The sequence below is a fragment of the Coprococcus sp. AF16-5 genome (assembly GCF_003479365.1).
Taxonomy (GTDB): Bacteria; Bacillota; Clostridia; order Lachnospirales; family Lachnospiraceae; genus Coprococcus; species Coprococcus aceti.
In genome coordinates this window covers 57672-115342 of sequence record NZ_QUGZ01000005.1, presented here as the reverse complement: position 1 = coordinate 115342, position 57671 = coordinate 57672, and the positions used below count along the sequence as shown (strand labels likewise).

Genomic DNA, 57671 nt, shown 5'->3' with positions numbered 1-57671 from the left:
GCGTTCAATGTTGACTATAAGATATGCGTAATCGTCATGGCTGCCCTTACAGGTATATATGTAATCGTTGGTGGATACATGGCGACTGCTATCAACGATTTCATCCAGGGACTCATCATGCTGGTGGGAATCGTGGCAGTCATATATGCGGTACTCAACAACTATGGTGGACTCACAGGCGCGCTAGACAGTCTGGCAAGGATAAATGATCCTGCAGTGTCAGATACACCTGGTGTATTTGCATCATTCCTGGGACCTGACGTGTTCAATCTGTTTTGTGTCGTCGTGCTGACATCCCTTGGAACATGGGGACTTCCACAGATGGTACAGAAGTTCTACGCCATAAAGGATGAGAGATCCATCAAGACAGGTACGGTTGTGTCGACACTGTTTGCGATCGTAGTTGCCGGCGGATGCTATTTCCTCGGCGGTTTTGGAAGACTGACAGGAACCGATGTTGCTACAGAGGGATTCGATGCCATCATTCCACATCTGCTTGAGAAGCTTCCAGCTGCCCTTATGGGACTTGTGGTCATACTGGTGCTTTCGGCATCTATGTCCACACTTTCTTCGCTGGTCCTTACATCCAGCTCAACGCTCACCATCGACTTTATAAAGCCGGTCATTGCACCGAAGATGGATGAGAAGAAACAGATACTTGTCATGAGGCTCATGCTCGTTATGTTTGTTGCTGTATCGGCTGTTATTGCCATCGTGCAGTACTCAAGCAGGATAACGTTCATAGCACAGCTTATGGGTGTTTCATGGGGGGCTATAGCAGGTGCGTTCCTTGCTCCATTTTTATATGGCTTATACTGGAAGAAGACTACAGTTGCGGCTTGCTGGACATGCTTTATATGGGGAACAGGAATCATGACGCTGAACTTCATAAGCAATACATGGGGATTGTTCAAGTTCCCGGCAGTGATGCAGTCACCTATCAACTGCGGTGCGGTTGCAATGGTGGGCGGTCTCATCATAGTTCCTATTGTGAGCCTGTTCACAAAGAAGCCTGACCAGAAGAAGGTCGAGGATGCCTTCTCATGCTACGAGGAGACGGTTACAGTAGCCCACAGAAAGGCACTTGACTAACATAGATATTACACGGTCTTTACACAAAACTTTGTTGAAAGACCGTGTTTTTTATGTTAATATTATCAGGCGGTAATGTGCATTTGAGGCATGCTGTAATCTATGTGGCAGGAGGCGCAGGGAATGATCACACTGTACAGAACGGATGACAGAATTTTGAGTGAAATACAGGAATATGGTCCTGGTGCCTGGATAGTCATGACTAAGCCAACAATAGATGAGAGTAAGAGCATAGCCGAGAGGTTTGAGATAGATCTGGCGGATGTCAGAGCCGCACTGGATGACGAGGAGAGCTCACGTGTTCAGGTGGAGGACAACTACACACTGATAATCGTGGATATTCCTTCTATAGAGATAAGAAATGAACGAGAGGCATATACAACAATCCCTCTTGGTATCATACTGGTTGCAGACTGTATCATCACCATATGTGCTGAGGAGACACCGGTACTTGAGGCATTCATGGAAGGCAAGGTGAGAGAATTCAGTACCAAGAAGAGGATGAGGTTCATGTACCAGATACTCTACAGGAACTGTACCACATACCAGTATTATCTGAGAGTCATGGACAGAAGAAGAACCCTTATTGAGCAACGTATCCAGGAGGAGACCGAGGATGCGGATCTCATAGATCTTCACGAGCTGGAGTCCAACCTCGTATACTTCGCCACATCACTGAGAGCGAATGGAGTAGTTCTTGACAAGCTGACAAGATACGGCAGGATCAAGCAGTATCCGGAGGACAAGGAATTGCTTGACGACGTTTTGGTGGAGAACAAGCAGGCTATCGAGATGACACAGATATACAGGGATATCATAAGTGGTACGAGAGAGCTCATGACGACCATCATAAACAACAGACTGAACAACGCCATGAAGTTTCTGGCGGCCATAACCATCGTCATGGCTGTGCCTACAGTTATATCGGGTGTGTATGGAATGAATGTGGGCACGAAGTGGATGCCATTTGCGAATGTACCATATGGATTTGAGATAGTGTGCGGTATAATACTCGTTATAAGTATTGTGATAGCTTTGATATTGAAGAAAAAGAAGATGCTCAAACAATAGGGCAGATAGAAAAAGGATCACCGGCGGTTTTGTTGCTGCCGGTGGTCCTTTTTTGTGCCGTTGTTATTTGTTGTTGATAGGTATTCCGTTTACCTCGACCTGATCGGATATCTGGATGACGATGCATTTCCTTCCGTCGATCTCCATGGTCTCTACCAGATCAGTTCTCTCAGGATTCACCTTGATGACCACATCAGGAGTCTTTACCTCAAATGTTTTTGTGTTTGCAACATTTGTCGCGTACATGACAGTTGACTTCTCACGCGGTACAACTATGGCCGGTTCATCCTCCGGGTTCTCAGATGGCTGCTCAGGCGGTGCTGCCGCAGCGGTTACCTTCTCGTAGTGGGCGTCAAAATCTGCCATCTTCTCATCTGATACTCCGCTCTCTGTCAGCAGATTCTTTATAGTGTTCTTGGATAGGGTCAGCGGTTCAGGACTGTCCTTTCTCTGCTCTATCATCTCGTTCAGATTGTCGTGTATTGTACGCACCATGTCGTAATTACAGTCATCGCCCAGAGTCTCAGCCACGATCTCCTGGAATACATCCTTCTGCTCGCCCGCTGTTATAGGAAGAGAAGTGCCAAGGATGTTACTTATGAAGCTGTCGTGAAGCTCCTCCGGTTTTTTGGTGTAGTACAGAACGTTGTGGATATCCGTGCTCCTGTCGATAAATGCCGGGAACAGGAAGCCTATGTCCGGCATGTCGACCACCCAGTCGCGGACTCTGTTGTGGAATGTGCTTTCAACGTCGAAGTAGCTGAGTCCCGCCTTGGACAGGTTGACGTGGCAAATGGAGCACATGATATAGTCATACACCTCGTCTGATGCATCGTCCATCATGATGCCGTCGGTTGTCTTGCCCGGAACATCATATGTATCGTGGATGAGCAGTATGAGGTAGTTGCCGGTGTAATCGTAGTTCTCGATGACCTTGTCATAGAACTCATTTATCAGCTCATCGTTCTCAAGCTTGCTCTTCCTGAGTTTATTCAGGAATTCCTGTGTGCCGCCTTCAAACTCCTGTGAGGTAGGAAATGGCATGGTGACAAGATTCTTGCCAATGCTTCCTGATAAAGTCTTTTTCAGTATTTCAAAATATTTGTATGTTTCTTCTTCCGGCATGGTGAGAAACTGTTCGTTGATGGTCGCCACCTTGTTGCAGTCTCCGTCCACGTAGCATCCGCGGATCTTGCTTATGGAGCATTCCTTTGGAGCAAACAGGTGTCTTATCTCAAGTACGTCTTTTTTTGTCATAAATAAAACTCCGTTTCTATATAGTGATATATTTTGCGTTATAACATCTGCAATGACAGACCGCCTCCTAAGTATACCACAAATAATGACAAGTCTTAAAGATATCTTAAACTTTATAATGGTTGTTTCTTAATGGCAGTATGGCGATAATTGAGAACAGGAGGTGATTGTGGTAAGCTAAGGATAAATACGAAAAAGGTGAGGACAAGAAAAATGTACAATATATTAATATGTGACGATGAAAAAGATATAGTATCAGCTATAGAGATATATCTTAAGACAGCCGGGTATTCGGTGTATAAAGCTTACAATGGTATGGAGGCAGTTGATATGGTAAATTCTAATGACATACAGCTTGTACTCATGGACGTCATGATGCCTCAGATGGACGGTATAACAGCCATGGCAAAGATAAGAGAGAGCAGCAATGTGCCGGTTATCATGCTTACGGCAAAGAGTGAGGATACCGACAAGGTGCTGGGACTTGAGGTCGGCGCAGATGACTATGTGACAAAACCATTTAATCCGGTGGAACTTCTGGCAAGGGTAAAGTCCCAGCTCAGGCGTTACATGCAGCTGGGAGGCGGAGAGACACCAAAGGATAAGCTGGTTATCGGAGGTATAGAACTTGACGACAAATCCAAACAGGTCACACTTGACGGTGAACTTATGCCACTCACCCCGACGGAGTATGACATCCTGAAACTTCTTATGCAGAATGTGGGAAAGGTATTTTCCACGAAGGAGATATATAAGGCGGTGTGGAAGGAGGATCCGATGGGAGCGGAAGGCTCTGTTGCGGTTCATATAAGACACCTGAGAGAAAAGATAGAGATAAATCCATCTGATCCGAGATACATAAAGGTTATCTGGGGAAGAGGATATAGAATGGAGGGACAATAGTGGATAAAACAATTTATAAGATACGAGGAAATGTGTTCTTTAAACTTGGAATATATATTCTTGTGGCGGTGCTGGCATATGGAACGCTGTATACAGGCGGTCTGGTGCTGCAGGGAAGCTACCTTGGAGTGTACAGTGATGATGATCAGGGCGCGACGCCGTATGAGAGACTTGTAAACGATTATGTGGAGGACACAAATGATGCGCTTACCGAAAAGGTGAAGGCTTACATCCAGGATACAAGGTCGCAGCTGGAAAGCATTACAACATATAATCAGCTCGTGAGTGCTGATCATAACGGAGATATGGTTATAACTGCGGATGATGTTTTCCGGAGATTGACCAATGCGGATACAACATCTGCGATCAAGTCGTCATACCGGTATGAGGATATGAGCGAACGAGGTGATATCGGCTATATGCTGACGGCATCCTGCAGTGATGATACAAATGTCAGCATCAATAATGGAAAGATAAAAGTAACGACCGGAAATATAAAGCTGATAAACGATGATGCACGGCTGGACGATAATATATATACAAATGATTATGATAGCACGATAGAAGTACCTGTTAAAAGATATATTGTGTTTGACAAACAGAGCGATATGGAACAGGGCGAGCAGTATATCAATGCTCTGCTGGGGAATTATGATCCATATTATGACGAATACATTTATAATGAAGAATATGAAGAAAGTGATACTGTGGAGGCTGATACAGATTCTGTATTGACAGCGGATGGCAAGTCTATTACCAAACAGGATATCATGTATGGCGATTATTATCCTAGCTCAGTTGAAAAACTGTATCTTGATGAAGCAGACGATTCTGGCAGTTCATCTGGAAAGGTCTACTGTCTTGTGCTAAGCTATGATGCATATTCATTTATAAATATCACGGGAAAATGCTATGTGGACGTGGCGGCTGCTGTAGACAACATCAAAGCGTCAAATCCGGAAATGGTTCAATACATTGGAATATGGAGGACGAAGAGCAAGGGGATATTGGCGGGATTTGCAGTTATGCTGCTGCTGTGCATCGTCATGTCAATATTTTCAATGGTCAACGCCGGCGTAAAGACAGGGAAGGAGACGATCACTCTTGGCAGATTTGAGAGGACTCCGACTGAGCTTGTGCTGGCTATGACAGTATGCTCTGTTGCAGCAGCAGTAGGGATCTGCGTTGAAAGCGGTATTGCATCCATGTGTGTGAACCAGTATAGGAATTACACATTTGTATCAGAGAATATACAGTATATTGCGTTTCTGGTGCCGGTGGCATGCCTATATTCTGTGGCATTGTTTTTCTTTAATAATATAGTCGCTAAGGTGAAGGCGGGAACATTTTTTGCAGACTGTCTGATAATCCGCGCACTGAAGTGGATAGCAAGAAAGACGAAAGCTTGTTTCAGGTATGTGAAAAGTCATATGTCCCTGACGCAGAAGGGCGTATGGGCTTATATAGGTATAACTATAGTAGAGATAATTTTTGTGGCAATCCTGGCAGCAGGCAGCATGAGAGGCCTTCTTTGGGTGGTGATTTATATCATTTTAAAATGGCTGTGCATAGTCGGAATAGTGGCATATCTCATACAGACACAAGAGTTATACAAGTGCGCAAAGGAGATGGCGGAGGGCAATCTGGACAGGAAAGCGGACACAAGCAAAATGTTCTGGGTATTCCGCGCACATGGTGAACACCTCAACCAGATAAGAGACGGCATGTCAAAGGCTGTTGAGGCCAGAATGAAGAGCGAGCATTTGAAGACAGAACTCATAACAAATGTATCCCACGATATAAAGACCCCGCTTACATCCATAATCAACTATGTTGATCTGCTGCAGAAGGACGATATGGATGAGAAGACAAGACAGGAATATATAGAAGTTCTCTCAAGGCAGTCTGCGAGATTGAAAAAACTCATAGAGGATCTGGTCGAGGCATCCAAGGCATCCACTGGCAATATCCAGATAAACTGGGCAGAGATAGATGCCAATATGCTGCTTGAGCAGGCTGTTGCAGAATATGAGGATAAACTTGCAAATGCCGGGCTTAAGGTCGTATTCACAAGATCAGAGTTGCCGGCAGTCATAAGAGCTGATGGACAGCATCTGTGGAGAGTATTTGATAATCTTCTGTGTAATATAAGCAAATATGCAATGCCGGGGACAAGGGTATATGCATCGGTGATAATCGATGACAGAAAGACCAGGATTGAGTTCAAGAATATATCCAGAGATCCGCTCAATGTGTCCAGTGATGAGCTCATGGAGAGATTTGTCCGTGGAGACAGCTCCAGAAATACGGAGGGAAGCGGACTGGGATTGTCTATTGCAAACAGTCTGTGTACACTGATGGGTGCAAAATTCAGATTGAGCATAGATGGTGATCTGTTCAAGGCAGTTATAACATTTGACTGCGGAACTCCGCAGAAGAAAACCAATTGTTAGAATAATGTGTGATCTGCAGGTTGAATTATGAAAAAATATTAGATTTTAGCACAAAACGTTATTGACAACTAATTTGAGTTAGGGCATACTAACCTTGATGATAATATTATCAACAATCAGAAGGAGGCGTGTATGATGACTAACGAAAGATTAGAGACGGACAAGAAGAGTATAGATGATACAGGTATCCAGCGTACAGAGATGCAGAAAGAGATCGTTATCAGCAGACTCAGGGAAATGGGATGCAGGATAACCAGACAGAGAATGATACTCCTTGACATAATACTCGGGGAAGAGTGTTCTTCCTGCAAGGAGATTTATTATAAGGCGACCAAGCAGGACAGTCGTATAGGCTCGGCTACAGTGTACAGAATGGTGAATACATTGGAGGATATAGGAGCCATCAACCGTAAAAACATGTATAAGGTTGCCTGTGGTGCCAACTGTGGTATAGAGGATGCCTGTGTCATTGAGCTTGATGATTCATCCAGCATTGAGCTTTCGGCCAAAGAGTGGAACAGGATAATCCGTGCAGGACTTATGGCTGGCGGATATATTGAGAATCAGATGGTGACAGGTGTCAATGTAAAGCCTTGTGGCTGTGGCTCATGTTGTTAATAACGAAGGAGATGATCTACAATGGGTGGAACAATATTGGTAGTGTGCATACTGGTGCTTATAGTAGTGGGTGCAGTTATCAGTTCTACAAAGCACTTTAAAGGAGAAGGAGGCTGCTGTGGCGGCGGTGGTTCCGTCAAGGTCAAGGGTGACAAGATAAAGGATGTTGTCGCCGTGAAGACTATTTACATAGAGGGAATGCACTGCAGCAACTGTTCAGATCGTGTACAGAATGCACTGAACAGTCTGAGCCAGGTGAACGCAAAAGTCGACCTCAAGAAGAAGCAGGCTATCGTTAAGCTCGGAAGAGAAGTATCTGATGATGAGCTTAAGAGCTGTGTAGAGAAGTGTGGATACTCAGTAACCGGTATAGGATAAAGGCTTGAATAAAAAATTGTAAAAAATTTTCAAAAAATTGTTGGCAATTCGAATAAGATGTGGTATTATCCATATTGTTGTTGAAAACACAACAGATAAGCGCGAGTGGCTCAGCGGTGGAGCATCTCCTTGCCAAGGAGAGGGTCGCGGGTTCGATTCCCGTCTCGCGCTCTGGATAATTTCCATGTTGCTAAAATTTTAAAAAAGTTGTTGACAGTTTGCTGGCGGTGTGATATTATCCATATTGTTGTTGGTAGCACAGCAGATAAGCGCGAGTGGCTCAGCGGTGGAGCATCTCCTTGCCAAGGAGAGGGTCGCGGGTTCGATTCCCGTCTCGCGCTCTTTTATATTAATTCACACTCAGGATTCAATCCTGATTTTTTTTTGCCCTCAGAAGCGATTGGTAATAAAATTTAAACATTTTTACTATTGAATAAATGACATGTAGTGATATAATCAATCACAATCGTTGAATATCAGAAAAAGTATAATTTTTACGAGGTAATGATTAAATTATGAAAGAGAGACTTAAGAATTTTCATCATTCAGCAGTTTTTATCTGTCTGGTTCTTGCAATTGTTCTGGACGTTGTTCTGGAAGCTCTTGGAAGACATTCGCTGTTTAAGGCGATATCGTATGTGTGGAATCAGCCGCTCATATTTCTGTATAACTGTTCGATCATTTTCTTTACGCTGACACTTTCGCTGCTCATGAGAAAGAGAATATTCGGATACTGCGTTATATCGTTTGCATGGCTGATACTTGGAATCACGAACTGCATAGTTCTGGGATTCAGAATAACGCCATTTTCAGCTATCGATATGCTTATGGCGAGGAATACGATAACTATCATAGACAAATATTTTAATGTATGGCAGATCGTGCTCATAGCTGCGCTTCTGTTCGTTGCGCTGGCAGCCATCATAGTTCTGTTCATAAAATCGCCGACGGTTACGGGCAATATATATAGAACGAGAACGACTGTGTTTATAGTTGCGACATTCTTCTGTGTAATGCTCTTCACCAAGATCGCGCTCAATGCACAGACTATATCAGATAATTTTGCAAACCTTGCAACGGCATACAACAATTATGGATTTGTATACTGTTTCTCAAACAGTGTGGTCGATGTAGGTATAGGACAGCCGAGTGATTACAGCGAGGATAAGATGCTTGAGATAAAGGATGATCTGGACAGTGTTGGCACAACGGATTCAAAGCTTGGCAAGGACAAGCCAAACGTTATATTTGTACAGCTTGAGTCATTCATGGATCCGTCATATGTAAAATGCCTCACGTTCAATGAGAATCCTATTCCGAATTTCACAAAGCTGAAGGAGGAATGTACATCAGGATTCCTGACGATGCCGGCGATCGGTGCAGGTACAGCCAACTCGGAATTTGAGGTGCTCACGGGATTTAACGTGGCATATTTCGGTGCAGGTGAGTATCCATATAAGACCATACTTGGCAAGCAGACCATAGAGAGCATGGCGACACAGTTGAAGCTTGATGGTTATTCAACACATGCCATGCACAATCACGATGGTACATTCTATGACAGATACAAGGTGTATAAAAACATGGGATTTGATACATTTACCCCGATGGAGTATATGTACAATCTGGAGCATACTCAGAAGAACTGGGAGAAGGACAATGTCCTTACCGGTGAGATCATGAAGACGCTGTACTCTACCACTGGACGGGATTTCATATTCACCGTCAGCGTACAGGGACATGGAAGATACCCATCAGAGCTGGACGAGGAGAATTACAGTTACCCTATAAAGGTTGCCGGAACAGGTGATGAGAGTCTTGATACACAGTGGACATATTACTGTAACCAGCTCCATGAGATGGACGATTTCATTGGCAAGCTTATAGACAGACTTACGGCGTACGATGAGCCGGTCGTTCTCGTTATGTATGGAGACCATCTCCCTGGATTTGAGATCACAGAGGACGATATAACCAACGGAGACCTTTACCAGACAGAGTATTTTGTCTGGAGCAATATGAAGAACTTCCCGGTTGAGGATGAGGATATAGAGGCATATCAGCTCAGCACAAAGGTGTTTGATATGCTGGGATTTGAGAAGAGCTATGTGCAGAAGTTCCAGTCAAAGTACAAGCCGGGCGATGCAAACTATGATGATGATCTCGAGAACATTGAGTATGATATGCTTTATGGACAGAGATACATGTATCCTGATGGATGGCCATATGAGCCGACGAATATGAAATACGGTATAAGCAAGATCAGGATCTCGGAGATCAAAAAGGGCGTGTATGTGCCACCGGTTGATGAAGAAGCGGATTTCACGGCAAATGATGGTTCCGGGGACGGTGAGAGTGCTGAGGAGCCACAGCCTATGAATGGATATTATATCCACGGAAGCAACTTCAATGAATGTACATTTGTGTGGATAGATGATGCCTTTTTGAAGGAGACTATCTATATAGACAGAGATACGCTGTTTCTTCCATATGAGGACTCGTTTGAGGCGGGCAAGGAGATATCCGTGGCGCAGGTCGGAGACGACAGTATAGACTTCGGAGTGGAAGACACTTATGTATATAAGGGAGATCCTGAAAATCCGGAGGACACAGAGACAAATGTGACCACGGAGACGGAAGAACTGCCTTGACAAGAACTATATAATTTGTTAGCATGTTTAAAAAGTTACATCACCCAACGCGATAAGTGTTGGGTGATGTGTTTTCTCTATTAAGGCTAATTGACGTACATAATGAGCACAATGCTCTTATTAAATATTTTACAGAAAGAGAGAGAAGAAAATGGGTAAGATTATTGGCGAAGGAATTACATTTGATGACGTTTTATTGGTACCTGCTTATTCTGAGGTATTACCAAATGACGTTGACCTTACAACAAAGCTGACACAGAAGATTAAGTTGAACATTCCTCTTATGAGTGCCGGTATGGACACAGTTACAGAGCACAGAATGGCTATTGCCATGGCTCGTCAGGGTGGTATCGGAGTTATCCACAAGAACATGTCCATAGAGAAGCAGGCAGAGGAAGTTGACAAGGTAAAGCGTTCAGAGAACGGTGTAATATCAGATCCATTTTACTTATCTCCAGAGCATACACTGGCAGATGCTGACGAGCTTATGAGCAAGTTCAGAATCTCAGGTGTACCTATCACAGAGGATGGCAAGCTTGTTGGAATCATAACCAACCGTGACCTGAAGTTTGAGAAGGACTACACCAAGAAGATCAAGGAGTCAATGACATCTGAGGGTCTTGTTACAGCAAAGGAGGGAATCACACTTGACGAGGCTAGAGAGATCCTTGGAAAGGCTCGTAAGGAGAAGCTTCCTATCGTTGATGACGATTTCCATCTGAAGGGACTCATCACGATCAAGGATATTGAGAAGCAGATCAAGTACCCATATTCAGCACATGACGCACAGGGCAGACTTCTCTGTGCAGCAGCAGTAGGATGTACAGCCAACATCCTCGACAGAGTTGCAGAGCTCGTATCAGCAAAGGTTGATGCGATAGTTATAGATACAGCACATGGACATTCAGCCAACGTTCTGAGAACCTTCAAGATGGTTAAGGAGAAGTATCCTGACCTTCAGGTTATTGCCGGTAACGTTGCAACAAGATCAGGCGCACAGGCTATGATCGACATGGGTGTAGATGCAGTCAAGATCGGTATCGGACCTGGTTCTATCTGTACAACAAGAGTTGTTGCAGGTATCGGTGTACCACAGATCACAGCTATCATGCAGGCATATGATGCAGCTATGAATGCCGGAATCCCTGTTATCGCAGATGGCGGTATCAAGTATTCAGGAGATATCACAAAGGCTCTGGCAGCAGGTGCCAACGTATGTATGATGGGAAGCCTGTTCGCAGGTACAGATGAGGCTCCTGGTGATTTCGAGCTTTATCAGGGACGTAAGTACAAAGTATACAGAGGTATGGGATCTATAGCAGCCATGGAGAATGGTTCTAAGGACAGATACTTCCAGGAGAACGCAAGAAAGCTTGTCCCAGAGGGCGTTGAGGGCCGTGTGGCATACAAGGGATCACTTGAGGATACAGTATTCCAGCTCATCGGTGGACTTCGTTCAGGTATGGGTTACTGCGGAGCAAAGAACATTGCAGAGCTTCATGAGAAGGCAGAGTTCGTCAAGATTTCAGCAGCTTCACTCAAGGAGAGCCATCCACATGATATCCATATCACAAAGGAAGCTCCTAACTACAGTGTAGAGTAATAGAAATTTGCATAGATGATATCAGATAAGAGGATGCATATCTGTCAGATATGCATCCTTTTTTCTTGACACCGTTCTGTTATGTGAGATAATGGAGAATAGGTGTCTTAGAAAAGAGGTGTTTGGATATTTATGAAGGTAAACAATCCAGGTAAAAAAGATCTTGACCAGCTTGTGATGCTTGAGCAGGAGACATTTCCTGAGGCTGAGGCAGCAAGCCGGGAGTCTATAGAGCGAAGACTGAAGGCACACAGAGAAACCTTCTGGGTGCTCAAGAAGGACGGACGAATAATAGCAGGTATAAATGGCATTACTACTAATGAGAAGGATTTGAGCGATGCTATGTATACGGGCGAGGACTTCTACGACAAGAAGGGTCGCTGGCTTATGATATTCGGCGTGTCAACTCTGCCGGACTATCAGCACAATGGATATGCGGCGAAGATAATGCATGAGGTTCTTCAGGAGACGGTCAAATGTAAACTCGACGGAGTCGTCCTCACATGTAAAGAGAACATGATCCCATTCTACGAACAATTTGGTTTTGTGGATGAGGGCGTGAGTGAATCTGAGCATGGCGGTGTCGTCTGGCATCAGATGAGGATAAGGCGCAGAGATATAAAACGTGATTATAAGCAGGATGTGATTGATTGTATAGTGATAGTAGTTGTGGCCGCCGTACTGGCATTTCTGCTGGGACGATTTGTGATATTAAACTGTAATGTACCTACTGGTTCCATGCTTGAGACAATACAGCTTGGAGACAATATAATAGGAAGCAGGCTTACATATAAGTTCTCTGATCCTGAGCGTGGCGATATAGCCATATTCAAGTGGCCGGACGATGAGTCCCAGATATATATCAAGAGAATCATAGGACTGCCGGGTGAGACCGTGGAGATCATAGATGGTAAGGTATATATAAATGGAAGTGATACTCCGCTCAAGGAGGATTATCTGAGTGATGAGGCAAGGACTGACGTAAGATCGTTTGGACCGTATCAGGTTCCTGAGGACTGTTACTTTATGCTGGGAGACAACAGACCAAACTCAGCGGATGCCAGACTTTGGGAGAATACCTATGTGAAGCGTGACAAGATACTTGCCAAAGCAGAATTTGTGTATTTCCCATTTTCACAGATAACATGGCTTGGAAACGGAGCAGAGTATTAGATTGTATGTCATGATGGATAATCAGAGGAGATGGTCACATGAACAGAGTAAGATTTGACATGCATTGTCATACGGCTGAGGGATCACCCGATGCCAAAGTAAAGATTCTTGATTATATTGATCTGTTAAAGCAGCGTGGTTTTCACGGAATGCTGGTCACAGACCATGATTCATATTCCGGATACAAAGCGTACTTAAGGCAGAAAGATAAGGTTAAGGATTTCACTGTGCTCAGAGGTATCGAGTATGATACGTTTGACTATGGACATTTCCTCATCGTACTGCCATCAGATACACCTGAGGAGGTGTACGACCTGTTTGAACACAGGGGCATGGCGCTTATCAGGGTGATATGGCTTGTGCACGAGTGCGGCGGTATACTTGGCCCAGCTCATCCATTTGGCGAGAAGTTCATGAGCTTTGGCAGCACGAGAAGGCTTGGCATGATAGAGCACAGACTATATGCACAGCATTTTGACTTCATAGAGGGATATAATTGCTGTGAATCAGCCAAGAGGAATAAGATGGCCAGAAGGCTTGCGTCATACTATGATATACCTGTTTTGGGTGGAAGCGATGCCCATAAGGAGAACTGTGTCGGACTTGCAGGTACATATCTTCCGGATTATATACATTCGGAGGATGATCTGATAAATTATATAAATGACGGCAATCATCCCGAGGTTGGCGGAAAGAGATACCCGAAGACCTTGAAGGACAAGATAGGACCTGCCGGCAAATTCCTGACGTATGGATTTTATTTATACAATATATATGGCGCATTCCGAAATTATCCTGCGAGATGTCGCGCATACTTTGCGGCATCGGCAAAACTGAAGGCAAAAATGAAAAGTAACTGTTCAGACAGGGGACTGGATAGCAAAAAATAAAAGCAAAAACAGAAAGGGCGATTATGAATAAGAAGGAAAGAAGTAATTTTACGGGGACGCTGGGCTTTGTTATGGCAGCAGCGGGAAGTGCGGTAGGACTTGGTAATATATGGAGGTTCCCATATCTTGCGGCAAAGGACAACGGTGGTGTGTTTATACTTGTGTATATAATACTTGCGCTTACATTTGGATTCACACTGCTCACAACAGATATTGCAATAGGAAGAAAGACTCGGCAGGGACCGCTCACAGCTTATGGTCTTATACATAAGAAGTGGAAATGGCTTGGCGGTCTGGCGTGGATCGTACCGGTCATAATCCTTCCATATTACTGTACTATCGGAGGATGGGTTCTGAAGTATATGACAGCATATTTTACAGGTCAGACAGAGGCTGCCACTGGTGACGGTTATTTCACCGGTTTTATAACAGCCCAGACTGCGCCTATAGTATTTGCACTTATATTCCTTACGGCCACAGGCGTTGTCGTATTCTGTGGTGTTGAAAAGGGAATAGAGAAGTTTAGCAAGGTGCTCATGCCGATATTGGTAATTCTTATAATTGGAATTTCAATCTATTCACTGACGATCAAGCATACCGGTGATGATGGTACGATCAGAACAGGAATTGATGGACTGAAGGTATATTTGATTCCTGATTTTAAGGGAATGACATTCAGGGATATATTCATGGTTGTAATGGATGCCATGGGACAGCTCTTCTTCTCGATAAGTGTCGCTATGGGTATCATGGTTGCGTATGGCTCATATGTTAAGAAGGATGTTAACCTTATGAAGTCGATCAATCAGATAGAGATATTTGACACGGCAGTGGCTTTCCTTGCTGGTCTGATGATAGTCCCTGCGGTGTATGTGTTCTCTGGAACGGAAGGCATGTCAGCGGGCCCTGGACTTATGTTCATATCTCTGCCAAAGGTATTCAATGCCATGGGTAAGGTCGGAACAGTCATCGGAGCCCTGTTCTTCATCATGGTTACATTTGCGGCGATCACATCCTCAGTATCGGTCATGGAAGCGATAGTGTCAGGACTTATGGATAAGTTCCATCTCACGAGAAAGAAGAGTGCGGTCATAACAACTGTATATGCGGTTGTCGGAATGTTGGTCGTATGTTTCGGTTACAACATATGGTACTTTGAGCTCAAGCTTCCAAATGGAGCTACAGCCCAGATCCTCGATGTGATGGATTACCTGAGTAACAACATCTTCATGCCGCTTGTGGCTATCCTGTCATGTATACTTATCGGCTGGGTAGTGAAGCCTAAGACGGTTATAGACGAGGTTACAAGAAATGGCGAGAAGTTTGGAAGAAAGAAGCTCTATATTGTCATGGTAAAGTTTGTGGCACCAATACTGCTTGCATTGCTGCTTCTCCAGTCATTTGGAATTGACTTTGTACAGTTTGTTACAAATCTGTTCAAATAGAACAATATAGTTTATAATGTAGAGGCGTTTGTCATGTGAGTGATGAAGGCCTCTATATTTTTGTCATAAGGAATGTCATTGCAGGATATTTATACCGGGTTTACGGATTTAATGGGAGAATGATGGATGAACAACAGGGATGATTTGATATATCTTGCCCCGATGGAGGGGATAACAGGATACATATACAGAAATGTACATCACAAATATTTCGGCGGCGTTGACAAATACTTTATGCCGTTCATTGCCCCGGCGAAAGGACGTCCTCTCAGAAACAGGGAACTAAGGGATGTGCTGCCGGAAAACAATCAGGGGATAAATGTGGTGCCGCAGCTTCTGACCAACAGTGGCGAGGGATTTGTGAAGGCTGCAAAGTTCCTGAAGGAGCTTGGATATAACGAGGTGAATATCAATCTCGGCTGTCCGTCAAAAACTGTAGTAACGAAGTATAAAGGCTCGGGTCTACTGTATGATACAGAGAGACTTGACAATTTCTTATATGAAGTATTTGCCGCCGACGTGATGGATGTGTCTATAAAGACCAGAATAGGAAGAGACAGTTCTGTGGAGTTTGAGGATATCATAGAAATATATAAGAAGTATCCGATAAGTGAGCTGATCATACATCCGAGAATACAGACGGATTTCTACAAGAATACGCCAAACATGGAAGTGTTTGCCGAAGGTGTGGCTTCATATGGAAGACCAGACACAGTGTGCTACAACGGAGATATAAACAGTGTGGTGGATTATGACAGGTTCACGGGCGATTTTCCTGATATAAGTAAGGTTATGATAGGCAGGGGGATAATAGCTGATCCTTGTCTGGCGGAGCGGATAAAAGAAGAGTGTGGCGACAGTACATATGACTGGAACAGATTTTTCATATTCCACGATGAACTTTACAGGAATTACTGTGAGTCGGATGTGGGCAGGGGCAACACGATGTTCAAGATGAAGGAGCTGTGGGCTTACTGGTCGAGGCTGTTTTATGATGTGGAGGGAGCTGAGAGGGCTCTTAAGAAGATCCGGAAGACTAGAGATAATGGTGAGTATGAGGCGGCAGTCAGGATGCTGGCTGCACTGTGCAGATGAAATGAATTTAGTATGATGGGGTGTATTGTATGAGTGTATGCTTGGATTACTATATGTTAGTTGTGTTTTGATGATTAGGAGATGATATCATGGGATGTCTTGGAAATTGTATATGGTTTTTATGTGGCGGAATATTGAGCGGACTTTCGTGGGTGGCAAGCGGGGTGCTGTGCTGTATAACGATGATAGGGATTCCGATTGGGATGCAGTGCTTTAAGTTTGCAGGACTTGCATTCTTTCCATTTGGAAAAGAGATAGTGTATGGAGGCGGGGCTGGCTCGCTGATCGCGAATATCATATGGCTGCTCTGCTGCGGAATACCTATGGCGGTAGAGAATGCCTGCCTGGGGCTGCTGCTTTGCATAACGATAGTCGGAATTCCATTTGGGCTTCAGTTCTTTAAGATCGCCAAGCTGTCGCTCATGCCGTTTGGTGCAGAGATTGTGGGATGATGGTGGAAATATACATAAATATAGTTGACAGAACTTGAATCACTAGAATATAATAATGTGGCGTCAGATATGTGCTGACGCCATATATAAGGCAATGACGAAGAGAAGTAGCATAGATTATCGCCCACAGAGAGCCGGTGGTGGTGGGAGTCCGGCGGAGTGAATATATGTGAATAACACTTTACCAGCTGCAAGCTGAAAGATATAGCCCATAGCGGGATACGTGTTTTATGTCGAGTAGGGGAGCCGTAGCTGCACGATACGCAGAGAGGTCATGAGCAAGGTGACTGAGAGGGACTGGGACGCGATGCTTTGAATATACGAAGATCGTGTAACGGTAAATCAGGTGGTACCGCGGACATGAAAGCAGACAAGTAACCGACAGGTAGTTTGAGAGAGCTTATGTTCGTCCTGAATATTTGCATATATATATGTGCATCTGATTCAGGATGAACATAAGCTTTTTCTATTTGCAAGAGAAATAACAGCCAGTGCGTAATCCTGAAAAAGCCAAAGTGGACATAAAGCCACAGGCAAATAGTAAAGAAAAGGAGAGAACAGATGACAATCGAGAACATTTATCGTAACAGAACAATGAACGAGATCACTGAGGGCGATGTGGGACAGACACTTAAGGTTGCCGGATGGGTAGAGAATATCCGTGACCATGGTGGAGTATCATTTATCGATCTTCGTGATATGTATGGCGTGCTCCAGGTAGTAATGAGAGACACATCACTTCTTGACGGAATAACAAAGGAGGACTGTGTATCGATCGAGGGTATCGTTGAGCACAGAGATGAGGAGACATACAACCCTAAGATCCCTACAGGTACTATCGAGCTTGAGGCGAAGACTGTAGAGATACTCGGTAAGGTATACAAGCAGATTCCATTTGAGATCCAGACATCCAAGGAGACACGTGAGGATGTGAGACTCAAGTACAGATATCTTGACCTCAGAAACAAGAAGGTTAAGGACAACATGATCTTCAGAAGCCAGGTCATCAGCTACCTTCGTCAGAAGATGACTGAGATGGGATTCCTTGAGATCCAGACACCTATCCTCTGCGCATCATCACCTGAGGGCGCAAGAGATTACATCGTGCCATCAAGAAAGTTCAAGGGCAAGTTCTATGCACTTCCACAGGCACCACAGCAGTACAAGCAGCTTCTCATGGTATCAGGATTTGACAAATACTTCCAGATAGCTCCTTGTTTCAGAGATGAGGATGCGAGAGCAGACCGTTCACCAGGAGAGTTCTACCAGCTCGACTTTGAGATGAGTTTTGCAACACAGGAGGACGTATTCAAGATTGGAGAGGAAGTCCTCTCAGCAACATTTGAGAAGTTTGCACCTGAGGGCGCAGTTGTTACACAGGCTCCATATCCGATCATCAGCTACAAGCAGGCTATGCTTGAGTTTGGTACGGATAAGCCTGACCTCAGAAACCCACTTAGAATAATAGATCTTACAGATTTCTTCCAGAGATGTACATTCAAGCCATTCCACGGCAAGACGGTACGTGCCATCAATGTACACAAGAAGCTTTCAAAGGGACAGCATGAGAAGATGCTCAAGTTTGCACAGAGCATCGGCATGGGCGGCCTTGGATATCTGGAGATACTTGAGGATATGTCATACAAGGGACCTATCGACAAGTTCATTCCTGATGATATGAAGGGTGAGATCGCAGAGCTTGCAGGCCTTCAGCCTGGAGATACTATTTTCTTCATCGCAGACGTGGAGGAGCTTGCAGCGTCATTTGCAGGACAGATCAGAGTTGAGCTTGGTAACAGACTTGATCTCAACGAGAAGAACGCATTCCGTTTCTGCTATATAAATGACTTCCCAATGTACGAGTACGACAAGGAGAGCAAGAAGATCATCTTCACTCACAATCCGTTCTCAATGCCACAGGGCGGACTTGAGGCGTTAAATGAGAAGGATCCACTTGATATCCTGGCTTACCAGTACGACATCGTCTGCAACGGTATCGAGCTTTCATCAGGCGCTGTAAGAAACCACGACATGAAGATCATGGTCAAGGCATTTGAGATTGCAGGATACACAGAGGATGATCTGAAGGAGAAGTTCGGAGCACTCTACAATGCATTCCAGTTCGGAGCACCACCTCATGCAGGTATGGCTCCTGGTGTGGACAGAATGATCATGCTTCTCAGAAACGAGGAGAATATCAGAGAGGTCATCCCATTCCCAATGAATGGAAATGCACAGGATCTTATGTGCGGAGCACCTGGCGAGGTTACAGAGCAGCAGCTCCGTGAGGTTCACATTAAGGTCAGACAGTAAAAAGGCCGGACGGCACTTGTAGTTCGAGATATGGATATGAAAACATATATACAAACACATTCAGTTACCTTCACTTCAGCTTGCTTACATTTGCATGCTGCGAAAACCGCGATAAGAGCGGTGCGGTCTTCGCAGCAGCAGTAAGCGCTGAAGATCAGTCACTTTCATTATCGTTTGTATATATGTTTCATATCTTATGTATCAAGAACTACAAGTGCCTGTTTTTTTGACATGTACTTGTGTATAAAAACGGTTTTAATTGTTTTTATGAGAATTGTAAGAGGAGGCTTTTGACGATGGCAGGTTTTCTTATAAAGGACACAACTAGGGAAGAACGAGAGCAGATAGTTGCCGATTCTCTGGGGAATATAGATGCTTACTGCGATGGATGCATGTGCGGTATCACAGAGATGTATCAGGATTATATTGACGGGAAGAAAGAGCTTCGTGAGATAAATATGGAGTTCAATGCGAGATATGTCCGGGATGAGAATATGGATGGACGGAAGTAAGCATATGGTGACAACTTTAATAATATTTATGTGGCAGAGCTGGAAAAGCCATGTTAATATGGACATACAGTTAGTTGGTTTACATTACATCAATAAATAAGAATTAAAAAAGGGAAATTTATATGGGGATACGAAAAGGAATATTTATAGGTGCTGCGATGCTCTCCATTATGGCGTGTACGGCCTGTGGAAATTCAGGTGGAAATGTTTCAGAAACAAATAGTGCGGAGACCTCGACCGGTGTGGAGAGCGGAATAATAGAGCAGCCACAGGTCATGTATGATGGACACATCTATTATTACAATGCAACCGGAAGAGATGAGAAATTGCCGGAAGGATACGAGATCGCGGGAACGATAAAAAGGGTCGACAGCAAAGACTATCCTGCAGAGAATTTTGCGGCAGCAGGCGTGGATCTTGAAGCTGGACAGGAAATATATATCAGCACAACTGAGAAGAATGTCATTTATCTGAAATATGACAGCGGATATGCGAGGTTTGAGAGAAGACCGGAGGAAGCTACGGAGAAAGCGCAGGATGAGACGAAGTCTGCAGAGAAAGAGAACGAGATAGAGGGGAATAGTGAGATGACAGCTTATATGGATGCTTCTATGGAAGAGGATTATGGGGAAGATGGAGAATTCGACTTTGACAGTATATTTGGGATAGATCAGCTTGACCTGAACTACGAGGCACATGTTGCAGGATTTGACGGAGAGAGCTTTTTGTATAGTGTGCATATTGATGGCGGTGTCACAGATGAGAAGGTAGATGAGATCCAGCAGGTGATGGCGGATTATTCTTCGCAAAATGGTGATGAAGAAAACTATATGGGGTATATTGATATATATAATGGTGAAGACCAGATAATGATATATCTTGACCTTGGCGGTGTATCAGAAGAAAATAGCAACATGGCGGTAACGGGTATACTGAACGCACTTAACAGTGTCTCAGGTATAAAGAGTGTTATCATAAACGAAGGGATGTAGAAAAAAGAAAACATGTGTGAAAAGTCCATGATGTTTATTCTGAAATCACAAAGTAATTTTTGGCTATCTTTTCAAAAGTTCTGAGTCGAACTTTCTACTTCATAAGCGCTTTTTTATTTAATGCTTATGAAGTAGAGAATTTTTACCTTATCGTAAATTCGCAAGATAAATTATATGTATCGTAATCCCAATCTCTTTCACTTTCAAAGAACGCAAATTGTTTAATCAAACGATAGTGTCCAGCAGGCAATTCTCCATAAAAACTTTTAACATCAATTTCTAATGTTAATCGTTCGTTAGGCTTAATAAAACAATCCTTTTCATTGCTCTTTGAGGGGTCATCAAGCTGTTTAAGTTGATACCAAGTGCCGGATTGTTCAGCTTCTATTTCAAAATAATTTGGTGAATATCGGTATTCTTTATCAGAAGTATTTTCTATTAGAAATGAAAGGTGCTTCAAATCTAAATCCTTTTCTGTACTCATTGAAATCTTCAAATCACCCAAAGTGTCAAGTGCTTCTTCACTTCCATAAGGAGAAACCTCATATTCTTCGGAATAATCTTGTACTACATGGTTATCACTGTCCTTTGCTTGACTGCACCCAACAATACACACCAATAACGATAAGTTTAGAAACATACATATTATTTTTTTCATTTGTCCTTATCTCCTTTCTTTTAAATTTATAATAGCAATAAAATGTCTATTTTCAATCAACTTTCATTGCAATTTATTTTTACTGTAACACATGCTCCCCCTGCTTCATTATTAGCAATTTGGATATTTCCGCCATGTCTTTCACTTAAAATCTTACTAATATTCAGCCCTAATCCCAAATGTTCAGTAGATATATCTTTCGATGATTTATAAAATGGTAATGTCGCTTTTTCAATATCAATATTTTTAAACCCGCAACCATCATCTGAAACAGATATAACTAAATTATTATTCTCTATTACTGCGCTAATAGCAATATCACTTTTTGCGTATCTAATACTATTAGAGAGTAAATTTTCATAAATCTGCATGACTGTATTTAAATTGATAAACAAGGTTATATTATCACCGCTTGTAGTAATTGAAAAATGTTTGTCATAACAAAGTGCTTCTGCTGTGTTATTAAAATTATCAATAAGTGCATGAAATGTAATCTGTTGCCGTGGAATATCAATATCCTCTAACCTATATAAGTTCGTCATAGCATTTACATATTTTTCAAGACGTGAAACATTTTTTGACATTACTGATATTTCATCTAATATTTCTTCTTGTGATACTAAGCCTTTGGGAATAAAGGAAAGCAGCATAGTAGCATGACCCTTTAGTAAAGTCAAAGGAGTGCGTAAGTCATGTGAAAAAGCAGCGTTTAGACGGCGCTGTTCAGCAAATTGTCGAAACATAGTTTCATTATTTTTCGCCAAACAGTCTTTCATTTTTTCAAAGGCATGACAGAGTTTTCCCATTTCATCATTTAATGGATATGATAACGTAAAATCTAAGTCATTTGCTTCAATTTTATGATACGCATTAGTTAATAGCTTAATAGGTTTCGATATTTTTTTTTTTATAAAAAAATGTTACACAACATATCATATTAATAGATAATACGATAGGAATAATTGCAACATTTAATGAACCTAAAACACGGTCAATAAGCCTATCCCGGTTTGTAAAATTAGGTGAAACTTCGATATATGAAACATGGTTCGGATAGACATATTCGTGTACTGGGCGTTCTTTTTGATAATCAACATTGAACTTGCATATCTCGTTTCCTTTCGTATCAAATATTGTGTATTTTGTTTGGTCATTACTATAAGCGGCGGTAAATGAACCATTTTCCGGTATATCATACCTTGTTGACATATTTTCATACTTATAGTTCAAATTTATTCTGTATTTGTCAACCATTGAAATTAAAAGTATACAAATAATTATTCCAATCAACAACGAAAACAAAGCATAAAGAACAAAGGACATCCTAATACTCATGCTATTTAACCGATTGAACCATCTGCTTCTCTTTAATTTTTCCATTTATATCCGCACCCCCAAACAGTTTCAATGTAAGGTCTATCGCCTAAAGATAAAAATTTTGCCCTAATACGTCTGATATGTTCTGTAACAACTGTATTATCACCAATGCCGTCTAATCCCCAAACTTTTTCATAAATAGTTTCCCGGTCAAAAACAATTCCTTTGTTTTGTGAAAGGAAAGATATTATATCAAATTCCTTTTTGGTAAAAGCCATATCCTTATTATGATAAAACACAATACGTGAGGAATAATCTATAACCATATCTTCATCAAATTGCACCTTTGAAGATGTATTGTGTCTTTTTTCTCTGCGAAGATGTGCTGCAATGCGAGCTTCTAATTCATCAACAGAAAATGGTTTTATTACATAGTCGTCTGCGCCAATAGAAAATCCTTTTATTTTATCACTATCTTCAATGCGTGCTGTTAAAAAAATTATAGGGCATGAAACATAATCCCGTATTCTTTCACAAACAGTAAATCCATCAATATCTGGCATATTAACGTCTAACAAAATAATGTCAGGTTTTTTTTCTACTTCTTTTAATGCAGCATTTCCTGCTGTTGCAGTATATACCGTATATCCAAGTTTGCTGAAATAGCAATACAGCATTGATACAATTTCTTTTTCATCGTCTACAATTAAAATACTCTGCGCCATAAATATGCCTCCATTGTGAATATCTGATTTAAGATTATCAAACAAAAATCTATTTCTAATCAATTTCTTTAATTTTCGATGTCATTAGATATTATATATGGCAATATGAGTTGTAGCAACCTTACTCTGCATGTTTTATGCTCTATTGCCATCAATACTATGATATGTGTAATCATATCTCAAAGAAAAGAGGAACAGTAAAATGTAATAGGGTGAAAAATATGAAGCAGGATAAAGTGAAGTATGATTTTAAGGCTTTCGGGCAAGCCATTAAAGCAGCAAGAAAAGCAAAGGGAATATCACGCAATCAGTTAGCCGACACACTGAATATTGCGCCCAGGTATATCGCGTCCATTGAAAACAGCGGGCAGCACCCAAGTTTACAGATTTTATATGAGCTTGTAACCCTGCTTGACGTATCAGTAGACCAGTTCTTTTTCCCGGAACGGGAACAAGAGAAGTCCACACGCCGCCGTCAGCTCGATACCATGCTTGACACAATGAGCGAAACAGACTTAAAAATCATGTCTGCTACTGCAAAAGGCATAGAGGAAGCCAACAATGACAGGACGGGGGAATAAAGTTCCCTCGTTTTTGTCTGCATAAAGTGAATGAAGCGCCGCAGAATTGCGGCGTTTTTCTTTTGCGCTTTTTGGCATACTGGGAGTTCCGTTGTAGTGATAAGTGAGGAAAAAACTTTCTTAGCAAGCATAGGAAAAGAGTACCCTTTTCCGTATTTTCGCCCTCCCGTCCTGCGGTGCGTCGGTTGAAAATTGCTTGTTGGGAAGTATGGAGGAGATTGAGACGTATATAGGCAGTATAGAGTCTGGAAAGAGCGGAAGTATAGATATCCTCACGAATGCCGTGGCGACGACTGCTGCGAGCGGTGATATGTCAAAGGTGATAGTTACATATGAGGACAAAGAGGGGAATGAGACGACGATTGAGGGGAATTTCAAGGCGACTGTGGAATCTCCGGTGTATGACAATGTAGAGAAGATAAAGGACAGCACAAAAAGCAGTGGTAAAAAGGTGTTATATGGTGTAATTGCTGTGGTTATAGTGATAGCTCTGTTATGTATATGTGCAATAAGAAAGCACAGGAGAAAAAAGGAGATTCTTGATGAATTTTAGATTCCGGTCACGGGGAGAGAGTTTATAAGGAGATAGATTGTATGGGGTGGATATGGCATTTGTGTCTTATGAATATGAAGAGAAGAAAGATCAGAACATTTCTCACCGTTCTCGGCGTGATGATAGGTGTTATATCGGTTGTAGCACTTCTGGCTGTGGGAATCGGAGTCAAGAACGAGATGATAGATTCTGCGGTTGCAAGTGGAAGTGTCAACCAGATAACGATATACAGTGAGACCGGAAGTAAGCATAAGGATCGAATGATAACGGACAGAACGATATCTACATTGGCAGATCTTGCAAATGTGGATGGTTGTTATCCTCTGTATGAGGTGCCTGTGAGTATGAAGTATGGGGAGTATGAATACTTTGGCAATCTTGTGGGTGTGCCGGGAAATGAGCTTGATGGCTGGAGTCTGGCCTATGGGGAAAACAGCAATTCTTCACATGGGACACCTGAACTGATCTCGGGCAGCAGTGTGGGCAAAATGTTCTTCAATCAAAAGATATTTGACAGTTACGAGAAGAGAGAGAATAAGAGTATTGCATCCCTTGTCGGAAAGAGATTTGACACGACCGTCGGATGGAGCGGTGAAAGTGACAGGATATTCAAACTGAAGCTCGCCGGGGTTTTATCTGATGGAGATACGGATAACAGCTCTGACAATGCCTCTGCTGACACTTCTTATGACAGCGCAGTTCAGGATGAAGAGTCTGACGAATCGCTGGACATCTCTGACAGCTACAGCGAGAAGTCTCAGACGATATACTGTGATATGGATTCACTGAAAAGCCTGCTCAGAAAGGTCAGCGCCGATGGCAAGCTGTACGGTCAGCCGGTGGATGGCAATGGCAACAGCTACCGTGAATTTGTCTACACATCAGCGGTGGTGATCGTAGATGATATAAATAACGTCGATGCGATGGTAAAAAAGCTTCAGGACATGGGGTATCAGACAGAGAATTCCAAGGAATATTTGGACACGATACAGAAGTACCTCAAGATGATACAGCTTCTTCTCGGCGGAATCGGAATGATAGCACTTATTGTGGCTGTCATAGGAATAAGCAACACCATGACGACCTCTGTATTCGACCGGGTAAACGAGATCGGTATATTGAAGGTCCTCGGCTGCGACATAGACGAGCTCAGACTTCTGTTCCTCATGGAGGCCGCAGTGATAGGACTTGTCGGAGGCGTCCTCGGAGTATTATCCTCCTACGGAGTGAGAATAGTGGTGAATAAAGCCGCCGTCTCCATGTTCAACCTTGCAAAAGGAACCCAGATAGCCATGATCCCATGGTGGCTTGCACTGACCGGAGTCCTCGGCTCCGTGATCCTCGGAGTGGCAGCAGGCTATTTCCCAGCAAGATGGGCCTCAAAACTAAGACCAATAGACGCCGTGACAAGGAGGTAAAAGGTCACAAAATTATCGCAAACATAAAGAAAAAGCCAGAAAGATACAAAAAACAGAAAAGCCCTATAAGAAAGTAAATTAGCTCGTACCCTGTAAGGGTGTGGGCCATCGTTAGTTCAGGAAGTCGAGCGTGATGGATCCACATCCTTACAGTGTACGGGCTTCACTATCTCAAAGGACTTTTCGTCCGTCCTTATTTCCTGTTGGCTCTGTAACGGAGAGTATGGTCAAGAATCTTCTTACGGATTCTGAATGACTTTGGTGTGATCTCCAGAAGCTCATCAGTGTCGATGAAGTCAAGAGCCTGCTCAAGACTCATCACCTTTGGAGGTGAAAGCTTGAGAGCATCATCTGATCCTGAAGAACGTGTGTTGGTAAGCTGCTTCTTCTTGCAGACATTGACCTCCATGTCCTCAGCACGAGGATTCTCACCTACAACCATACCGGCATAAACCTGCTCACCAGGTCCGATGAACAGTGTTCCACGCTCCTGTGCGTTGAAAAGACCATATGTGATCGAAGTACCTGACTCGAATGCGATGAGTGATCCCTTTGAACGGTAGCTCATGTCACCCTTGTATGGAAGATACTCGTCAAATGTTGTGTTGATGATACCTGTACCCTTGGTAGCTGTCATGAAGTCACCACGGAATCCGATAAGTCCACGGGATGGAACAGAGAACTCAAGTCTTGTGGTTCCATTTCCTGTAGGAGCCATTCCCTGAAGCTCACCCTTTCTCTGGTTCAGCATGTTGATGATAGTACCTGCAAATTCGTCAGGAACATCTATATAAGCGATCTCAAATGGCTCAAGCTTATGTCCGAGCTCATCTTCCTTGTAGATAACCTCAGCCTTACTTACTGCAAATTCATAACCTTCACGTCTCATGTTCTCGATGAGGACTGACAGGTGAAGCTCACCACGGCCTGAAACCTTGAAAGCCTCAGTTGTGTCAGTCTCCTCAACTCGGAGGCTGACATCTGTGTTCAGCTCTCTGAAAAGTCTCTCACGGAGATGTCTTGATGTTACGAACTTACCTTCCTTGCCTGCGAGAGGAGAGTCATTTACCATGAATGTCATGGCGATGGTTGGCTCAGAAATCTTCTGGAAAGGAATTGGGTCAGGATTCTCAGGGGAGCAGAGAGTATCACCTATCTGTACATCTGCGATGCCTGAAACAGCAACGATAGAACCTATCTGTGCTTCCTTAACCTCTATCTTGTTAAGACCCTCATACTCGAAAAGCTTTCCGATACGAACCCTCTCGAGCTTGTCCGGGTCATGCTCATTTACTATGACAAGATCCTCATTTACCTTGAGGACACCATTGTCGACCTTGCCGACACCGATACGTCCAACGTACTCGTTGTAGTCGATTGTGCTGACAAGCATCTGTACACCTGCCTCAGGATCGCCTGTAGGAGCAGGAATGTAATCAATTATAGTGTCGAACAGAGGCTTCATGTCTGTGCCTGGCTCGGATGAGTCAAGTGTTGCATAACCGGACTTGGCAGAAGCAAATACAAATGGGCAGTCAAGCTGATCCTCATTTGCATCGAGCTCGATGAGGAGCTCAAGAACTTCGTCAACTACCTCGTCAGGACGTGCCTCAGGACGATCACATTTATTTACACATACGATAACTGCAAGATTAAGCTCAAGAGCCTTCTTCAGAACGAACTTGGTCTGTGGCATAGGACCCTCAAATGCATCAACAACGAGGATTACTCCGTTTACCATCTTAAGAACTCGCTCAACCTCACCGCCGAAGTCTGCATGACCCGGAGTATCAATGATGTTGATCTTGGTGCTTCCATATGTTACGGCAGTATTCTTGGAGAGGATAGTGATTCCTCTTTCACGCTCGATATCGTTGGAATCCATGACACGCTCAGCGACCTCCTGATTGTCACGGAACACACCGCTCTGCTTTAAGAGCTCGTCTACAAGTGTTGTTTTACCGTGGTCAACGTGGGCGATGATAGCCACATTTCTGATATCATCTCTTGTTATCTTCATAATTTTCACTCTTTCTTTCAAATTTAGTCTACTTTACAACGGTTAACATTCTAGCATAGTGAAAAAACCAATGCAATAATTATAATGTACAAAAATGTTGTAAAAATGAGGGCAAATGGCGGAAAAATGATTATTTTGCAGCCGCTTTGAGCAGCATCTCTTTGAGTTCGTCAGGTGAGAACTTGTAATGAGAGTTGCAGAACTGGCAGTTGACCTCTATAGGCTCGCCCTCTTCAAGAAGACTTGCGATCTCTTTTTTGCCAAGGCTGAGTACCGCATTGTAGTATCTCTCCTTGCTGCAGTTGCAGTGCCACTCGGTAGGCAACTCATCGGTCACTACAACGTCATATCCTTCAAATACATCCTTGATGATGTCAAGAGGAGTCTTGCCCGCATCGAGGAGACTGGTGATAGAAGAGAACTCGTTAAGTCTCTTCTCAAGAACGTCTATGAGCTCGTCCGATGCAAATGGCATGAGCTGGATGATGAATCCGCCCGCCTGCTTTACTGTGTTATCTTTTTCCATGAGGACGCCGAGAGCAACTGATGTAGGGATCTGCTCTGATGTTGCAAAATAATATGTCAGATCCTCGGCAATCTCACCGGATACGAGCTGTGTCTGGCCGACATAAGGCTCCTTGAGACCGATATCCTTGATAACTGAAAGCACGCCGAGATCAAGTGCCTTGGCAACATCCAGCTTACCCTTGTCATTTGCGTGAAGGATAACGTTTGGATTGTTGACATATCCCTTGACTCTTGAATGTGCGTCTGCAGTTACGGTAAGTCCTCCGATCGGTCCGTTGCACTGGATCTGAAGTGTGAGTACGTCGGACTCGTTCTTGCACTGTGCTCCCATAAGTGCTCCTGCTGTGAGCAGTCTTCCAAGTGCGGCTGTAGCCACAGGGCTTGTGTTGTGGATAGACCTTGCGGTTTCCACGATATCTCTTGTTGTACCGGCGAAGAATCTTACCTGATTGTTCGCTGCCATACCTCTTATTATATGATCGCTCATGTTGTATACCTCGCTATTCTATGTTGATTAGTTTTGTTACATTTTGAAATCTGTCCGGTTATCTCTATATATAATCGCATTATAATAATGATATATTGGACAATCTTCACCATTTTATATTATGAATGATGATAAGACAAGCCTATTCATAGTGTTTGTTATCCTGGTGTGTCTCCCTTGCAACCACGTATACCCTTTCACTGGAATCTGTGGCTGGCTGCCATGTAAATGCATCGTACATGGCGACGAGCTCCATGCCTGAGTCAGCAACGCATTTCCTCATGTCATCAAGGGTCAGGCCTCGCTGATAATGGAATTCCTGATACTTCCTGTATAGAGGACACTCATCATCCGGCTCCATGCCTGATTCTGGGTATTCTGGGAGAAACAGGCTGAGAGCCAGCTCATTTATATCGGTTTCCGTATCGTAGTAGTTATCCCAGATAAAGCTCACGTCGTCCCTGTCCTCGGCTATGGTGCTGTCGGCAACCACATCCTTGAAATAGTGGCGGGTCTTGAAGTCGCAGATAAATATGCCCTTTGATTCGAGATAGTTATTTGCCAGCCTGAATGCGTGGGTTATGTCGGCAAGCTCCGTAAGATAGTTGATGCTGTCGCACACGCACACGATGGCATTCACCGTGCCGAAGAGCTCAAACTCCCTCATGTCCTGCATGAGATATAAGATGGATTCATGTCCTGTATCCAGCTTTTTCTCATTTGCCACCTCAAGCATCTCATATGAATTGTCGATACCGATCATGTCGTATCCGGCATCCGCAAGCCTTTCCGTTATCTCTCCGGTGCCACATCCAAGCTCACATATGAGCCCTTCGTTCACTCCGTATTTTCTCAAAACTTCTATTATATATGTGCACCAGTCATCATATGGAATGTTGTCCATCAGTTCATCATAGACACTGGCAAATACCTCATAAGCGTTCATGCTTCCTCCTTCAGCCTACGCTGGTCAAATCTCTTGATAACAGTTTGAATTGTACCACAGCTTAAGTTTTATAGTAAACTGCAATAAATAATTATGCATAAAATTCGAATGATTGTTGAAGAAACTTAAAATAGCATTTATTATGTTACTGGGCAGAACAAATATAAAAATCAGAAAGAGGACAAGCAGAGATGGAATACTGGGATATTTACGATGTGAACAAGCAGCCTACAGGACGCACTATGAAGAGAAATGACTGGAATATGCAGCCGGGGGATTATCACCTCACAGTGCTCGGTGTGCTCCAGAACAGAGAGGGAAAGTATCTAATTACCAAGCGTGTCATGACAAAGGCGTGGGCAGCAGGCTGGTGGGAGGTATCCGGCGGCGGAGTGCAGGCAGGAGAGTCATCCATAGAGGCTGTCAGACGAGAGGTGATAGAAGAGACAGGCATAGACGTAAGTGATTTCGATGGAGGCTTGCAGTTTACATATAGGAGAGATAACCCGGATGAGAAGGACAACTACTTTGTGGATGTCTATAAGTTTACTGGAGATTTTTCGGAAATAGATATCAGGCCTCAGGAGGCGGAGACCGATGGTTTTAAACTGGCAACGCTGGATGAGATAAAAGAATATGCAGAGCAGGGAATCTTCCTTCATTATGACAGTATCAAGAAAGTGTTTGAATAAGCCGGGCTGCTTATACCAAAAAACAGTTTGAAAAACACAGCATATATGCTAATATAGTTAAGATTAGAGAGGAATCGGGCGAAAAAGCGTTATAAAGCCTGAAAAGATAAATTTCAAGGAGGCATTTTCAAAAATGGCTGAGACATATAACCACAAAGTCGTTGAAGGAAAGTGGCAGAAGGTCTGGGATGACAACAAGGCATTTGCTGCTACAGATGATTATTCAAAACCAAAGTATTATGCGTTAGTTGAGTTCCCATACCCATCAGGTCAGGGACTCCATGTAGGTCACCCAAGACCATACACAGCGCTTGATATAGTAGCAAGAAAGAGAAGAATGCAGGGCTACAACGTTCTGTATCCAATGGGCTGGGATGCATTTGGTCTCCCTACAGAGAACTATGCGATCAAGAACAAGATCCATCCAAAGGAAGTAACCAAGACCAATGTTGCAAGATTCAAGAAACAGCTCCACTCACTTGGATACTCATTCGACTGGGACAGAGAGATCAACACAACTGATCCTGAATATTACAAGTGGACACAGTGGATATTCCTCAAACTCTTCAAGGCTGGTCTCGCATACAAGAAGGAGATGCCTATCAACTGGTGTACATCATGTAAGGTTGGTCTTGCAAATGAGGAGGTTGTCAACGGCGTATGTGAGCGTTGTGGCAGCGAGGTTGTCCGCAAGGTTAAGTCTGAGTGGATGCTCAAGATCACAGATTACGCAGACAAGCTCATTGAAGGACTTGACGGCGTGGATTACATCGAGCGTGTAAAGGTTTCACAGAAGAACTGGATCGGACGTTCAACAGGAGCTGAGGTAGATTTCTCAGTAAAGGGCAAAGAGGACAAGCTCCGCATATATACAACAAGATGCGATACATTATTCGGAGTAACATACATGGTAGTTTCACCGGAGCATCCAATCCTTGACAAGTACAAGGACGAGATCGGCAACTGGTCAGACATCGAGGCATACCGTGAGCAGGCAGCGAAGAAGAGCGACTTTGAGCGTTCAGAGCTTGCAAAGGATAAGACTGGTGTATGCATAGACGGACTCACAGCCATCAACCCTGTAAATGGCAAGGAGATCCCTATATACGTATCAGACTATGTACTCATGAGCTACGGAACAGGTGCTATCATGGCGGTTCCTGCACATGATGACAGAGACTGGGAATTTGCAAAGAAGTTCGGACTTCCACTCATCCAGGTTGTTGCAAAGGATGGCGAGGAAGTAGATATAAATGAGGCTGCATTTACAGACGTGGCAACAGGAGTGCTCATCAACTCAGATTTCCTCAACGGCCTTGAGGTAAAGGATGCAAAGGAGAAGATGATCAAGTTCCTTGAGGAGAAGGGTATCGGTCAGGCAAAGACCAACTACAAGCTCCGTGACTGGGTATTCTCACGTCAGAGATACTGGGGCGAGCCAATTCCTATCGTTCACTGCGATAAGTGTGGTTATGTTCCAATCGACGAGAGCCAGCTTCCACTTCTCCTTCCGGAGGTTGACAGTTACATGCCGACAGACAATGGTGAGTCACCACTTGCAGCTATGACAGACTGGGTAAACACCACATGTCCATGCTGTGGCGGCCCTGCAAAGAGAGAGACGGATACCATGCCACAGTGGGCTGGATCATCATGGTATTTCCTCAGATATACAGATCCTCACAACACAGAGGCTCTTGCAAGCAAGGAGGCACTCAAGTACTGGCTTCCTGTTGACTGGTACAACGGAGGAATGGAGCATACAACACTCCACCTTCTGTATTCAAGATTCTGGCACAAGTTCCTGTACGATCAGGGCGTAGTTCCTACACCAGAGCCATACCAGAAGAGAACATCACATGGTATGATCCTCGGTGAGAACGGCGAGAAGATGAGTAAGTCAAGAGGCAACGTTGTAAATCCTGACGACATCGTAGATGTATACGGTGCAGATACACTTCGTACTTACGAGATGTTCATCGGAGCATTTGACCTTGCAGCTTCATGGTCAGAGGATGGTGTCAAGGGATGTAGAAGATTCCTCGACAGAGTATGGAAGCTTCAGGACAGTGTGACAGACGAGAAGGGCTACTCCAAGGATATGGAGACCAAGATGCACCAGGTTATCAAGAAGGTTTCAAATGACTTCGAGAACCTGAAGTACAACACAGCTATCGCAGCCATGATGGCACTTCTCAACGACTTCTACAAGAAGGGAAGCGTTACAGCAGATGAGTTCAAGACACTGCTCATCCTGTTAAACCCTGTTGCACCTCATATCACAGAGGAGCTGTGGTCAGTAAAGAACTATGGCGGATATGTATATCAGCAGACATGGCCAGAGTTCGATGAGGCAAAGACAGTAGAGTCAACAGTAGAGATCGCTGTACAGATCAACGGTAAGACCAAGGCAACACTTGCGATCGGCAAGGAGGATCCAAAGGATGAGGTTATCGCAAAGGCTAAGGAAGTGATCGCCGACAAGCTCACAGGTAACGTTATCAAGGAGATCTATGTTCCTGGACGTATTGTGAATATTGTTATGAAATAAAAAACTATAAACATGAGAAAGCCACATGGAGAAAAATCCATGTGGCTTTCTTGATGTTAAATATATATCGGATTATCATTTATTTCAGATAAGGCAGCAGATTCTTGAGTGCGCTGTATGCACTGTCACGTTTGTACAGCGGTATCGATTCCACCAGTCTGTCAAGATCGTCATGAGTGATATAATCCTTGTTCTCGGGGGTGGTGGCCGGTTCCTTTCCGAACACCAGAAAATCCAGTGGCGCATCAAGAACAGTTGCGATATTGGCAAGAGTATATATACTCATACTTTTATATCCATGTTCCAGCTCATACACATAATGAGGAGACACTTTTATTTTCTCGGCAAGCTGTTCCTGAGTGAGATTATGAGCCTTTCTCACATTTCTTATCCGCAATCCCAAGTCAAAGATATCTATCACAATAACCTCCATCTTGCTGAAACAATATCTATCAGCTACATTTTATGCAAATAGTATCTGTCAATAACGGTATCGCCAGCCAGAAACTATCAGGTACAAAAATGTGAAACTGTAGCTGATAGCTACAAAAATGAAATTGTGTTACATTCAGTGAAATGCATTTTTTACAGCATGGACTTTATCATATTTATCTTTTGTTTTTCCTGTGGAGACATGCCTTCGCTCAGAACATCCAGAACGATCTCGGACTCGGATCTGCTGAAGGAGAGATCCCTTTTTTGCAGTTCTTTGTTGATCTCCATTAGCTGGGGGAGCATCTGCTCCGGAGTCATGGTGGACTGGGAGTTGGATAATCTGAGAAGAATTTCCCTTTTTAGCGGATGCATGTTTTTTAGTCTTGGGTCATTTTGAAGATTCATGTTTAATATCCCTCCATATCATATTTTTCAAACAGGTCTTTGACGGAGCTGTATATATCCTGGGATGACTGGGATTCAGTGTTGCCGTAGTTTTCTTCGCCCTCGGTTTCAGAGGCAGTTCTGCTTTGATAGTGCCGGTACAGAGAATCCGTGGATTGCTGTGTGTTCATGGCTTCCATGGTCTTCATCATATCCATGGCTTTTTTCATGCTGGCAAACTGGTCCCTGATATCGGGAAATCCACACCCGGCAAGGGATGACAGTATATCATCCTGATTGTTTATATCTTTGTGGAGTCCACAGGAGTTTACATAATTTGTATCGCGCAGAGCATTCAATATGGTCTGAAGTTCCATGATCTTTATGTACATTGCCAGAGGAGCTTTCATACGGTCGTCCACAAATGGGAGAATGGCCTCCATCATGAACAGGCGGTCATCTTTTATTAAGTTGTCCAGTGGATGATGGAAGTTGCCATTAAACATATGAAGCTCCGTTTCATGCAGTGATCACTTGGTAAGACAGCTATACTATATTCTATTGATTTTTAGTAAAAAAAATACCAGCAGAATTGCTTCTGCTGGCCACCTTCTGCGGATATCGTACAGTCATTCTGCCCGATATCCCGTTTATAGATCGTGGTGAGTCCGCTTTTAGCAGCAGCCGCAATCATTGCCGCCGCAGCCACTGCAGCCACATCCGTTGTTATTGCCACAGCCACCGCAGCAGAATAAGAGAAGGATGATCCAGATGCAGCTATTGTCATTGCCACAACCGCTGTTTAAACCGAAACCATCGCCGCCGCAGCCACCGCAGCAGAGGAGAAGGATGATGATCAGAGTGCAACTGTTGCATCCACATGAACCTCCGCAAGAAAGTCCATTTCTGCCGCCACAGCCACAACCGCCACAGGCACACTGTGTTGCTGATAAATCACTCATGGTAAGCCTCCATTATTTTGTTCATGGTTTAACATATTCGCATGAACATGATGTGTTACACATTTGTTCAAAAAATATTTTGTTTCATTTAAGATATCTAAAATGTGTTATAAAGCCGCCTTAAGGCATCCAATTCGATGTTCTAAAAACAGATTTACTATGCTATAATAAGCGCAGGTACGCTGAGAATCAGCGTAGGAAGTTTGGAAGGAAAACGATAAAAAATGACAGGGGGAAGATAACTTGCTATATCGTTGTGTGAATTGTGGGGGTAACGTAGTGTACGACCCTGCGAAGAAAAAGATGGTCTGCCTTAGTTGCGGGGGAAGCGACTGTCAGGAACTGGTTCCATCACAGGAGCCTGTAATATGTATAAACTGTGGTTCACAGATACCTTACACGGAGTATCAGTCTGCGGGAAGATGTCTTTCATGTGGAACATATCTGCTCAGGGATGACAAAGTAAATTATCCGTATGGGGCTGATGTGATACTTCCTTTTAAGATATCAAAGCATGAGGCTGAGGAGAAGCTGAGGAATGAATTTGGTAAAAAGCTATTTATACCGGGAACATTCCTTTCACAGAAGACGCTTGAGGCGCTTAAGGGAGTGTATGTCCCATTCTGGATGTACGATTATGATTCGGATGTGGCTTATGAGGCCATAGGAACAAAGGTCAGATCATGGACGTCTGGAGACAAGAGATATACAGAGACTTCATATTTTGATGTCGGAAGAAGCCTGCATGTGAATTATGAGGGCATACCGGTTGATGCATCAATAGCCATGGAGGATGGAATCATGGATCTCATGGAGCCGTACAACTACAAAGAGCTCATGCAGCATGACAACAAGTACCTCTCGGGATTCTATGCGGAGACTTACAATATGCCGCCGAATGAGGTGGAGCCGAGGGCTCAGGCAAAGGCGGAGAAGGCAAACAGAGATTGGGTGAGAAGCACCACAACCGGATATTCATCACTTACAAATGAGAGATTCAGAAACAACAACAGACTCACGGGAACAAAGTTCGGACTCATGCCGGTGTGGGTATATGAGTACCGTTTCCAGGGCAAAAACTATAAGTTCTATGTCAACGGACAGACTGGAAAATGTGTTGGAACAGAGCCGAAGAGCATGAGTAAGGCAGTTGGACTTACCGCACTTTTGTTTGGCGCAGCATTTGTATTGCTTGATGGCTTGTCTATGTTATTGGGGGTGTTGTAAATGAATGCAGTAAAGAAATTTATCGTGGCAATGCTCGTGGTACTTGGACTTGGAATAGTGTTCTTTATAGGATACTTTGTGAAATCAAATGCCAATCTCAAGCATGACGCCAGAAATAATACAGAATGTAAGACAAATGAGAGAGTGTTTGACTATGCAGATAAGCTGTCTGATTCGGAGGAGGAGACTCTCCGCGGGGAGATAGCAGAATTGGAAGATAAAGTGGGTATGGACTTTGTTGTCGTTACCATGGATCAGTACACAGATCTGTCAGAATATGATGCCGATGCAGTTTCATATGACATAGAGTCTAACACAAAGGATATAGCAGAGAAGATCTGTGATTATTACAGATTCGGCTGGGAAGAGTGGCCTGCAGGAACATATCTTGACGGCAGGGATGCCAGCACAAGCGTAGTTATAGTTGCCAACTGGCAGGAGAACGACGGATATGTTTATCTGTGCACAGCCGGCAAGGCGAAGAAGAGAATAAGTGATTCCAAGGCGACATCCATAACGGAATACGGTGGAAAGATACTCAGATCGGATACTCTTGGAGCATTTGAGAGAATGATGTCAAGAACAGAGACGGCTATGAAGAGCAGCACAGGAGGATTAAAGTTCCTGTCACCATTTATATGCTTCCTTGTATCTCTGGGAGCAGCCATCGCATTCTGCATCGTGAATCTGTCGAAGAAAGCAGGAAAAGATACCACAACAGCTTCTACATACAGCGATGGAAATGCCAAGGAGCTTGACAGAAGAGATATATTTATACGTAAGGAAGTAACCAGCGTGACTATCCAGAGCAGCTCAGGAGATTCTGGTGGATCAGGCGGTGGCGGTGGTCATGGCGGTGGCGGAAGCCATTTCTAAAAATCTGACCGTACGCGGGAAAGACATATTATGAAGAACAGGAAGTTTGAAAGTTATATTCTAAAAAACAGAATACCCGGGATCATTCTATCACTGATCATGGTGGGATGCATGATCATCATGGCGTGGCATTTCAGTCTGCCGGACAGGATAAGGAGCAGGACATACAGAAGTATAGCTGATGTGGAATCCAGGGCGAATCCGAACGACAGGGATGTGACGATAACCGTGGATCGGGCGGATTATATAGGATACGATTATTATGTGGATTCTGAGAGGCAGGGCAGGTACTACTACTGTCAGCAGGATGGCAGATATGCCATCCTGCTCATCAGGAGTAACGAAGATGTACTGCTGAATTATACGCTGAGAGGCAGAGTAGTCTCTGCGGATGATGTGTATACATCGATAGTTGATGGCCTTGCACAGGACATGGGGATACCATCCCAGCAGCTTGAGAGCAAGGTATATCCACTCATAATAAGTGAGGTGGATTTTCCGAGGATCTATTATAATATGATGCTGCTGGTTCTTGTGCTGACGGCTCTGTGGGCGTTATATAATATAGTCAGATGTATATACAGTGTGTGCTGTCCATGGAAGGTGTCAGGAATGCAGGTCGTATCGGGCGGAAAGGCAGACAGAAATACTGTCAGGGATATAGATGAACAGCTCAGATACAATCTCTACTATGATCAGGATGGTATAGCCATAACAGACAAATATCTGGTATATCACGGAACCTGGCATACGGATGTGGTGGAACTCAGCACCATAGAGACGTTCAAGAAGCTCAGAACATCGGCGAATATAGGGCCGGCAGACAAAAAGATATACAAACTACTCATGGTGGATGTGGATGGCGTGACATATGAGCAGGACTTCAAGACGGAGGCTGCCATAGATGAAGCATTGTCATATCTGAGAGATTCAGGGAAAAAATAAAACAGTATATGCGGTTCGTTATCAAACGGATCGCACATACTGTTTTTGTTTTGCCTATTGTACTGTGCAGACTATACGTCAAGCTTGTCCTGATCGGAGAGCACTGATGGATCCTCAGATACATCTGAAAGTCCCATGTACTCATCGCCGATTACCTCTGATGTCTCAGCAGCAGCGGCATTTGCAACGGCACCAGTTGCCTCGGCGAGAACATCCTCAGCCTCAGCTACGGTCTCGGTTACGGCCTTTGCGGTTGTCTCATCCGGAATATCCGCTGTGGCTTCCGGGGTTACAACATCCTCGGTTGCGGCTTCTTCGGATGTGGTTTCTTCTGCTCCGGTGGTGTCTTCGTGAAGTGTGAAATATTCACGGTCGCCATCTTCGGTGGAAGCAGCTTTTTCCTTAACCTTGTCCTTGAGCTTGTCATATGTGTCGGATACTGTATTCTTTGCTTTCTGGACTGTCTCGGAATCTTTTACTTTATTGTAGGTATCCTTGATCGTATCCTTTGCCTTTTGGACTGTCTCAGAGTCCTTTACCTTGTGGTATGTTTCAGAGTCCTTGATCTTTTGGACTGTCTCGGAGTCCTTTACTTTGTGGTAAGTATCTGTAGCTGTGGCTTTTGCCTTCTTTACAGTATCATTGTTCTCAACTGTCTGGTAAGCTTTCGTTGCCTTGATCTTGTCTTTGAATAAGTAGCAGACACTTCCTGCAGCGGCAAGAGTGAGCGCCATTTTTGCCAATTTGTTCATGATAAAAATCTCCTTCCCATAGAATATAACCTGTCCATTTATTTTAATATGTATTCGTGTCAAATGCAATAAGTGTGGTGGATTGATTCACAGGAATTAATATTTGCGAATGATATACCGTGTATGATATATTCATCTATAATGGAATGGATATGTGGAGGTAAAATGGAACATGAATAATAGTGGACAGGATTACAACAAAGAAGAACAGGCGATAAAGGCACTTCAGAAAAACTATTTTCTATGTGCGGCACTCACACTGGCAGTGGGAGTTGGAATGCTCGCATTTACATCATATAAGGTGATCGGAATAATATGCATCGTGCTGTGTGTGGTATTTGGGGTAATGGGTATCGTGCTCGTTGTCAAGCCGGACATGATAGATGTATCAGAGGATGGTGTGATGTCATATAAGAAGAAGGACAAGCCGGACAAAAAGTAAATATATTGTTTTTTATGAAAGGACGATAACATGAACGAATACAAGGACGAAAGGGACATTTTGGAGAAGGACATCAAGGCGCTTGAGGGGAAGTCTGCAACGTATTCAGGGGTTAGATTTGTGATGTTCCTTGCAGCTCTGGCAGGGCTGATAATAGGCATATATGACAACAGAGTGACAGTGCTGATCCTGGGAATAATAGCCGCTGTGGCATTTGTCGCAATGGTGTTTATCCACGGAAAGCTTAGTGAGGAGCTGGAATATAAGAAAGCCAAGTCGGAGGTGCTCAGGAGGTATATAGAGAGATTCGGCGACGGCTGGAAGAAGTTTGAGGACAACGGTGCACAGTATCTCGGCGATGACGATCTGGTTGCAAGGGATATGGACCTTCTTGGACAGAGCTCTCTGTATCAGTTTATCTGTGTTGCGGGAACCGAGGAGGGAAAAAGGGCTCTCGCCGAGAGTATACGCGATCCGAAGTACGATATAGCAGACATAGAGAAGCGCCAGGAGGCGATAAAAGAGCTCACTTCAAAGAGAGAGTTCTCGATGGATTTTGAGACCCTCGGTGTGAAGACCGGAATGGGCAAAAAGAAGAAATATACCGCGGATGAATTTGTGGCATACTGCAATGGCGATGACCATATACCTGCGGTGTTCAACATATTGAGATTTTTACTGCCGGCGATAACACTGGTTGCATTTATACTTGGAATAATGGGTGAGATAAACATAGGCTGGACGCTTGTCTCATTCTTTGTTGTGCTTTTGTTCTCCTGGCTTTTTGGCGGAGTTGCGGGTCAGGCTGTCATGCCTATGATCTCATTTGGCTATGTGATAGAGGACTATATAAGAATGTTCGAGCTGATCTCCGGGGAGAATTTCGACAGTGAACTTTTAAATGATATCAAGTCGCATCTGTCAAATGACTCTGGTGCCCTGGCGGCTATAAGAAAACTGAGGATGATAAGTGCGGCGTTCAATATCAGATACAATCCTATAGTTCATCAGATACTGTGTGGACTTATAATGTGGGACTTCCACATAGGCAGGATGATGGACAAATGGAAACAGAAGAATGGACAGAGCGTTGAGGGCTGGATAAAGGCTGTCTCTGATATGGAGGAACTCATGTCATTTGCTGTCCTTTCAAGAACGAGGGAAGTGAGCTATCCACAGGTCGGCGCAAATGCCAGAGTGCATGTCACCGCCAGGGATATGAGACATCCTCTGATAAGCCCTGATACAGTCGTGGCAAATGATGCGGACTTCAAGGGCGGTGCCACGATAATAACCGGAAGTAATATGTCCGGAAAGACGACTTTCCTCAGAACACTGGGTATAAATCTGGTGCTTGCATATGCGGGTGCTCCAGTGTGTGCGGGCTATATGGAGGCTGACAGGATGAAGATATTCACATCCATGAGGGTGACCGATGATGTCAGCAATGGAATATCAACGTTCTATGCAGAGATACTCAGGATAAAGACGATGGTTGAGTACAGAAAAGAGAACAGACCTATGCTCTGTCTTATAGATGAGATATTCAAGGGAACAAATTCTGCTGACAGAATAGTGGGAGCAACACAGGTCATCAGAAAGCTTGCGGGAGCGGGTTCAATGACACTGGTATCGACACACGATTTTGAGCTGTGTGATCTCAAGGCGGAGGACGGAACACCTGCTGCGAACTATCATTTCGAGGAATATTACGAGGGAGACCAGTTGAAATTCGACTATAAGAAGAAGGATGGCAGGTGTACCACGACAAATGCCATGGCGATACTTCACATGGCAGGACTCGACTGATGCTGAAAAATGGCATTATCTGGCATAACAGTAAAAATGCACAAAAAATGCGATTTTTTTAGTGCTATAATTTTTGGGTAATTATGCACAATGACAGTTATCAGTAATAACCAAAAACTTTGTTGAATGATTTTACCAAATATGTTATATTTGGAGTAGTGATTTGAGGGGAATAATACAAGAATATTCGTAAGCCAGACATACGAAAACAAAAGGAGGTAGACATATTATGTTACCAGCAAATATAGGACAGGCAGGGGATAACGCATTATCAATAGCGGCATCCAGTAATAAAGGAACACTTATTCGTTATCTGAATGATCAGGTTGAGGACGGATTCTATACATTGGTTATAGACAGCCTGAAGGATTCTAATTTTGATCTGTCGACCATGACAGTGGATGACGAGGTTCGTGCTCAGTGTACAAAGCTGTATGAGCTTGCAGAGTTTGTAGACTTCAATATAAAGGCGACCGGACACTATGCGATCGAAGAGTGGATAGAGCCTTTATTCAGATTTGTATATGGTGATATTGACCCTACCGATATAGATGCGCCTGTATCAGCTACAGGTGTTTATCGTTACAGTGTATGGCTGCTGTATCTCTTACAGCTTGAGAAGATCCCAGAGTGCATGAGACTGATCGGGGATAAGATCGCTCCACTTCTCATCAACATTTCATACCAGATACTTGAGGATGATGACAGACCAAAGAACTTTGACAAGGCTCTGCTCGGATACCTGGATTTGATCAATGTGGTTATGGAGATGGATATCTCAGCCAAAGACATAGGATCTGATTCATATATCAACAACCTCGAGGTACTTTATGATTACGTCATCGAGGATGCACATGCACCTAACGATTACAAGATACAGTTATCTATCAATCTCTTCTCTATCTACATTGCGAACAAGCAGTATGAGAAGGCATTCCAGTTCTACGGACTGAACGCAGAGTACATACCTATAGATAACCTGTCAGTATACTCCAACTTCAAGGAGCTCATCAAGAATGTCACAAGCACAGAGGCAGCAAAGATCCTCAGCAGCAAGGTGGCTTCAGAGATCTCCAAGCAGGAGGTATACAACAAGAGGATAGATTCACTGCTTAATGAGACCTGCGCATTTACCAAGAAGGTATATCAGGCCATCGAGAATGAGCCGGAGGTCAAGAAGGTACTTCAGACACTTGGTTCAGGAGCACAGCTCAGCGGACGTCAGAACATTCCTGAGGGAGCATATGAGTACAACAAGCTCTTCATAGAGTGTGGAATCAAGGCATATGTTAACTCTGATATAACACAGAAGTCATATGAGGAGAAGTATGAGAGTCTGGAGATCCTCTCCAAGGCACTCAATGTACTGTTTGAGGGATACAGCTTGTATGAGGTATCGAACAAGATCGAGGATCAGTACATAGAGCTCACATGGTGCTGCAACTTCCTGAACGCCAATCCTTCAATGCTGAAGGCATTCTTCAGTGTAAAGGAGAAGGTAAAGGTATTTGATGTCAGAAAGAAGTCAATTGTTGAGAAGAACAACAAGAACAAAGAGGTTTACTCAATGCTTGACAATAGACAGAAGATCCTTCTGTTCATGGCTGCTGAGGATATGGTCGTTAACGGACTCAACAGTACCAAGAAGATGGTTCTTGCATCAAGCTACGATATCAATACAGCCAAGAAGTACCTGCATGATACATATGTCAGAACAGCTCTTCCTGAGAAGTATAAGGAGGAAAATGAGCAGGGTGGCGGTGGTCTCTTCGGTAAGAAGCAGCAGGCTATGCCGGCTGATCTGGTATCACTGTGTAAAGTAGCTATTGTTGAGGAGATGCTGTGCAAGTCAGAGTACCTGTACCATCAGCACACTCTCAAGGGAATAGACAAGCCATCAAACGAGGAGATGACATACTCTGTAGCATGTCTGATCAAGTGTATCAACCATATGATCAACAAGAAGAGCAAGGCTGCTGCAGCTCCTAACAAGAAGGTCATCATAACCAAGACAGGTAAGGTTATAGAGCTCAACGATGAGTCAGGACAGGCACTAGAGAAGCAGGAGTCAGGAATCATCGAGGCTATAGACAATATAGTTGTCCAGCTCAAGGATAAGAGTGAGAGCAACGTCAAGTATGTAAAGGATTACATTGAGGATCTTATGAATACACTCATGAAGTACAACTGGGATATGAATGTACAGCTTGATGAATTCTCAGGTGAGGAACTCAGAAACAAGGCCTTCCTTGTTATCAAGAAGCTCAACTATGATCTTCTCAAGTAATCTGATATTACAGGACAATTAAAAATATCAATATATTATGTGAAAAGCACCGGAACAAACTATAAGTTTGTTCCGGTGTTCTTTTTAAGGGTGGAAAAATATAGTTGTATATGCTAGAATGGGTTGGATTTAATAAAGATATAAGATCAGGAGGATAAGAAATGGCAAAATTCATCAAGACACCGGTAAAAGGTATGTGTGATCAGCTTCCGGCTGATATGAGGCTTAGAGAGCATGTGCTTTCAATGATCAAGACAAGTTATTCCAGATTTGGATTTACACAGATAGAGACTCCTGTTATGGAACATATAGAGAATCTTACAAGCAAGCAGGGCGGTGACAATGAGAAGCTTATCTTCAAGGTGATGAAGAGAGGCGCAGACCTTGCGAGAGCCATCGATGCAGGTAAGGGAGAGCTGGCAGACAGCGGACTCAGATACGATCTTACACTTCCACTCTCAAGATATTATGCGAACAACAAGGAGCAGCTTCCAAGCCCATTCAAGGCACTCCAGATCGGACCTGTATTCCGTGCGGATCAGCCACAGAAGGGACGATTCAGAATGTTCACCCAGTGCGATATAGATATACTTGGTGACAATACAAACCTTGCGGAGATAGAGCTTGTGGCAGCCACATCCGATATGCTCTCAAGAATATTCTCTGAGGTGGGAATAACAGATTTTACTATCCACATCAACGACAGACAGATACTCCGTGGTGCTGCGAAGAATGCGGGATTTGCAGAGGAAGACATTGCTTCAATACTCATCAGCCTTGACAAGTATGACAAGATAGGTCTGGATGGCATAAGAGCAGAGCTCACAGAGAACGGATACGACGCAGAGATGGTGGACAAGTATCTTGAGATATACCAGAACCTTGGAGATATGAGCTGCGCTGAGTTCTGTAGGGACATAGACGCTGAGTGCCTTGATCCAAAGGTTATAACCAATATGGACGAGATCATATCAAGTGCAAAGACCATGGTTGCAGATGGCGTAAAGATCGTATTTGACCCTACTCTTGTGAGAGGTATGGGATATTACACAGGACCTATTTTTGAGGTTACAATAGATGACTACAACTTCTCCATCGCCGGCGGCGGAAGATATGACAAGATGGTTGGAAACTTCTGTGGACAGGATGTTCCTGCAACAGGATTTTCAATAGGTTTTGAGAGAATAATCACCATCCTCAAGGACAAGCTTGAGAATGGATACAAGATAGATTCTGACAACGTGGCTATCCTCATTCACAAGGATGTGACACTGGACAAGAAGCTTGAGATCTTCAAGGAGGCAAAGGAACTTCGCCAGGCAGGTAAGACAGTGACTATCCAGATGATGAGAAAGAACATGAAGCAGCAGATAAACATGCTGGAGTCAGAGGGATACACAGAGTTCAAGAAGGTGTACAACGACTAACATACGTTCTGAGGATCACACAGATGTGTAACATCATGACAGAACGTATATGTTACTGAGATATTTAATAAAAGGCTGTATTCACATATCAGGCAGATATGTGAATACAGCCTTTTGTGTTGCGTTATGAATAACAGAAATTATCTTACCATGCCATGCTTTTTCCTGAAGTAGAAAATAAACGGCTTTTCAATGATCCTCTTGAGGGTGATCTGTATCTCCTCGTGGCTTGTGTCTATAGGCTTGACAAGGATAGTGTGTATGCCAAGGCTGGCACTTCCGATGATGTCAGTGTAGATCTGGTCGCCCACGGCGATCGTGTTGTCTATGTTGCAGCCTATCTCGTTCATGGCACGGATGTAGCCCTTTTTCGATGGTTTGCCGGCTTTGAATATGTAATTCACCTTCATCTTTTTGTTGAAAGCGGCAACCCTTGGCTCCTTGTTGTTGGATACCAGACATACCTTGAAGCCCATGGCCTTGAGCTGTTCCATGAGCTGGATCGCTCTGGATGTGGCCGGCTCATTATGTCTCACAAGAGTGTTGTCTATGTCGAACAGTATACCTCTGTATCCCATGTCGTAATACTTTTTGAAATCTATCTTGTATGTGGATGAATAGTATTCATCCGGCAAAAATCTGATCATAGATATCCTCCCAGTTTGTTGTCGATTCATTATACCACAGGTGGACAGACAGTTGTATAAACACTTAATAAAATAATAAAATACCATATCCCGTCACTTTTATGTTTTTAATTTGTGGCAAAACATGTATAATAAAAATGATTAAGTTCAGATATAAGTAAAAATGATGATGGGCATATCAGATATGTATGCCAGTTTGCATATTGGATTAAGAACTTATATAGAATGAGGTGTGGGATATTGCACAGGGCGTATGTTCTAAGAAAAGAAAATAATAAATATATGCTGGATGTTATCAGTCCGTATGAAGCACTGTACAGTTCTGTATTTGGGGTGCAGGCGGATACGCTGTCCTATTCACAGGATGGTATGTGCAGGCGGATGTTCGATGAACTCATAGACAAACTGAATTACAGGGAGAAGATAGTGATAGATAAGCTCTATGGCTACAGACATGACAGATGCAGTGTGCCGGAACTTGCCTGTGAGCTGGAGACCGATGAGGAAGGTGTGAACAGTCTGAAGAACAGTGCGCTGGACAGACTGAGGGATCCGGATAATTACAAATATCTGGAGAAACGGTGGTATTCAGGAACGGATATAACCAACACTGAGTACGAGCTTGATTTCAGGAGAAAGCTCAGAGCGGAGCTTCAGAGATATCTGGCCGGTCAGAAGTCAGATATTGACATTTTAAGTGCGATAATGAGGAGAAATAAGATCTCTGTACAAAGGATATACAGGAATGTGCAGGCGGCAGCTACGGATCAGGGACGGTTTGAGACCTCTATATCAGGGAAGAAGAGTATAGATGATGCTGTAAATGAGCTGAAGGCGTTCAAGATAGCTGCACGTCCTGTTGAGAGCATCAGGAAGAAAAAGTCTGTAAGGGGAAATGTAGAGACCGTGCTCATAACAAATGATGGGATTGAGCAGGCGTATAAATACAGCGGACTCAGCGATGAGGATATAGCGGAGTGCGTGTGTCATGTACTGACGGACAGTGACGAGGGACATGGCTGTATACTTGACTTCAATATGTCAGATGGACTTATGGGACTCCTGTTGCTGAAGGGCTATCTGTATCTCGACAGTCTCATGGAGGACAGAGACAGGATATTGGCGGAGCTTCAGAGTGGAGGCTTTCAGACTCAGGCGGAGGAATTTGCAAAATTTGCGGACAAGGCGGAGATATACATAGCGGATAAGACGCACACGTCCATGACGTTTATTGTTGTGCCGGAGGCTGTTGCGCTTCGAATATATGAGGATAGGCCGGTGGATTACCATGAACTGCTGTCCTGCGCGGAGGAGACGGACAGGGAGTTTGCGGTCATGCTCATAAGAAATGAGAAGAAGGAATTTGCTGACTTTTCGGGACTTACGGTCACCGATGCTGCAAAACAAAGGCTCAGCGTATTGCAGAGAGACAATGAACATGCAGATGCAGTGTGATATATATTGACTTTAGGAGGAAAAACGATGGGATTGATAGCGGTCAATATCATAGGCTTGATAATGTTCATACTGGCAATAGTAATGTTTGTGCTGGCTGACAGTATGGTGGGAATAGCTATAGGTGTTGTGATCAGTGTAGTGTGGCTGACATTCACCATAACAGCAAATGTACATATACTCAAGGGAAGACGCTCGACGGAGAAGCTCAAGGACAGTGCCAGGGGACATTTGTTTGATGCACAGATAGAGAGACTCAACAGACAGTATGAGAGCATAATGTCCAGGGAGGAATACTTCCAGGAGAATGTGGAGGAGGGCAGTGGTGTCCGCAATCTGTACGAGGATATAAAGCAGCAGGCACAGAGCAACATGGACAGTGCCATAGGCTTTATACAGACATACGATTATTACACTAGACCCCAGCCGGTATACCTCGACAATCTGTGCAGACAGGGCGACGAGCTGGTGAGAAAGTTCAATATTCTGGTGGAGAAGATGGTTGATATTGACACCAACCTGAGCTCGCTGGATATGAAATATGTGGATGATGTCATAGAGTGCATGAATGGCATGAGGCAGGATGTCCACAGTCAGGGAATGTAAAAGGAGGAAGAAATGGATAAGAGGACAAAAGGATTAGTGGTAGTCGGAGTGCTGGTGATAATTGCGATGATCGCGGTCATTATCGGAATAGTCGGCAGGAAGGTTATCAACATAGCAGGCGGTGGAAATGGAGGATCATCAAGATCGGATATGACTCTTGATGAGTTATATGCGGATCTCGATGTAAGCGAAGCGACCCCTGTAAAGGGTACGGTCACTCTGGACACTCCGGATCTGTATGCGGAGCTGCCTGAGATAGACAAATATCCACTGGCAGTTGAGGGCAATGGAGACATAGATATAGAGATATTTACATCAGGTGAGAAGGCGGGAAAGGACAACGACTCATGGCTTATAGATGTTGCAAATTCCTTCAACGGTTCTGGTGTGAAGACAGCGGACGGCAAGTCGGTATCGATGAGCGTGAGATCAGTGCCATCCGGTACAGCCGCTGACTATATCATTTCCGGCAAATATCTCCCGGATCTGTACACCCCGAGCAACACCCTGTTCGGAGAGTATGCGATGTCGAACAGCGGCAGCCTTGAGCTTTACGCGGACAGACTGGTTGGAAATACAGCGGGAATCCTTGTGAAGAAGGACAGCGGTTACACTACTGCTGCCGATGCCATAAAGGCCGTTCAGGACAACAAGATCACCATGGGATACACGAACCCACAGACAAGTGCCACAGGACTTAACCTCCTGCTCACGCTGCTTCAGGACGGAGAGGATAACTTTACAAAGTTTAACTCAAACATACCATACGTTGCATATACAACACAGCAGATGAGAGATAGTGCATCAAACGGAACACTCGATGCTATGCTGTCAGAGTATCAGGCATATATCAATGACAGCAATCTCGTGTCAATGTATGATTTCATTGCATTTGGCGTGAGACATGACAATCCTGTATACATATGTAACAAGTCGGGAAAGTCTGCATCAGAGCTTGAGGCCATACAGCTCGTTGTGGATTACTGCAAGAGTGATGATATGCAGACGATCGCGACAAAGAGGGGCTTCAATGCCAACGATGATTATACTGCGACGGAAGAATTTTCCGGTGCACAGGTCACACAGGGTCTCAAGACATACAAGAAGACAAAGGATAACGGCAAGGACATCATCGCGGTGTTTGTTGCGGACTGCAGCGGTTCCATGGACGGAGATCCTATGAACCAGCTCAAGAACAGTCTGACAAACGGTGCGCAGTATATCAATGACAACAATTATGTTGGGCTTGTCAGCTACTCAAGCTCAGTTACAGTGGAGGTTCCGATCGCCCAGTTTGACCTGAACCAGAGATCATATTTCCAGGGATCGGTCAACAATCTGATGGCTTCAGGCGGAACGGCTTCGTATGATGCCGTTGTGGTTGCGATGAAGATGATAACCGATGCAAAGGCAGAGCACCCGGATGCAAAGTGTATGCTGTTCCTTCTCAGCGATGGATATGCCAATGTGGGATATTCCATGGATGAGATAACAAGCGCGCTCAGACAGTCGAACATACCTGTATACACGATAGGTTACGGCGGAGATGCTGACACGGATGAGCTTACAAAGCTCTCAGGAATAAATGAGGCGGCATCTATAAATGCGGACAGTGATGATATTATCTACAAGATAAAGAGCCTGTTCAATTCACAGCTTTAAAATTTATCGGTAAAATACATCATAAAAAACAGTTGCATTCCGTTTGCATATGGAATACAATATAGTCGTTTTTAAGAGACAACTGCATATGATGATAGATCTTCGGGGGTGAGTGCAATTCTCCACCGACGGTGTTAGGGAAACCTTAAGTCCGTGAGCCATGAGGCATGATCCGGTGTGATTCCGGGACCGACAGTATAGTCTGGATGAGAGAAGTATTATATATTCAGAACAGGGTATCTGATGGAAGTCCGTTGTGATGGATTTCGGTGATTGATACCTGAACAAGAGAAAACCCCGAAGTTATCTTCGGGGTTTTTTCTTGTGTTTTGAACAGATACTTCGGAGGCTTGAATGAGCAATATCCGATAGTCTGTCTGTAAAGGTATTAAGTAGGATGGTGGTCATATGGAAAAATATGATATAGATGATGAATTTGATCCGTCATATATGAGACGTGCCATAGAGCTTGCAAGGCGCGGCACTGGAGCAGTGAATCCAAATCCGCTTGTAGGTGCGGTCATAGTGAAGGATGGCAGGATCATAGGAGAGGGATATCATGTGAGATATGGAGAGCTCCACGCTGAGCGCGCAGCATTTGCCAGTCTTAAGGATCAGGCAGATGCCGAGGGCGCAGTCATGTATGTGACGCTTGAGCCGTGCTGCCATTTTGGCAAGCAGCCTCCATGTGTGGACGCGATCATAGAGCACAAGATCAGAAAGGTCTACTGTGGTTCCGATGATCCGAATGCTATGGTGGCAGGAAAAGGTTTTAAGAGACTGCGTGATGCCGGGATAGAGGTGTACACACACTGCCTCAAAGCCGAGTGCGATGCCATAAACGGTATTTTCTTTAAGTATATAGTAAATAAACAGCCGTATGTGACCATGAAATATGCCATGACCATGGATGGCAGGATCGCTACCCACACAGGGGCCAGCAAGTGGATAACCGGTGAGGCATCAAGGGCGTATGTCATGGAACTCAGAAACAGACATAAGGGTATTATGGCGGGCATAGGAACAGTGCTTGCGGATGATCCGATGCTGACATGCAGAATAGAGAAAAGCACGGACAGGGATACTGATAATGTCAGAAATCCGATCAGGATAGTTTGTGACAGCAAGCTCAGGATTCCGGAGGATTCACAGATCGTACAGACCGCCGGGGAGATAGAGACCATAGTTGCCACGACGGCAGCGGGAGCTTCAGACTCAGCAAAGTGTGAGAGACTCAAGGATAAAGGTGTAAGCATCATAGAGACTGAAGATGTGGATGGACAGGTGAATCTAAGGCAGCTCATGACGATCCTCGGCGGGAAAGGCATAGACGGAATACTGCTTGAGGGCGGCGGCGAGCTCAACTACAGCATGGTGTCTGAAGGTCTTGTGGATGAGGCGTGTGTATTCATTGCCCCGAAGATATTTGGCGGCGAGGGCAAGTACAGTCCGGTATCCGGAACGGGTGTTGATGTGCCTGCGGATGCACATATGTTTGGACTTGACGAGGTCAGAAGATTTGATGAAGATGTGATGCTCAGATACAAAAAGGTTTAAGAACTTATAGAAAAGAGGTCATACATGTTCACAGGAATAGTAGAAGAGATAGGAACTATAAGAAAGATAGATAAAGGCGTAAGCTCCTGCAGCATCACGGTGCAGGCAGACAAGGTTCTCCATGGAAGCCAGGTTGGAGACAGTATAGCGGTAAACGGTGTGTGTCTTACTGCAACCGGCATATCGGGGAATATCTTTACTGCGGATGTCATGCCTGAGACTTTGAGACGAAGCGGACTTGGACAGCTTACCGGTGGCAGCAGGGTGAACCTTGAGCGTGCCATGGCGGCCGGAGGAAGATTTGGCGGACATATAGTGTCAGGACATATAGATGGAACCGGAACGATCAGAGAGCTCAAAAGGGAGGACAATGCAGTGTGGGTGACAATAGATTGTTCTCCGAAGATACTCAGATACATCATTGAGAAGGGCTCAATAGCCATAGACGGTATAAGCCTTACGGTTGCGTATGTCGATGATATATGCTTTAAGGTGTCGATCATTCCGCACACGGCGGGAGAGACGACGCTGCTGGATGGCAAGCCGGGCAAGGTGGTCAACCTTGAAAATGACGTGGTTGGAAAGTATGTTGAGAAACTGCTTATGCCATACAAAGGTGACGATACAGATGAAAAGCTTTCAAATGGAAATGCTTCAGATAGATCAGGACTTGATATGAAGTTTCTGGCAGAAAATGGATTTATGTAGACAGATATTTTAAGGAGGTAGAGTGATGAGTTTTGAATTCAACTCGATAGAGGAGATCGCTGCAGATCTTGCGGCGGGAAAGCCGGTTGTCATGCTCGATAACGAGGACAGAGAGAATGAGGGAGATGTAATCTGTGCAGCAGAATTTGCTACAACGGAGAATGTCAACTTCATGGCAAAGTGGGCGAGAGGTCTCATATGCATGCCTATGGATGCGTCATATGCGGATAAGCTGAATCTCCCACAGATGTGTATAACCAATACAGATAACCACTGCACAGCATTTTCAGTATCAGTGGATCATGTGGATACAACCACAGGAATCTCAGCCGAGGAGAGAGGCTACACAGCCAGAAAATTTGTGGATGATAATGCAAAGCCGGATGACTTCAGAAGGCCGGGACATATGTTCCCACTTCAGGCAGTTGCAGGCGGAGTCATAGAGAGAAACGGCCACACAGAGGCTACAGTTGATCTTATGAAGGTTGCAGGACTTAAGCCTTGCGGACTGTGCTGTGAGATCATGAAGGATGACGGAACCATGGCGAGAAAGGATGACCTTGTGGAATTTGCAAAGGTTCATGGCCTTAAGATATCGACCATAGAGAAGCTTGTGCAGTACAGAAAAGAGCATGAAGTATTCGTTGAGTGCGTAGCCAAGGCAAAGCTTCCAACAAAGTATGGTGAGTTTACGATCTGTGGATATATCAACAAGCTGAACGGTGAACATCACGTGGCACTCACAATGGGTGATATAGCTGACGGCAAGCCTGTTCTCTGCCGTGTGCACAGCGAGTGCCTCACAGGCGATTGCTTCGGCTCACAGAAGTGTGACTGCGGACAGCAGCTCGATGCGGCCATGAAGGCCATTGCCAAGGAAGGCAGAGGCGTGCTCCTGTACATGAGACAGGAGGGCAGAGGAATCGGCCTTATCAACAAGATCAAGGCATATGCGCTTCAGGATCAGGGGCTTGACACCGTTGAGGCAAACCTCAAGCTTGGTTTCCCTGATGATGCAAGGGATTACACCATAGGAACACAGATACTTGTGGATCTCGGAATCAGACAGATCAGACTTCTCACCAACAACCCACTCAAGGTATACGGCCTTGCAGGCTACAATCTTGAGATCGTGGAGAGAGTTCCTATAGAGATAGAGCCAACCAAGTTTGACGCATTTTATCTCAAGACAAAAAAAGAGAAAATGGGTCATATGTTAAATGATGTTTAACTTTTCATAAGGAGGATAAATCAGATGAATAAGGTAGAAGGAAAGTTAGTGGCAAATGGAGCAAAGATAGGTATAGTAGCAGCGAGATTCAATGAGTTCATAGTTTCAAAGCTCGTCAGCGGTGCAGAGGATGCGCTTCTCCGTCATGATGTGAATGCAGACGACATCACAGTTGCATGGGTTCCGGGGGCATTTGAGATTCCTGTAATCGCAAAGAAGATGGCTGCAAGCGGCAAGTATGACGCTGTTATCTGTCTTGGTGCTGTTATCCGTGGTGCGACAAGCCACTATGATTATGTGTGCAACGAGGTTTCAAAGGGCGTTGCCTCAGTATCACTTGAGACAGGTGTACCTGTAATGTTCGGAGTTGTTACAACAGAGAATATCGAGCAGGCCATCGAGCGTGCAGGAACAAAGGCCGGCAACAAGGGTTATGACTGCGCTATGGGAGCTCTTGAGATGATCGACCTCATGAAGCAGTTGTAATGCAGACTGCAGAAAATGCGATATAATGAAGCATGCTGATGCATGCGCAGGTTATCAAGTGAAAATATAATGCGTACAGAAGATACAGGCACGTGTAGTTATAATACATGTGCCTGTAAATATATGACAGGATGGATATAATATATGAAAAGCACAGACAGGAAGATATTGTTCTTTGATATAGACGGAACGCTTATAACCGAGGACGGAAGGAGATACTTCCCGGACAGCGCAAGGCGTGCGCTGGCGCAGGCGAGAGCCAACGGACATCTGGTGTTCATCAACACTGGCAGGGTTTACTGTAATGTCACTGATGAGATCAAGGCTGCGGGTTTTGACGGCTTTGTGTGTGGCTGCGGAACATCCATTTACTATGGCGGCAAAGAGCTGTTCCACAATGATGTCAGCAGGGATGTGTGCAGGGATATAGCTTATGCATGCCGCAGATATGACATGTTTGGAATGTATGAGCACAGAGACAAGGTGTACGTGGACGGTCAGAACATGGGAAATGAACTCCTTGCAGAGATGGTCAGATACTTCCGGGCAAATGGAATATTTGTTGGGGAGGATGTGGACTCGGATGACTTTGAATTCGACAAGTTCTGCTGCTGGTTCGCGGATGACAATAAAAATGTTCCTGAGTTCCGCGAGTATGTATCACAGCATTTTGACTATATCGACAGAGGTTCAAATTTCTGCGAGATAGTTCCCAAGGGATTCAGTAAGGCGACAGGTATACAGTATCTTCTGGATTATTTTGATATTCCGCTTGAAAATGCATATGCATTTGGTGATGGCAACAATGACGCACCTATGTTATTATATTGTCCGAACAGCATAATCATGGAGAAGGGGCCGGAGGAGCTCAAAAGACAGGTTATGATGGTCACAGACGATGCGGAGAATGATGGAATATATAAGGCTATGGTGAAGCTAGGAATCATAGAGCCGATGGAATAGCTGGTTCATTTTGCCGGTCAATAATTATTAGAGTTGGAGATTTATATGGAAGAACAGGAAGAGAACAAGAAGGTGACGCTGCTCGATCAGTTGTCGATAGCGGTCAGCAGTCCGAAGAATTACAAACAACTGGTTAAGCTGAAGACGGGACGCCTTGTGTGGTTTGTGGTGATCATATCCTTTTTACTGGCATTTATAGAGTTTGGAATAGACGCCATATTCTGGGTTGGCAAGGTCGGAGGTCTGAGGAATCTCATAACAAATAAGATCCCGGCATTCACATATCATGACAATAAGCTCGACATGGAACACGATATGCAGCTTGAGATAGGAAATGCTACTCTGTACATCAACACGGAGAATGCGTCAGTGAACCTTGACTCCATGGAAACGGATGGAGTGTACATCGCCATAGGAAGTGAGAATATAGTCATGGGAATGGTCTCAGATGGCAAGGGCTATGATTACATGGAGACACCGCTCAAATACATGTTCCTGCCGGATGGCTTCAACAATAGCAAGCTGGCGGTACTGACACCGGTATTTTATATGTACATGGTGATCATGTTCATTGCGATGATGGTGGCATCGGCGGGCAGACAGCTTCTCCTTGCGCTGATATTCAGTATAGCGGGCAATAGACTTGCAAGAATTCTCAACACGGGACTGTCCTACGGCAAGGTATTTACGATATGTGTCTATGCACAGACTCTGGCGGTGTTCATAATGTCGGTCAACACTGCTCTTGGCTATCTGTTATCCTCGTTTGTTGTATGGATCATCGCACTTGTCGTGTCCATGGTATTTATGAACAAAGCTATAGGAAGCTATGTGAGTGGAGATATACCGCCGGGAGATGTGTTCTGATAAGGCGGTCATTTGGTTTGAATAGGTGGAGGCATATATGGAGATAGAGAGAAAATACCTTGTACATGAGATACCTGTCGATCTGACAAAATATCAGGTGAAGCACATGGAACAGATGTATGTGTCCGTGAAGCCGGTCATAAGGATCAGGAGAACGGACGACAGACGTGTGCTCACGGTCAAATCCAAGGGCCTGCTCAGCAGGCAGGAATTCGAGATGGATCTGGACGAGGATGAATACAGGAATCTCAGATGTAAGGCAGACGGCAATATAATAGAGAAGGACCGGTATATAATACCGCTTTCCGATACAGACGGAACCTGTGGTGACAGTGAAGTGGACAGGGAACTGAAGATCGAGCTGGACGTGTTCGACGGGATATTTGGCGGACTCACCTATGCTGAGGTTGAATTCCCGGAGGAGAAATTTGCAAATACATTTGTGCCGCCGACGTGGTTTGGCAGGGATGTGACTGAGGACGGTATCTATCAGAACAGCGCCCTGAGCGGCATGGACAGACGTGATATAGACAGTTTTGTAAAGAGTGCGAATAAGGAGGAAAAGCGATGAAGGCAAGAGTTTTATTTGCAACAGGTTATGAAGAGGTAGAGGCTCTCACGGTGGTGGATCTCTTGAGGAGAGCCGGAGTTGAGTGCCTGATGGTGTCGGCTGACGATCAGGATACAGTGACAGGAGCGCGAGGCATGGAGGTCACGATGGATGAGAAGTTATCAGAGATTGATGACCAGTGCGATCTTGTAGTTCTTCCTGGAGGTATTCCGGGGGTTCCGAACCTCAAGGAAAATTCAAAGGTTCAGGCCATGGTCAAGGCACAGAATGACAGAGGCGGTTATGTGGCTGCTATCTGTGCGGGACCTACAGCACTTGGCGCATTTGGCGTGCTTGCGGACAAGAATGCAACATGTTATCCGGGATGTGAGGATCAGCTCATGGCGAAGCGCCACAGCACGGAGCCGGTAGTGGTGGACGGAAATGTGATCACCAGCAGAGGAGTGGGAACAGCCATAGAATTTGCACTTAAGCTGGTAGAGATACTCATAGACAGACAGACTGCGGACGATCTCGCAGAGAAGATAGTATATAAGAGATAATGAATATAAAAATATCAGTTAGGAGCCTGGTGGAATTCATCTTCCGCAGTGGCGATATAAGTGATAGCAGTAGTGGGACTCTGTCCAGAGAAGCGATGAATGCGGGTAGCAGGATTCACAGGAAGCTTCAGAAAAGGGCAGGGTCTCATTATAATTCAGAGGTGCCGCTCCGGTATACAGAGGAGCTTGGCGGACATCTGATAACTGTGGAGGGCCGGGCTGATGGAATCATAGACAGATGCGGTGGCGAACAGGAAGAGCCCGGGGATATTGACGACGGCTTTGACATGGCAGAGGGGTATGCTGTGGACTTCCATGACAGCGATGTGCTTATAGATGAGATAAAGGGCATATACAGGAACCTCGATGACATGGAGAGCCCGCAGCGCGTCCACGTGGCCCAGGCGATGTGCTATGCGTATATATATTCAAAAGAGAATAATTATAGCTGGATAGATGTAAGGATAAGTTATGTAAACCTTGACAGCGAGAAGGAGAAGTTCTTCAGGCGGAGATATTCATTTGGCTATCTGGAGAAATGGTTCAGCTCAATGATGGCGGAGCTTTGCAAATGGATTGATCTGGTGGAGAAGCATCAGCTTATGAGGAATCAGTCCATCTCGGACATGGAGTTCCCATTTGAGTACAGGAAGGGCCAGAAGGAGATGGCTCTGTATGTGTACAGGGCTATTGAGCAGGAAAAACATCTGTATGTCCAGGCACCAACTGGAATCGGAAAGACCATGGCGGCGGTGTACCCGTCCATAAAATCCATGGTTCAGGGACACGTGTCGAAAATATTCTATCTGACAGCCAAGACCATAGCCCACACTGTGTCGAGAAATGCGGTGGAGCTGCTGGAGGACAGAGGGCTAAAGCTCAAGACTGTTATACTCACGGCAAAAGAGAAGATATGTTGTCAGGAACAGGTGGATTGCAATCCTGCGGTATGTCCGTATGCCGAGGGGCATTTTGACAGGGTAAATGATGCGCTGTACGACGTGGTATTACATGAGACGGTGGTTGACAGAGATGTGGTAATACGGTACGCACAGGCTCACAGGGTGTGTCCGTTTGAGTTGAGCCTTGATGTGAGTCTGTTTGCTGACATGGTGATATGTGACTATAACTATGTCTTTGATCCGAGGGCGAGCCTCAAGAGGTTCTTTGCGGCAGAGGGCGGTAAGCCGGGAGATTATGTATTCCTTGTGGATGAGGCGCACAACCTTGTGGACAGGGCATCGTCCATGTACAGTGCGGAGATTGTGAAGGAGGACTTTCTGGAGCTCAAGAAGCTCACAGCCCAGTATGGCGGCCGTATGGCAAGACATATAGGAAGCTGCAACAGAGAGCTGCTTACGATGAAGAAGGAGGTTCCTGAGGAGGGATACAGGGTGCTCTCGAGCATAGCACCTCTTCACCTGAAATTGCTCAGCCTCCATGAAGCAATACAGCT

Annotated in this window: 54 protein-coding genes, 2 tRNA genes and 1 riboswitch (2 of these 57 cut by a window edge); of the genes, 42 read left to right on the top strand and 14 right to left on the bottom strand. The window is 44.3% G+C overall.

Going from position 1 to position 57671, the window contains the following annotated elements; genetic code table 11:
- Both DWW70_RS12435 and DWW70_RS12430 read left to right on the top strand, forming a co-directional pair.
- A protein-coding gene (locus DWW70_RS12435) for a sodium:solute symporter family protein (protein WP_117549333.1) crosses the window boundary here: on the top strand, positions 1 to 1092 show its 3' portion. 450 nt of this gene lie to the left of the window's left edge; 1092 of the gene's 1542 nt are visible here — the last part of the coding sequence; its start codon lies beyond the left edge, outside the window; its stop codon occupies positions 1090 to 1092.
- A 123-nt stretch (positions 1093 to 1215) separates the two neighbouring features.
- Positions 1216 to 2163: a magnesium transporter CorA family protein gene (locus DWW70_RS12430; RefSeq protein ID WP_117549331.1), complete on the top strand. Its 948-nt coding sequence runs from the start codon at positions 1216 to 1218 to the stop codon at positions 2161 to 2163.
- A 63-nt stretch (positions 2164 to 2226) separates the two neighbouring features.
- Here the strand turns inward: DWW70_RS12430 and DWW70_RS12425 are convergent, their stop codons facing one another.
- Entirely contained in the window at positions 2227 to 3420 is a 1194-nt protein-coding gene (locus tag DWW70_RS12425; protein ID WP_015533946.1) for a DUF4317 domain-containing protein, read from the bottom strand.
- Between the two features lie 213 nt (positions 3421 to 3633).
- Between DWW70_RS12425 and DWW70_RS12420 the strand changes: the two genes are divergently transcribed.
- The 16 genes from DWW70_RS12420 (at position 3634) to DWW70_RS12345 (ending at position 20898) form a co-directional block, all read left to right on the top strand.
- Positions 3634 to 4323: a response regulator transcription factor gene (locus DWW70_RS12420; protein ID WP_117549467.1), complete on the top strand. Its 690-nt coding sequence runs from the start codon at positions 3634 to 3636 to the stop codon at positions 4321 to 4323.
- Positions 4323 to 6776 (top strand): sensor histidine kinase, encoded by a 2454-nt coding sequence (locus DWW70_RS12415; protein WP_117549329.1) that lies wholly within the window; start codon positions 4323 to 4325, stop codon positions 6774 to 6776. The genes DWW70_RS12420 and DWW70_RS12415 overlap by 1 nt, the downstream gene beginning before the upstream one ends.
- Positions 6777 to 6911: 135 nt before the next feature.
- Positions 6912 to 7394 carry a transcriptional repressor gene (locus DWW70_RS12410; RefSeq protein WP_117549327.1) on the top strand — a complete coding sequence of 161 codons (483 nt, stop codon included), beginning with the start codon at positions 6912 to 6914 and terminating at the stop codon, positions 7392 to 7394.
- A gap of 21 nt (positions 7395 to 7415) precedes the next feature.
- A complete protein-coding gene (locus DWW70_RS12405; RefSeq protein WP_117549325.1) occupies positions 7416 to 7772 on the top strand; it encodes a heavy-metal-associated domain-containing protein in 357 nt (118 codons plus the stop codon).
- Between the two features lie 99 nt (positions 7773 to 7871).
- Positions 7872 to 7943, top strand: a tRNA-Gly gene (locus tag DWW70_RS12400).
- Between the two features lie 98 nt (positions 7944 to 8041).
- Positions 8042 to 8113 (top strand) — tRNA-Gly (locus DWW70_RS12395).
- 174 nt (positions 8114 to 8287) lie between these two features.
- Entirely contained in the window at positions 8288 to 10423 is a 2136-nt protein-coding gene (locus DWW70_RS12390) for an LTA synthase family protein (protein WP_118649960.1), read from the top strand.
- A gap of 151 nt (positions 10424 to 10574) precedes the next feature.
- Positions 10575 to 12026 carry an IMP dehydrogenase gene (guaB, locus tag DWW70_RS12385; RefSeq protein WP_015533942.1) on the top strand — a complete coding sequence of 484 codons (1452 nt, stop codon included), beginning with the start codon at positions 10575 to 10577 and terminating at the stop codon, positions 12024 to 12026.
- A 132-nt stretch (positions 12027 to 12158) separates the two neighbouring features.
- On the top strand, positions 12159 to 13199 hold the full coding sequence (lepB, locus tag DWW70_RS12380; RefSeq protein WP_117875061.1) for a signal peptidase I: 1041 nt from the start codon (positions 12159 to 12161) through the stop codon (positions 13197 to 13199).
- Between the two features lie 38 nt (positions 13200 to 13237).
- Complete coding sequence (locus tag DWW70_RS12375; RefSeq protein WP_117549317.1) at positions 13238 to 14089, top strand: PHP-associated domain-containing protein; 852 nt, start codon at positions 13238 to 13240, stop codon at positions 14087 to 14089.
- A gap of 23 nt (positions 14090 to 14112) precedes the next feature.
- Positions 14113 to 15534, top strand: coding sequence for a sodium-dependent transporter (locus DWW70_RS12370; protein ID WP_055280491.1), 1422 nt, complete (start codon positions 14113 to 14115; stop codon positions 15532 to 15534).
- Positions 15535 to 15660: 126 nt separating this feature from the next.
- The gene (locus tag DWW70_RS12365; RefSeq protein ID WP_118649959.1) at positions 15661 to 16629 is read left to right on the top strand and encodes a tRNA dihydrouridine synthase; all 969 of its coding nucleotides are present in this window, start codon (positions 15661 to 15663) and stop codon (positions 16627 to 16629) included.
- Positions 16630 to 16718: 89 nt separating this feature from the next.
- The gene (locus tag DWW70_RS12360; RefSeq protein WP_118649958.1) at positions 16719 to 17081 is read left to right on the top strand and encodes a YccF domain-containing protein; all 363 of its coding nucleotides are present in this window, start codon (positions 16719 to 16721) and stop codon (positions 17079 to 17081) included.
- A 561-nt stretch (positions 17082 to 17642) separates the two neighbouring features.
- Positions 17643 to 19394: an aspartate--tRNA ligase gene (gene aspS, locus DWW70_RS12355; protein ID WP_117875055.1), complete on the top strand. Its 1752-nt coding sequence runs from the start codon at positions 17643 to 17645 to the stop codon at positions 19392 to 19394.
- A 296-nt stretch (positions 19395 to 19690) separates the two neighbouring features.
- Positions 19691 to 19906 carry a hypothetical protein gene (locus DWW70_RS12350; RefSeq protein ID WP_055146976.1) on the top strand — a complete coding sequence of 72 codons (216 nt, stop codon included), beginning with the start codon at positions 19691 to 19693 and terminating at the stop codon, positions 19904 to 19906.
- Positions 19907 to 20028: 122 nt separating this feature from the next.
- On the top strand, positions 20029 to 20898 hold the full coding sequence (locus DWW70_RS12345; RefSeq protein ID WP_117875053.1) for a hypothetical protein: 870 nt from the start codon (positions 20029 to 20031) through the stop codon (positions 20896 to 20898).
- 142 nt (positions 20899 to 21040) lie between these two features.
- Here DWW70_RS12345 and DWW70_RS12340 read toward each other — a convergent pair whose 3' ends face one another.
- The 4 genes from DWW70_RS12340 to DWW70_RS12330 form a co-directional block, all read right to left on the bottom strand.
- Positions 21041 to 21556, bottom strand: coding sequence for an immunoglobulin-like domain-containing protein (locus tag DWW70_RS12340; RefSeq protein ID WP_022215889.1), 516 nt, complete (start codon positions 21554 to 21556; stop codon positions 21041 to 21043).
- 56 nt (positions 21557 to 21612) lie between these two features.
- Positions 21613 to 22320 (bottom strand): sensor histidine kinase, encoded by a 708-nt coding sequence (locus DWW70_RS15255; protein WP_238051382.1) that lies wholly within the window; start codon positions 22318 to 22320, stop codon positions 21613 to 21615.
- 118 nt (positions 22321 to 22438) lie between these two features.
- Positions 22439 to 22936 carry a hypothetical protein gene (locus DWW70_RS15245; RefSeq protein ID WP_243017726.1) on the bottom strand — a complete coding sequence of 166 codons (498 nt, stop codon included), beginning with the start codon at positions 22934 to 22936 and terminating at the stop codon, positions 22439 to 22441.
- Entirely contained in the window at positions 22924 to 23598 is a 675-nt protein-coding gene (locus DWW70_RS12330) for a response regulator transcription factor (RefSeq protein ID WP_022215892.1), read from the bottom strand. Before DWW70_RS12330 ends, DWW70_RS15245 begins: the two co-directional genes overlap by 13 nt.
- A 221-nt stretch (positions 23599 to 23819) precedes the next feature.
- On the opposite strand from DWW70_RS12330, the gene DWW70_RS12325 reads away from it, so the two are divergent.
- The 3 genes from DWW70_RS12325 to DWW70_RS12315 all read left to right on the top strand — a co-directional run bounded on the left by DWW70_RS12325 (position 23820) and on the right by DWW70_RS12315 (position 26150).
- Positions 23820 to 24179, top strand: coding sequence for a helix-turn-helix transcriptional regulator (locus tag DWW70_RS12325; RefSeq protein WP_022215893.1), 360 nt, complete (start codon positions 23820 to 23822; stop codon positions 24177 to 24179).
- A gap of 208 nt (positions 24180 to 24387) precedes the next feature.
- Positions 24388 to 24732, top strand: coding sequence for a hypothetical protein (locus tag DWW70_RS12320; protein WP_118018176.1), 345 nt, complete (start codon positions 24388 to 24390; stop codon positions 24730 to 24732).
- Between the two features lie 41 nt (positions 24733 to 24773).
- Complete coding sequence (locus DWW70_RS12315) at positions 24774 to 26150, top strand: ABC transporter permease (protein ID WP_118649957.1); 1377 nt, start codon at positions 24774 to 24776, stop codon at positions 26148 to 26150.
- Between the two features lie 193 nt (positions 26151 to 26343).
- Here DWW70_RS12315 and typA read toward each other — a convergent pair whose 3' ends face one another.
- The 3 genes from typA to DWW70_RS12300 form a co-directional block, all read right to left on the bottom strand.
- On the bottom strand, positions 26344 to 28170 hold the full coding sequence (gene typA / locus DWW70_RS12310; RefSeq protein WP_022215896.1) for a translational GTPase TypA: 1827 nt from the start codon (positions 28168 to 28170) through the stop codon (positions 26344 to 26346).
- Positions 28171 to 28300: 130 nt separating this feature from the next.
- Positions 28301 to 29185: an Hsp33 family molecular chaperone HslO gene (gene hslO / locus DWW70_RS12305; RefSeq protein WP_015533929.1), complete on the bottom strand. Its 885-nt coding sequence runs from the start codon at positions 29183 to 29185 to the stop codon at positions 28301 to 28303.
- A gap of 142 nt (positions 29186 to 29327) precedes the next feature.
- Positions 29328 to 30131: a class I SAM-dependent DNA methyltransferase gene (locus DWW70_RS12300; RefSeq protein WP_118649956.1), complete on the bottom strand. Its 804-nt coding sequence runs from the start codon at positions 30129 to 30131 to the stop codon at positions 29328 to 29330.
- 191 nt (positions 30132 to 30322) lie between these two features.
- Between DWW70_RS12300 and DWW70_RS12295 the strand changes: the two genes are divergently transcribed.
- Both DWW70_RS12295 and leuS read left to right on the top strand, forming a co-directional pair.
- Entirely contained in the window at positions 30323 to 30823 is a 501-nt protein-coding gene (locus tag DWW70_RS12295) for an NUDIX hydrolase (RefSeq protein ID WP_055273312.1), read from the top strand.
- Positions 30824 to 30956: 133 nt separating this feature from the next.
- Positions 30957 to 33374, top strand: coding sequence for a leucine--tRNA ligase (gene leuS / locus DWW70_RS12290; protein ID WP_055146959.1), 2418 nt, complete (start codon positions 30957 to 30959; stop codon positions 33372 to 33374).
- A 79-nt stretch (positions 33375 to 33453) separates the two neighbouring features.
- Here leuS and DWW70_RS12285 read toward each other — a convergent pair whose 3' ends face one another.
- The 4 genes from DWW70_RS12285 to DWW70_RS12270 form a co-directional block, all read right to left on the bottom strand.
- The gene (locus DWW70_RS12285) at positions 33454 to 33795 is read right to left on the bottom strand and encodes a helix-turn-helix domain-containing protein (RefSeq protein ID WP_055146956.1); all 342 of its coding nucleotides are present in this window, start codon (positions 33793 to 33795) and stop codon (positions 33454 to 33456) included.
- Between the two features lie 164 nt (positions 33796 to 33959).
- Entirely contained in the window at positions 33960 to 34214 is a 255-nt protein-coding gene (locus tag DWW70_RS12280) for a hypothetical protein (RefSeq protein WP_015533925.1), read from the bottom strand.
- 2 nt (positions 34215 to 34216) lie between these two features.
- A complete protein-coding gene (locus DWW70_RS12275; protein ID WP_118649955.1) occupies positions 34217 to 34699 on the bottom strand; it encodes a hypothetical protein in 483 nt (160 codons plus the stop codon).
- A 168-nt stretch (positions 34700 to 34867) separates the two neighbouring features.
- Positions 34868 to 35155 carry a hypothetical protein gene (locus tag DWW70_RS12270; RefSeq protein WP_071849510.1) on the bottom strand — a complete coding sequence of 96 codons (288 nt, stop codon included), beginning with the start codon at positions 35153 to 35155 and terminating at the stop codon, positions 34868 to 34870.
- A 279-nt stretch (positions 35156 to 35434) separates the two neighbouring features.
- Here DWW70_RS12270 and DWW70_RS12265 point away from each other — a divergent pair, with 279 nt between their 5' ends.
- The 3 genes from DWW70_RS12265 to DWW70_RS12255 are packed head-to-tail and all read left to right on the top strand — an operon-like array spanning position 35435 to position 38203.
- On the top strand, positions 35435 to 36382 hold the full coding sequence (locus tag DWW70_RS12265; RefSeq protein ID WP_199669330.1) for a hypothetical protein: 948 nt from the start codon (positions 35435 to 35437) through the stop codon (positions 36380 to 36382).
- The gene (locus DWW70_RS12260; protein ID WP_015533922.1) at positions 36383 to 37258 is read left to right on the top strand and encodes a TPM domain-containing protein; all 876 of its coding nucleotides are present in this window, start codon (positions 36383 to 36385) and stop codon (positions 37256 to 37258) included.
- A gap of 30 nt (positions 37259 to 37288) precedes the next feature.
- Positions 37289 to 38203 carry a hypothetical protein gene (locus DWW70_RS12255; protein WP_022215905.1) on the top strand — a complete coding sequence of 305 codons (915 nt, stop codon included), beginning with the start codon at positions 37289 to 37291 and terminating at the stop codon, positions 38201 to 38203.
- A gap of 71 nt (positions 38204 to 38274) precedes the next feature.
- On the opposite strand, the gene DWW70_RS12250 is transcribed toward DWW70_RS12255, so the two are convergent.
- A complete protein-coding gene (locus DWW70_RS12250) occupies positions 38275 to 38955 on the bottom strand; it encodes a YtxH domain-containing protein (RefSeq protein ID WP_118649954.1) in 681 nt (226 codons plus the stop codon).
- 172 nt (positions 38956 to 39127) lie between these two features.
- On the opposite strand from DWW70_RS12250, the gene DWW70_RS12245 reads away from it, so the two are divergent.
- The 4 genes from DWW70_RS12245 to hisS all read left to right on the top strand — a co-directional run bounded on the left by DWW70_RS12245 (position 39128) and on the right by hisS (position 44920).
- Complete coding sequence (locus DWW70_RS12245) at positions 39128 to 39397, top strand: hypothetical protein (protein WP_015533920.1); 270 nt, start codon at positions 39128 to 39130, stop codon at positions 39395 to 39397.
- A gap of 30 nt (positions 39398 to 39427) precedes the next feature.
- Positions 39428 to 41206, top strand: coding sequence for a MutS-related protein (locus DWW70_RS12240; RefSeq protein WP_070099101.1), 1779 nt, complete (start codon positions 39428 to 39430; stop codon positions 41204 to 41206).
- Positions 41207 to 41435: 229 nt separating this feature from the next.
- On the top strand, positions 41436 to 43493 hold the full coding sequence (locus tag DWW70_RS12235; protein ID WP_022215908.1) for a hypothetical protein: 2058 nt from the start codon (positions 41436 to 41438) through the stop codon (positions 43491 to 43493).
- 161 nt (positions 43494 to 43654) lie between these two features.
- Positions 43655 to 44920: a histidine--tRNA ligase gene (gene hisS, locus DWW70_RS12230; protein ID WP_015533917.1), complete on the top strand. Its 1266-nt coding sequence runs from the start codon at positions 43655 to 43657 to the stop codon at positions 44918 to 44920.
- A 140-nt stretch (positions 44921 to 45060) separates the two neighbouring features.
- On the opposite strand, the gene DWW70_RS12225 is transcribed toward hisS, so the two are convergent.
- Positions 45061 to 45567 carry a YqeG family HAD IIIA-type phosphatase gene (locus DWW70_RS12225; RefSeq protein ID WP_015533916.1) on the bottom strand — a complete coding sequence of 169 codons (507 nt, stop codon included), beginning with the start codon at positions 45565 to 45567 and terminating at the stop codon, positions 45061 to 45063.
- A 282-nt stretch (positions 45568 to 45849) separates the two neighbouring features.
- Between DWW70_RS12225 and DWW70_RS12220 the strand changes: the two genes are divergently transcribed.
- From DWW70_RS12220 to DWW70_RS12165, 12 genes are all read left to right on the top strand, one after another.
- Entirely contained in the window at positions 45850 to 47022 is a 1173-nt protein-coding gene (locus tag DWW70_RS12220; RefSeq protein ID WP_118649953.1) for a hypothetical protein, read from the top strand.
- A 27-nt stretch (positions 47023 to 47049) separates the two neighbouring features.
- On the top strand, positions 47050 to 47628 hold the full coding sequence (locus tag DWW70_RS12215; RefSeq protein WP_015533914.1) for a hypothetical protein: 579 nt from the start codon (positions 47050 to 47052) through the stop codon (positions 47626 to 47628).
- 12 nt (positions 47629 to 47640) lie between these two features.
- The gene (locus DWW70_RS12210) at positions 47641 to 49290 is read left to right on the top strand and encodes a vWA domain-containing protein (protein ID WP_118649952.1); all 1650 of its coding nucleotides are present in this window, start codon (positions 47641 to 47643) and stop codon (positions 49288 to 49290) included.
- Positions 49291 to 49384: 94 nt separating this feature from the next.
- Positions 49385 to 49512, top strand: a riboswitch (FMN riboswitch).
- 186 nt (positions 49513 to 49698) lie between these two features.
- A complete protein-coding gene (gene ribD, locus DWW70_RS12205) occupies positions 49699 to 50847 on the top strand; it encodes a bifunctional diaminohydroxyphosphoribosylaminopyrimidine deaminase/5-amino-6-(5-phosphoribosylamino)uracil reductase RibD (RefSeq protein ID WP_118649951.1) in 1149 nt (382 codons plus the stop codon).
- Between the two features lie 24 nt (positions 50848 to 50871).
- Complete coding sequence (locus tag DWW70_RS12200) at positions 50872 to 51555, top strand: riboflavin synthase (RefSeq protein WP_118649950.1); 684 nt, start codon at positions 50872 to 50874, stop codon at positions 51553 to 51555.
- A gap of 25 nt (positions 51556 to 51580) precedes the next feature.
- Entirely contained in the window at positions 51581 to 52786 is a 1206-nt protein-coding gene (locus tag DWW70_RS12195) for a bifunctional 3,4-dihydroxy-2-butanone-4-phosphate synthase/GTP cyclohydrolase II (RefSeq protein ID WP_118649949.1), read from the top strand.
- Between the two features lie 24 nt (positions 52787 to 52810).
- A complete protein-coding gene (ribH, locus tag DWW70_RS12190) occupies positions 52811 to 53272 on the top strand; it encodes a 6,7-dimethyl-8-ribityllumazine synthase (RefSeq protein WP_015533909.1) in 462 nt (153 codons plus the stop codon).
- A gap of 144 nt (positions 53273 to 53416) precedes the next feature.
- Positions 53417 to 54235 carry a Cof-type HAD-IIB family hydrolase gene (locus DWW70_RS12185; protein ID WP_118649948.1) on the top strand — a complete coding sequence of 273 codons (819 nt, stop codon included), beginning with the start codon at positions 53417 to 53419 and terminating at the stop codon, positions 54233 to 54235.
- A 45-nt stretch (positions 54236 to 54280) separates the two neighbouring features.
- A complete protein-coding gene (locus DWW70_RS12180; RefSeq protein WP_118649947.1) occupies positions 54281 to 55102 on the top strand; it encodes a DUF1189 domain-containing protein in 822 nt (273 codons plus the stop codon).
- Between the two features lie 37 nt (positions 55103 to 55139).
- Entirely contained in the window at positions 55140 to 55673 is a 534-nt protein-coding gene (locus DWW70_RS12175) for a CYTH domain-containing protein (protein ID WP_055223316.1), read from the top strand.
- Positions 55670 to 56215 (top strand): DJ-1 family glyoxalase III, encoded by a 546-nt coding sequence (locus DWW70_RS12170; protein WP_118649946.1) that lies wholly within the window; start codon positions 55670 to 55672, stop codon positions 56213 to 56215. Before DWW70_RS12175 ends, DWW70_RS12170 begins: the two co-directional genes overlap by 4 nt.
- On the top strand, positions 56215 to 57671 hold the 5' portion of the coding sequence (locus tag DWW70_RS12165) for an ATP-dependent DNA helicase (protein ID WP_118649945.1). It continues 1012 nt past the right edge of the window; 1457 of the gene's 2469 nt are visible here — the first part of the coding sequence; its start codon is at positions 56215 to 56217; its stop codon lies beyond the right edge, outside the window. Before DWW70_RS12170 ends, DWW70_RS12165 begins: the two co-directional genes overlap by 1 nt.

Coding starts and splice junctions, on each gene's coding strand:
- DWW70_RS12430 (WP_117549331.1), top strand. CDS start 1,216: ATGATCACACTGTACAGAACGGATGACAGAATTTTGAGTGAAATACAG.
- DWW70_RS12425 (WP_015533946.1), bottom strand. CDS start 3,420: ATGACAAAAAAAGACGTACTTGAGATAAGACACCTGTTTGCTCCAAAG.
- DWW70_RS12420 (WP_117549467.1), top strand. CDS start 3,634: ATGTACAATATATTAATATGTGACGATGAAAAAGATATAGTATCAGCT.
- DWW70_RS12410 (WP_117549327.1), top strand. CDS start 6,912: ATGACTAACGAAAGATTAGAGACGGACAAGAAGAGTATAGATGATACA.
- DWW70_RS12405 (WP_117549325.1), top strand. CDS start 7,416: ATGGGTGGAACAATATTGGTAGTGTGCATACTGGTGCTTATAGTAGTG.
- DWW70_RS12390 (WP_118649960.1), top strand. CDS start 8,288: ATGAAAGAGAGACTTAAGAATTTTCATCATTCAGCAGTTTTTATCTGT.
- guaB (WP_015533942.1), top strand. CDS start 10,575: ATGGGTAAGATTATTGGCGAAGGAATTACATTTGATGACGTTTTATTG.
- lepB (WP_117875061.1), top strand. CDS start 12,159: ATGAAGGTAAACAATCCAGGTAAAAAAGATCTTGACCAGCTTGTGATG.
- DWW70_RS12375 (WP_117549317.1), top strand. CDS start 13,238: ATGAACAGAGTAAGATTTGACATGCATTGTCATACGGCTGAGGGATCA.
- DWW70_RS12370 (WP_055280491.1), top strand. CDS start 14,113: ATGAATAAGAAGGAAAGAAGTAATTTTACGGGGACGCTGGGCTTTGTT.
- DWW70_RS12365 (WP_118649959.1), top strand. CDS start 15,661: ATGAACAACAGGGATGATTTGATATATCTTGCCCCGATGGAGGGGATA.
- DWW70_RS12360 (WP_118649958.1), top strand. CDS start 16,719: ATGGGATGTCTTGGAAATTGTATATGGTTTTTATGTGGCGGAATATTG.
- aspS (WP_117875055.1), top strand. CDS start 17,643: ATGACAATCGAGAACATTTATCGTAACAGAACAATGAACGAGATCACT.
- DWW70_RS12350 (WP_055146976.1), top strand. CDS start 19,691: ATGGCAGGTTTTCTTATAAAGGACACAACTAGGGAAGAACGAGAGCAG.
- DWW70_RS12345 (WP_117875053.1), top strand. CDS start 20,029: ATGGGGATACGAAAAGGAATATTTATAGGTGCTGCGATGCTCTCCATT.
- DWW70_RS12340 (WP_022215889.1), bottom strand. CDS start 21,556: ATGAAAAAAATAATATGTATGTTTCTAAACTTATCGTTATTGGTGTGT.
- DWW70_RS15245 (WP_243017726.1), bottom strand. CDS start 22,936: ATGGAAAAATTAAAGAGAAGCAGATGGTTCAATCGGTTAAATAGCATG.
- DWW70_RS12330 (WP_022215892.1), bottom strand. CDS start 23,598: ATGGCGCAGAGTATTTTAATTGTAGACGATGAAAAAGAAATTGTATCA.
- DWW70_RS12325 (WP_022215893.1), top strand. CDS start 23,820: ATGAAGCAGGATAAAGTGAAGTATGATTTTAAGGCTTTCGGGCAAGCC.
- DWW70_RS12320 (WP_118018176.1), top strand. CDS start 24,388: ATGGAGGAGATTGAGACGTATATAGGCAGTATAGAGTCTGGAAAGAGC.
- DWW70_RS12315 (WP_118649957.1), top strand. CDS start 24,774: ATGGGGTGGATATGGCATTTGTGTCTTATGAATATGAAGAGAAGAAAG.
- typA (WP_022215896.1), bottom strand. CDS start 28,170: ATGAAGATAACAAGAGATGATATCAGAAATGTGGCTATCATCGCCCAC.
- hslO (WP_015533929.1), bottom strand. CDS start 29,185: ATGAGCGATCATATAATAAGAGGTATGGCAGCGAACAATCAGGTAAGA.
- DWW70_RS12300 (WP_118649956.1), bottom strand. CDS start 30,131: ATGAACGCTTATGAGGTATTTGCCAGTGTCTATGATGAACTGATGGAC.
- DWW70_RS12295 (WP_055273312.1), top strand. CDS start 30,323: ATGGAATACTGGGATATTTACGATGTGAACAAGCAGCCTACAGGACGC.
- leuS (WP_055146959.1), top strand. CDS start 30,957: ATGGCTGAGACATATAACCACAAAGTCGTTGAAGGAAAGTGGCAGAAG.
- DWW70_RS12280 (WP_015533925.1), bottom strand. CDS start 34,214: ATGAATCTTCAAAATGACCCAAGACTAAAAAACATGCATCCGCTAAAA.
- DWW70_RS12275 (WP_118649955.1), bottom strand. CDS start 34,699: ATGTTTAATGGCAACTTCCATCATCCACTGGACAACTTAATAAAAGAT.
- DWW70_RS12270 (WP_071849510.1), bottom strand. CDS start 35,155: ATGAGTGATTTATCAGCAACACAGTGTGCCTGTGGCGGTTGTGGCTGT.
- DWW70_RS12260 (WP_015533922.1), top strand. CDS start 36,383: ATGAATGCAGTAAAGAAATTTATCGTGGCAATGCTCGTGGTACTTGGA.
- DWW70_RS12255 (WP_022215905.1), top strand. CDS start 37,289: ATGAAGAACAGGAAGTTTGAAAGTTATATTCTAAAAAACAGAATACCC.
- DWW70_RS12250 (WP_118649954.1), bottom strand. CDS start 38,955: ATGAACAAATTGGCAAAAATGGCGCTCACTCTTGCCGCTGCAGGAAGT.
- DWW70_RS12245 (WP_015533920.1), top strand. CDS start 39,128: ATGAATAATAGTGGACAGGATTACAACAAAGAAGAACAGGCGATAAAG.
- DWW70_RS12240 (WP_070099101.1), top strand. CDS start 39,428: ATGAACGAATACAAGGACGAAAGGGACATTTTGGAGAAGGACATCAAG.
- DWW70_RS12235 (WP_022215908.1), top strand. CDS start 41,436: ATGTTACCAGCAAATATAGGACAGGCAGGGGATAACGCATTATCAATA.
- hisS (WP_015533917.1), top strand. CDS start 43,655: ATGGCAAAATTCATCAAGACACCGGTAAAAGGTATGTGTGATCAGCTT.
- DWW70_RS12225 (WP_015533916.1), bottom strand. CDS start 45,567: ATGATCAGATTTTTGCCGGATGAATACTATTCATCCACATACAAGATA.
- DWW70_RS12220 (WP_118649953.1), top strand. CDS start 45,850: ATGCTGGATGTTATCAGTCCGTATGAAGCACTGTACAGTTCTGTATTT.
- DWW70_RS12215 (WP_015533914.1), top strand. CDS start 47,050: ATGGGATTGATAGCGGTCAATATCATAGGCTTGATAATGTTCATACTG.
- DWW70_RS12210 (WP_118649952.1), top strand. CDS start 47,641: ATGGATAAGAGGACAAAAGGATTAGTGGTAGTCGGAGTGCTGGTGATA.
- ribD (WP_118649951.1), top strand. CDS start 49,699: ATGGAAAAATATGATATAGATGATGAATTTGATCCGTCATATATGAGA.
- DWW70_RS12200 (WP_118649950.1), top strand. CDS start 50,872: ATGTTCACAGGAATAGTAGAAGAGATAGGAACTATAAGAAAGATAGAT.
- DWW70_RS12195 (WP_118649949.1), top strand. CDS start 51,581: ATGAGTTTTGAATTCAACTCGATAGAGGAGATCGCTGCAGATCTTGCG.
- ribH (WP_015533909.1), top strand. CDS start 52,811: ATGAATAAGGTAGAAGGAAAGTTAGTGGCAAATGGAGCAAAGATAGGT.
- DWW70_RS12185 (WP_118649948.1), top strand. CDS start 53,417: ATGAAAAGCACAGACAGGAAGATATTGTTCTTTGATATAGACGGAACG.
- DWW70_RS12180 (WP_118649947.1), top strand. CDS start 54,281: ATGGAAGAACAGGAAGAGAACAAGAAGGTGACGCTGCTCGATCAGTTG.
- DWW70_RS12175 (WP_055223316.1), top strand. CDS start 55,140: ATGGAGATAGAGAGAAAATACCTTGTACATGAGATACCTGTCGATCTG.
- DWW70_RS12170 (WP_118649946.1), top strand. CDS start 55,670: ATGAAGGCAAGAGTTTTATTTGCAACAGGTTATGAAGAGGTAGAGGCT.